This is a genomic window from Verrucomicrobiota bacterium (assembly GCA_016200005.1).
Lineage (GTDB): Bacteria > Verrucomicrobiota > Verrucomicrobiia > Limisphaerales > PALSA-1396 > PALSA-1396.
Genome location: JACQFP010000013.1, coordinates 57672 through 115342, shown reverse-complemented (window position 1 = coordinate 115342; position 57671 = coordinate 57672). Strand labels below are relative to the sequence as shown.

Here is a 57671-nt window from a genome sequence, read left to right as displayed (position 1 = left end):
TCAACAACTCGCGCGATGTCGCCAGCCCGACGCTGTGGCAACGGCTCAATCGTCACGGCAAACGCGTCGGCGTGTTCAATGTGCCGCTCAGTTATCCAGTCTATCCGGTGGACGGCTTTATCACGAGCGACGCGCTCTCGCCGGAAGCCACCGGCCTGTCCACGTATCCGCCCGAACTGGCGGCGGACTTCAAAGATTTCGTCATCGACGTGCTAAACTATCCCGGCGCGTTGCCGGGCACGGCGAATTACGCGAGGGAAATGCTTGCCTTCATTGATGAGAACGAGCGCGTACTGATTCACCATGCCGACGTCGCGTTGCGGCTGATGAAAACACAATCGTGGCAGTTCTTTATGGTCGTCTGGCTCGTGCTCGACCGCTTGCAACATTACTGCTGGAAATTTTCCGACCCCGCGCTCGAAGGCGAATTGAAGACCGAGGAAGAAAAGCAAATCGGCGCGCGAGTGCGATTGCTTTTCCGCCAACTGGACGCGCAGATCGGACGGCTCGTGGAACAGGCAGGTGAGGATTGCGCGCTGGCAATTGTCTCCGATCACGGATTTGGGCCGATGCCCGGCGCATTCTTTCACTCCAATCGCTGGCTCGAACAACAAGGTTACTTGCGATTGCTGCCGGCGTGGCATTGGAAGCGGGTCGTCCACGGCAATTTCCCGCGCGTGTGGAAGCATCGCTTCGGCCTGCCCATCGATTCCAAATTCGGTTTCGTGGACTGGCGAAAAACCAAAGTGTGGGCCGACCCGCTGGAGTCACGCGCAGTTGGCATCCGAATCAACTGCGCTGGTCGTTATCCGGAAGGCATCGTCCCGGAGTCCGAATGGAAATCGCTGCGTGAACGAATTGCGACCGAACTCGCCACGTTGAAATCGCAGGATGGTGGCAAGCAATTTGCCGAAATCCATCTCGGCGAAGATTTGTATCGCGGCGCTCATGCGGATTCCGGCCCGGACCTGGTGGCGATTCTGTCCAAGCCGTTCGATGTGCCACCGAGTTTCCGCCGCGACCTGCGCTCGAGAGAATTGATTTCCTCAAACCACCAGGTCCTCCGCGACGGCGGCCACGAGCCGGAAGGAATCGTTCTGTTGCGAGGCGCGAACGTCAACGCCGGGACCAAACTGTCGCCGCAACCCATCGAGTCCATTGCGGCCACCGTGCTGCAACTCTTCGGCCTGCCGATTGGCGACGACATTGACGCCGAGCCGATCCTCGCGGCGTTGAATGAGGAGTTTCTCCGCGCGTATCCGCCGCGCCGTGAATCGGAGACAGCCCGGCCCGCGTCGCCATCGAGCAGCCAACCGGAGTATTCGGACAAAGATTCCGCGCTGGTTGAGGAACGGCTGCGAAAATTGGGCTATTTGGATTAACTTCGCGCCCCGTGGTAATGCCGGACAAAGGTTGGATCAAATTGTGTGTGGTCGAATGCGCCCGAATTTACGTTTTCTCCAGCACAAAATATTTCTGCGCCACCCAAAACGGACCGGTTGGCACGACTTTGTTGACGCGAAAACCGCAGTCGCTCACCTCCTGACGGAACTGGGCGAGCGTCGGTTGATCCTGATAAGGGGGCTTGCGACCTTTCAAGGTTTTGAGCAATCGTCGCACCGCCCCAAAGGCGTGATAATCAAAAAACGAGACCACAACATAACGCCGTGCGACGCGATGCAACTCACGGAGGAAAATGGCGCGTTGCTGCGCCGACAGAATGTGATGCAACAGCCGGTTGCAAAACACGCAATCCACCGCGCCATTGGCCAGCGGCAAATGCGCCGCGTCAGCCCGCACGAACCGGCTGTTCACGCTCGATTTCTCCGCTCGATTGCGCGAAAAGACGAGAATCTCTTGTGCCACATCACCCTCGATCACCAGCCTGTCCTGTGCTCCCAGCGCTGCGAGGAAACGCCCCGCGCCCGACGGAACATCCAAAACGCTCCGGCACTCAGTCAGTTCGCCGAGAATTTGCCGCACGGCGCGTTGCTCCCGCTGATCGATGCGCTGACGCGGTCCGCGCTCGAAACGCGTGGCATACTTTTCGGCTTTCCTGGCGCTTTGAAGCTTGTCGCGGTACGTCTCGATGCTCATGCGGCCCGCATCGTATGGCACAGTTAGCGACAATACAAAATGGAATTCACGGCTCCCGACCACATAGTGAATGAAAGATGGTGCAGTCAGAACGAAATCGCCGCGCCGGCGGTAATGAACGGACCAATTTCTGCACGGACATGGTTCGGGAGTCTTTGATTGTCGCGATAATCAATCAATTCCCCACCACCACCAATGAACACACTCGGATTGACCCGATGGCGCTTGGGCGCCAGTTTGAAATTAACTGTCGCGGTCAGCGTGGCAATTTGCGGAGTGTTGGAAAGCGGTATCGAAGCGTCGCCGCTGAAGTGAAAGCTGACGATTGGGTTCAAGCAGTAAGCGCTTTCGAGTCCAAATCGGCCGGCGCCCTTTGCATAGCTTCGGCGGGCGGTCTGGGTGGCCGTCGAAAGCTGATAACTGAAATCAAGCACCGCCAGTTGTGTCTTCGGGAATAGTTCCAGCCTGCCATCAAGCAAGTCGAATCTCCATCCGCCGCCGAAGTTAAACCAGTTAAATTGATTTTGCGTTGTGAATTGATCGCCGGCTGCAAACGAAACGCCGTGGCTTATCAACGAACGCGCCAGATTCCCCGATCCATCCAATCCGATGATTTGATAACCGCCGTAGAAATCGAAATGCTGCCATTGTAGATCTAGTCGCATGTCATAGAATCCCACGTCGCGAATGTTGAGGTCTGCAAGAGTTGGCCGCTGGTGAGTCGATGTGCCCGGCCTGCCGCCCGCCGGGGTCTGCAAGAAGCCATCAACCAAGCCAAAGTTAAATGAGCCTCTTGTCGTGATATTCACCGCTTGTTGAGGCTGGTCGGAATCTTCGGCAAGCAGACGAACTACTGCCATGGACGACATAAACGCCATGATTGCAAATGGCTTCACTAATTCCTCTTTCGCTCAGGCGGTTTTGATTTCTGAGTCAAAGCAATCGCCCACGAACTCAACAGTTTCACTTGCTGCTAAACTGATTCTTCCAAGTGGGCAAATCAGTTGACGGAGCCGAGTTTCCCAAAACTTTTGGTCTCGACAAGTTCCAAACCTAACCGCCCACTTAAAGACAATGATAAGGCCCATTGGTGGTGAAAGCAAAGCAAAGAAATTGATTCGCATGGTTTTGAGAATTGCGGTGTCATGGCCGGAGCGGCGGTAAGGCCGTGTTGAAAGGCCGCAGTACATCACTGGAAGAATCATGGGTATGGATTGGCTTGTTGTCGATGCGAGATATAAATCTGCCTTCGAGCGCCTTCGGCTGGATTCGTGTTCCCGCGTCATCGATTTCTTCCGCGGGAAAGGCGATCCGAACCGGCGCGCCCTGGTTCAACAAAAGACGTTTGAACTTGCCGACGGTTCATCACTCCAGGTTTTTTACAAACAATACGAGTTCGCCGGGCCATCGTGGCGATACCTTTGGCGCTCCTCCAAAGCCCGGTGCGAATTCGAAAACTACAAGGCCTTCGAGCAACTCGGCATCCCGTGCGCCGAGCGCATTGCCTGCGGTGAGCAGCGGGATGGGTTGGGCCGGCTTCGACGCGCGTTCATCGTTACTAAAGCGCTTTCCAACTCCGGCAACCTCGTCGAATTCATGCGGAAACATTGCCCCACCCGCACCACGGTCGAATTCAGAAACATTCGGGCGCACCTGCTCACGCAGCTTGCCACGCTGACTCGCCGGATGCACTCGGCCAGATTTTTCCATCATGATCTGGTATGGCGGAATGTGCTCGTCGAATTTGCGCCTCCGAACGGGCCGAAGTTGTGGTTCATTGATTGCCCGCGCGGGCAGTTTGATCGCTGGTCGCCGCTGCGAGGGCGGCGACAGCTCAAGGACCTGGCTTTGCTCGACAAGTCAGCCATGGAATTCTGTACCCTCGGCGAGCGGCTTGAGTTTCTAAAGCTGTATCTTGCCAAAACCAAAGTGGACACCGCCGTGAAGCAATTGGCGCACAAAGTTTTTGCGTATGGGAAACAGCGGTGGCCGAAAGTTCAGAAGCCAATCAACTAATCACGCGCCGCGCGGTACTCGCTTGATTTTCCGCGCCTGGCAATAGGCGCGAAGGAAAAGGACGCGGTCGGTTCGTGCCACGTTGGGATATTTGGCGGCGGCGCGCGCGAGACGATCAAGATCCGCAGCCGCAAGTTGGTCGGGCAACTGTCTGACGTAACTCAGCGCATCAAGATCGAGCAGGAACAACTTGCCGGTGTGGTCGCGGACGATATTGGTTTCTTTCAAATCGCTGTGGGAGAAACCTTCCTCATGCAGTTGAGCGATCAGTTCCGCGGTCTGTTTCACAAGGTCGCGCGGCGGGCGCTGCGCCGGACGCAAAAGAACTCCGAGATCAGTAGCACCGGGAATTTCTGCGCTGACCAGATAACTGCGCGTCAACACCCGCAATACGCGTCGCTCGGCGGCGGCGAGCGGTCGCGGCGTTGGGAAGCCGAGCAATTCCAGGTGATACGCCTTTTGATAGGCGCGAAAGGCGCGCGAAGGACGAAACAAGTCCTTCACATAGTTCAAACGATTCTTGATGTTGAATCGTTTCAAAACCAGTCCGTCGAAGCTGCCAACCGTCGATTGCCGGTTCGGGCCGGACTTGAAAAGCTTGGCGCAGTTCTCCAAGGCGGTATCGGGATTCTCCAGCAGCGCGCGCAATTTATCGTCGAAGAACTCCAGGCGCACCCACCAACGCAATCCGCCAATTGTTTTTGCAGTAAACCGAAGATTGTCTTCCAAACAGCGGCTGGAGCGTCGCATCCACAAACCCCGGCGAATGACCTGGCTGCGTTCTTGAATTCTTGAAATCAACCCGGCATCGGCGCCATAAGTTTCAAAGAATTTTGGTCGCAACAGCACAAAAATATTGAGGTAGGCCAGGTTTTCGATGCGTTGTTCTTCCGTCAACGGCGGCAACAGCTCGCTGCGGTCCACGTCGATGCGGCACAACTCCAGCGGGCAGGCCTTGACCAGAATATTGTGATGCAAGTCGCGTTGCAATACACCCTTGTCGTGCATGGTGCGCAAGAGCCGCGCGAGCGCGGTGTGTAATTCGTCGGTTTCCTGGTGCGGAAATTTGTCCAGCCGCACGCCGTCGAATCCCTGGGTGACGAGGATGCTTTGTTGCAGACCAGTCGCCGTCCATTGTTCGCCCATGGCGAGGTGGGGCACGACGGGGATGCCGAGGGCGGCGACTCGCGCGGCCAGCGCCCACTCGCTTCTGGCCTCGGACGGTTTGAAGTAGAATTTCAGCGGACGCAATCCCTTGGCCGCGTTAAGATATCTTTTAACGAAAACGGTCAGCCCGTTGATTTGATGGACGGTCACCAGTTTGGCGGGAGTTTTTTTGATGACCTGACCTGGGTCGGCAAGCGTTTTTGCGAGTAACGGTTCAAAAGCTGGCGCCACGGTCCATCGGACACCGTCTTTTTCGAGCTGAATCACAGCGCGAGCTTAAAGAGGAGAATACAGGGCTGTCAACCTGACGGCAATGTGCAGTCGTACGATCAAATCGAACGAAACAACCAGATTGCTGTCGGACTAACTAAGGTCGCGGTGGTTCAGGCAGGTACGAAGCGACCGGTAATGCGCACGAAAGTTTATTTCTTCCGTTTCGGCTGCCTGGCGATTGTTACATTGCTCGCGATTACTACGCTTTGTGCCTATAGGAATTCGCGGCTGCGGCAAGCGTCGCGACCGGGCCGGACTTTCAGCCCACCGCCGGGGCTGGAAAAGATCGAGCACTTCGTTTTTATCGTCCAGGAAAACCGGAGTTTTGATCACTATTTTGGCACCTACCCCGGCGCCGACGGTATCCCCAAAGGGGCAAGCGTGCCCGATCCCCAACACGGGCCGCCTTTGCATTCATATCACGACACGAACGAAATCAACCGCGGGGGTCCGCACGACTGGGACAATGCCTGGGCTGATATAAATGGGGGAAAAATGGATGGCTTTTTACAGGAAGCTTACAAAGGAAAAGTCGTCAATACGCATGATCCCAAGCACGATCTTCCGTCCGACCTTGATCCGGCGGTTGGCAATAACCCTCGAGATGTGATGGGTTATCACGATTACCATGAGATTCCGAATTACTGGAACTATGCGCGTCTGTTCGTGCTGCAAGATCACTTCTTCGAATCGGTCGCCTCTTACAGCTTGCCGGCACACCTCTACATACTTGCGGCACAGAGCGGCGGGTTCGTCACCCCGCGGTTTTCTCTGAAGTCAACTTTCTCAGGTCGATTCAGGGGCGGCACACCCAAGGAATTCACTTTTCCTCAAATCACTGAATCTTTGACCAGCGGCAAGATTGATTGGAAATATTACGTGACTTCAGGCAAGCTGCCCGACACCGAGGATGCTCACGTTGTCGGTTCCCAATCGGATCAGGAACAAAGCCCACATCGATTTAGTCATTGGAATCCCCTGCCCCGGTTTCCCAAAGTGATGAAAGACCCGCACCAGCGCAACCGGCTGGTCGATTCCTCGCAATTCTACGTGGACGCCAAAAATGGAAAGCTGCCACAGGTGTGCTGGGTCATTCCCTCAAGCTCCACCAGTGAGCACGCGCCCAACAGCGTGCGCGCCGGCATGGCGTACGTCACGGGCCTGGTGAATGCTGTGATGCAAAGTCCGAACTGGAGCTCAACTGCAATTTTCATCTGTTGGGACGACTGGGGCGGTTTCTATGATCATGTGCCTCCGCCCAAAGTTGACAAGTACGGCCTCGGCATCCGAGTGCCCGGACTGGTGATCAGCCCGTATGCGAAACAAGGCTACATCGATCACACCGTTCACGCCTTTGAATCGTGGCTGCGCCTGGTTGAGGAACGGTTCGGCCTCAAGCCGATGATGGCGCGTGACGAAAATGCCGACGACATGATCGACTGCTTCGACTTCACGCAACAACCGCGTCCGCCGGTTCTCCTTTCGGCCACTCGCCAAGGCTCTTCTTATCCCCAGCCCCTTCAGAAAATTGAACACTGAGGAAATAAATCGCTCTGCTGGCAATTCTGGAACAGCAGCCAATGCGGAGGCGCTGGTTTATTTCTACCTCTTCAATGTCGGGATGCTCATGGTCGTGGGTCACGCCTATCTTTCGAACGTTCCCCAAGGCACATCGTTTCCGGGCTGGCTGGCGACACTGCTCGCGTTCGCGGCCAACTTTGCGATGTTGGCGCTCGTCCCGCTCATTTTATCTCTGCTCGCGTTGGTGGCGCGGCGCGGATGGGTGACCCTGACGGCGGCAGTCGTCTTGTTCGGATTCCTTAACTTCTTCATCTACGCCGATTCGGTCATCTACAGCCTCTGGCGGTTCCATTTCAACGCGGTGGTCTGGAATCTCATCACCACACCCGGATCGGCCGACAACGTGATCGCAGGACGCAGCACTGTGCTCACGACGCTGTTGATTGTGATCCTCATCTTCGCGGCGGAGATCGCGTTTGCGGTGTTCGCCTTGCCGTGGTTGGGAAGGCGGCCGAATGCAGCCGCGTCGCGAAACAAGAAGGCGTCGCTGTGTTGTGGCGCCGTGGTTTTAAGCCTGATCGCCCTTGATAAAGCGGGGTACGCGGTCGGCGACCTGCGCGACAACCAGGAGATCCTCCGGGTAAGGCAACTCCTGCCGTTGTATCAACCGCTGACCATGAGGAAACTTGGCCACCAGCTCTTGGGCATCAAAACTTCCGCCATCGTGGGCCTCAAAATGCACAATGGCGCAGGTTCATTCGATTATCCCAAGGCGCCGCTGCGATTTCGTCCCGACGCTCCGCATCCGAATATTCTCATCATTGCTGTGGAAGGCGGCCGCTTCGACATGTTGACGCCCGATGTGATGCCGTTTCTGTCGCACTGGGGCGCGACGAACCTGGTCTTCAATCAGAACTACAGCGCGGGCAACACCACTCGCTACGGCATCTTTGGATTGATCCACGGCATTTACGGGACGTACTGGCAACGCGCCCTCGCCGAACGCCAAGGCCCGGTGCTCATCAGGTCGCTCAAGCCGCTGGGCTACAACTTCCGCATCCTCTGCGGCACAAGCCTGAACTATCCGGAATTTCGCAGCACGTGTTTCGTGGACGTGCCGGAGGCGATCACTGACAGTTGGAAGGGCGAGCGGGTTGACCGCGACCGGTTGATGACGGATGAGTTGATCCGGTTTGTCGATGAGAACAAAAAACCTTTCTTTGGTTTCATGTTCTATATTGCTTCGCATCAGCCGTATTATTACCCGCCAAACCATGCGGTTTTTGACACCGGCGGCGTGAGCGAGGACTTGAATTACATCAAGCTGGCCCATGCGCCCGCGCAGATGGAGCAAATCAAAAACCGCTACAAGAACAGCCTGCATTACGTGGACGCGGAGATCGAACGCGTGCTCAAGGCGATGGAAGATCGCGGGTTGATGAACAACACGCTGGTGTTTATGCTGGGCGATCACGGCGAGGAGTTCCGCGAGCTGGGACTTTTCGGACATGACAGTTCGTTCGACAAGTATCAGACCAAAACCTTCATGGTCGCGCACATTCCCGGTGAAGCGCCACGCAAGATCGAACGCCTGACCAGTCACATGGACGTGCCTTCGACCATTCTCACCTACATGGGCGTGGAAAACCCGCTCTCCGATTATACGCAAGGCATCCCGCTGCTGTCCGCGGAGCCGCGCCCGTTTGTGTTTATCGCAAGCTGGGACAACGCCGCGATTGAAGACGGAAAAATGACGACGACTTTCGGCACGGAGACCTACAACACGGAAATGACCGTGTTCGACCAGAACTACACTCCACTGCTGAACCAGCGCGAGGCGATCAGCGCGCGTCAGGCGCAACTGCTCGACACGCTCGGCAAGATGAAGCAATTCACAAGGTAGCGGACTGGAGTTTGCTCGTAGGGAGACCGCGTTCTGTCAACCAAGACACTCCTCGCCATGAATCAGTGTCCTGATTTCATTGGCCGGCCGCCGCTTTTCTCAATCGCATCGTCAATCTCTTCTGGGAAGCGAATCGTTTCGTTCAAGGCAACGATAATTTGTTGGAAGTGCTGACAATCGGCGTAAACACATTTTCGTCCTCTGCGAACTTTCAGCCACTTCTCGCAGACCTGATGGCCACGCAAATGAAATTCCCAAACCGCTTTTGAGACGCCGCCGAACAATTGCCACGCGTTGATCCAGACACGCTTGTCGTCGTCCGTGTATTGGACCTTTTCCACGGTGTCATTGCCCTTCAGCGGAAACGTCGTTTTGAAGTTGTCGAACCTGGGTGATTCCATGAGATACAGGGCGACCAGTTCCGCGCCCTCTTTGCGGCGAGCACGACGGAACATTTTCAAATCGCTCGTCAGGGGCAGGCGTGAAAATCAATTTTCAGAAACTCAGCGCAACGCTCTCGATACGTCGGCGAATGAAAACTGCCAAGGCGTAGTGAAAAACATCTTCCGGCTCGTTCTTCTTTTTCAAATCACCGCGACCCACGGGCAGCCACTTCCAGCCGGACCGTTGCAGGAGGTCTTGAACACACTTGGAATTTAAATTCGCGCGGCGCGCTGAACAGCCCGGAGAAGGCTCGACAACGCCATGAGCATCGCGCCACAGTCCTTTGCTTTACACGCCGATGGTGATTTTTGCCACCGGACTCCAATCGCCGTTAGGCTGGCCTTTGTCCCAAAAGCGCATCTGGCGTTTGCGCGTCTCGGCGAAGGATCTGCGCTAACTCAACTCGCCGCCATCATCGTTCGCCGCAACATTTCCAGCGCCTGTTGTGAAGTAACCTGCTTGAAGGTTTCGCGGTCGTAACGGTTGAGCAGCTGTGCGACCGTGGTCGTTCGCGGCGTGGCCAGGGCAATGAACACGGTGCCGACTGGCTTGGCGTCGGTGCCGCCGCCCGGTCCGGCAATGCCGGTGACGGCGATGGCGTAATCGGTTTGATTTCTTTGGCGCGCGCCCTCGGCCATTTCGCGGGCGGTCGCTTCGCTGACGGCGCCATGTTGCGCCAGGGTTTCCGGGCGAACACCGAGCAGACGGATTTTGGCTTCGTTGCTATAGGTGACAAGGCCGGCGAGAAAAGCCTCCGAAGCGCCGGGAACGTTGGTCAGCCGATTCGCGAGGTGACCGCCGGTGCAGGATTCGGCCAGTGACAATGTTTCCTTTTGTTCCGTCAGCCGTTGGATGATCACCTGCTCCAGTTCATCCTCGCCCACGCCAAAAATGTTCCTGCCGATGATTCCGCGAATGATCTGCTCGGCATCGGCGACGGTTTGCGCCGCACGTTGACCATTGGCAACGAGGCGGACATCCACTTCGCCGATCCGCGCGCAGTAACCGATGACCAGCCCGGCGTCCGTCAGCGGCTTCAACGGACCGACGATTTTTTCCTGAACGATGGATTCTCCCAGCCCGGTGGTTTTCAAAGTGCGACAAACAAACGCCCTCTCCAGTGGAAAATATTTTCGGAGCAGCGGAACGACCTGCACGGTAAACATGGGTCGCAATTCGCGCGGCGGTCCGGGCAGCATGATTAGCAAACTCGCCACTCCTCCCATTCGATAAGGATTCGGGTTCACTGCGATCGCCAACCCCGGAGCCGTGCCGTTATGGTTTGGCAACACGATGGCGCCTTCCGGCACGAGCGCCTGGACTCTGGTGCTGCTCGGCATCGGCCGTTTGAGTTTCGCGAAAAGCTCTTCGATCCTTGCCAGAATGCTCGCGTCCTCAATCAGTTTTTTCCCCAGCAACTGCGCAATGAGGTCACGGGTGAGATCGTCGGAGGTCGGGCCGAGGCCGCCGGTCGTGATCACGAGGTCGGCGCGCGTCAACGCTTCCTTCACGGCCTCCAGAATGGGCGGGCTTTCGTCGGCAACGGCGACCTGCCGGTTGACGGTGTAACCGAGGTTGCCGAGTTGGCGACAGAGCCATTGTTGATGGGTGTTGAGCACGAACCCGAGCATCAGCTCGCTGCCGGTGTTGATGATTTCGATGTGCACAGCGACGGGAGTTTCAGGTTGCCGGTTGCACGTTGCAAGTTCTCAGTGGCGTCGTGCGAACTGATTATTCAACGGTTACGGCCGCCGGCGGGGATCGAGTATCATGCACCCTCGGACGACGGTCTGAGGTTGGAGTTCAAGCTTCAGCTTGTGATTTCGCGCCGCCAACCTGACACGCTGAAGCGTGAACTCCAACATCCTCTCTGACCTCCAGGTCAGGCAGCAACGACCAACGCCCGCGTTGACTTGGCCGTTGGTTGACCTATAATTTCGCCATGTCGGTAGCGAGTAAAGAGTCGAGTAAACAGAGATTTCTGCGGTTTCTGGCGAACAAGAACCTGCGCATCACTTCGCAACGACAGGCCATCGTGAACACGGTGTTCGACACGGACGAGCATTTCACCGCCGAGCAGTTGCTGGAATGGTCACGCCGCCTGGACAAGTCGGTTTCGCGGGCCACGGTGTACCGCACCTTGCCTTTGCTGACCGAGAGTGGACTGGTGCGCGAAATGGATTTCGGCAAGGACCACAAGTTTTACGACCCCAACTACGCCGAACATCCGAACCACAACCACCTCATCTGCCAGGACTGCGAGAAAATCGTCGAGTTCGAAAGCGAGAAGATTTCGCGGATTGAAAACGAGATCACACACAAGCTCGGTTTTTCGCTCAAGTCACAGCGTCTGCAAATCACCGGCACGTGCGAGGAGTTGAAGAAGCTCGGTGCCTGCAAGAATAAGTGTTAACGACATTTCTCATTCCCCTACAGCAACCGACATCAAAAGAACCACGGCGACCATGAACCCAACTGGACAAGTTTGTGTTGCAGGTGCAACATAAACTTGTCCAAGCAACTTGGACGGTTCCTGGATGGACTCTGCGCAACTCCGGGTTTCGGAATTGGGGTTTCTGATTTCGGAATTCATTTCACCCAGCCGTGGTAACGGCCCATCCAGTACGGGAGAAGAAAAAACGCGCCGTCATCCTCCCCGCTGCCATTGCCACCGCCGTCGGGATGGTACGGGTTGCCGTTCCACTTGCTGACCGGCCGCTCATCTGGGGCGACGACTTCAGTCAGTTGGGTGCCATTGAATCGGTCCACGTCCGGGCGAATTTTTACATCCAGGCGCTGTGAGTTTTTCACGCCCCACTCGATCAAGTCCATCGGGATCCGATCCAGTGTGCGTTTTGATTCTTCACGGATTTCAGGAGTCATCGGTCCGGCACCACTGGCCACGGAAATGTAATTCCACAGCGGATTCATGTCCGATCGGATTTGGCTCCAGGTAAATCGCAGACTGTCCAGATAGATTTCCCTCAGCTTGGCGTCTTTCTCGTAGCGCAACAGCGGATCATAAGACAGATAGGCAAGTTCATCGTCCGAGAAATTAATTTCGCCACCGCCTTTCCAACGTCGATAGAGGCGCGTGTTCTCCGCGTACCCACGCCGGACGCGATCCTGGTAAGCATCGTCATACTTTTGGTTTCCCGTAATGTGATGCGCCGTTTTCAAAAAGGAGAGCAATTCAATGGAGCGCAATGCCGATTCGTATTGGCCTTCCTCGGTTTTGAAGAAACTCTCCGACCATTCGCCCCAGCGCGTCGGTTTGCCGTCCAGATCCACCAGGTTGTAATCGTGGTCAATCAAGTGATCGGTGAGGCGCGCGACGACTTTTCGAATTTGTTCCTTCTCGGTGTCGTCGGCCACGAGATCGTAATAAATGGCGTAACCGTAGTAATGCCCCACGCTTTCATCGGAGCTGGTGTCGCCTTTCCACAGCCATTTTCCGTCGGGCGTGGGATGCCACTCGCCGCCTTGCGGACGCGGTTCATCCACCGAAACAAAGGAACGCGCATAAAAACCAGGTTTGCCAGTGATCGCTTCCAATCGCATCAACAACCGTACTGAGCGCTGGGCTTTGGCTCGGGCGTCCGCGTCATGCGTTGCCGCATAACGAAACGCCTCCGCGCCCAGATACATCGCCGTCCAGAGTCCGTCGTTGTCATTGTCGTGTTTGACGTTGGTGGACAGGTCACCCGCAACGCGCAATCCGGAATTCGCGACCATGCCGTGCCGCACGTGGCGTTTTTCCACTCGCTCGTCGAATGACTTTGCCTTTTGCTCCAGCGTCATCGGTCGCCATTCGATGAGCGAGACGCCCGTTTTTGTGCGAACCCACACCTTGCACCCCGCGCCGGTTTCCTCCACGTAAATGTTCTTCACCTCGTTGTCCAACAGCCAGCGGCGACCAAAGAAATATTGCCAGCGGTCCCAGCGAAAGCTGCTCTTGGGATCAAACCGCGCGGCGCCTTGATCGCTGCCGAGCCATACCGCGCCGGATTTTTCCCTGGCATAAACTTTCAGCCCCGCGACGGGTCCGCGCTCCTTGCCATCCCACGGTTGGGGTCTGGCTTCCTGCCGGACCGCGGCCGGGATTTCTGGTGCCTGCATCGTAAAATGGCTGGCAAACTTTTGGGTTTCGACGGCGCAAGCCATCAGGCTGGGCAACAGAGCGAGAATCACAACAAATCGTTTCATAATTTGAGTTGGGTTCTTATCCGTCAAATTCGGCGACGGTTCAATCCTTATCGCTGATGAATAGAATCCGGGTATCGACCGACGGAGAAAATGAGGCTCCTGGGTTGGTTAACGCGAAGGGAATTCTTTTTACGTGCGGGTGGCCATCCGTCGCAAGCAATTGAGAATTAACGCTCTCAGGTTCACAATGCGCCAGTCGCATTCCTTGACAAACCACCTGACCAGTCAATTTTCTCCACTCGACCGCCCGATGCCTGTGAATCAAAGCGGGGAAAAGCAGTCGTCGCTTCCCATAGTCATGGTTGCCTCGGGCCGGCGGCATTGTGGGCTGCAAAAAAATTGTGAATTCTCTTTCTTTTTTCCCGGAAACCGTCTATCTAGTCAATTCCCGGTTGGTTTCTACCGTGTTTGATCGTGAAATGAGAATACTTGTACAGAGCAGGGAAACACTGCTGTTTTATAAAGGGATTGGTGAATGGACATCCGACTCCGAAGACGCGTTTGATTTTATCAGTTCGAGCGTGGCTGAGCGAATTTGCAGGGAGCATGGGCTGACCAACGTCCGGATGTTGGTTAGATTCGACCGGCCGGGAGCAAACGATATCTTTTTGAATTTTCTCGCGAAGGATGGCCCGCCTTATGACCAGCGCCGATCATAATTCAATCGACGCGAGCGGGTTTCACGGCTGATCAAACAACGTCGCCCTTATGCAAACAGGTCCATGATCGGTTTGCCCTCGCCGTCCCGCGTCACGTAAAACGGACGCTTCTCGATTTCGTACTTCAGCTTGGGCGAGATTCCCACCGCGCGCAGAATCGAAGCGTGCAGGTCTTCGATCACGACGCGGTCTTTGACAGTCTTGCAGGGACGCTCGTCCGCCGTCAGCCCGTGCAGATGTCCGCGTTTGATGCCGCCGCCAAAGAGCAGCACGCAACCGGCGTCGGTGAAATGCCGGTGCATGCCGTAATGTTTCAGTTCCTGAATCTTGTCCGGGACCTCGACCTGGTTTTTGACTTCCTTGCCTGGCTTGCCTTCCGTCATCAGGTCGCGGCTGAATTCACTCGCCAGCACGATCAACGTGCGGTTCAAGAGGCCGCGCTCTTCCAAGTCGAGCACGAGTTGCGCGATCGGCCCGTCGATCTGCTTCTTCAAGTCCACGAGCCGGGTGTGGCCGTTCTCGTGCGTGTCCCAGTTAACAAACGGAATGTATTCGGTCGTCACCTCGATGAACCGCGCGCCCACCTCGGTGAGACGACGCGCCAGCAGACAGCCCAGACCAAACCGGCCCATCGTTTGTTTTTCATAGGCACCATCACGCGTAAAGGACGCGCCGGATTCGTAAGCGCCGGAAACGTACTTGGCGAGCGATTCCTTGGGTTCGAGCGAAAGGTCAAACGCCTTGGCCGCGGGTGAACTGAGCAGCCGATGCGCATTGTCCAACGAGCGGAGCAGCGATTCCTTTTGGTAGCCGCTGCCGTATTGGCCAATCGGGCTTTTCTCCAACAATCGTTTGTAAAACTTGTTGCGGTCTTCGAAGCGCGCCGGGCTCATACCCGCCGGTGGCCGGACGCTCTCCGCCGCCTGATCTGGATGCGGAATGATGAACGGACCATGTTCACTGCCGAGAAAGCCGGCGGTGTGAAACGCCTTGAGTTCCTCGCCTTCGCCCACGTCGAATCGCTGGCCGATGTCGATGAATGCCGGCACCGCGGGGTTCAACGGGCCGAGCGTGCGGGCGATGATCGAACCGAGGTGCGGCGCCGCGACCGTTTGCGGTGGCGCGTAGCCCGTGTGCCATTGATATTGATGGCGCGAGTGCAAAATAAATCCGAGATCGCCGGCAGTGTAGGAGCGGATCAATGTGCCGCGATCCATGACCTGGGCGATTTTTTCCAGACCTTCAGAGAATTTGATGTGATCGACGGCGGTGGGGATGCTCGGGAACGTGCTCAGCACCTGTTTGGACTCCAACCCCTTCTCGAACGGCGTGTATAGTTTGGGATCGAAGGTTTCCGTGTGGGCCATGCCGCCGGCCATCCACAACACAATCACCGTGTCGGCGGTCGGTTTGATTTTTCCCTCTTTCGCCTCGTCGGCGAGGATGGCGCGCGGATAACCGGCGGCCAATGCCGCGAGTGTTGCCGTGCTCGCAGTCTTCAAAAATTCACGACGGCTCCAAGTGTCATTCGCTTCCATAGTCCATTCCTCAATAAATCAGTTGAAATTCCGGTAACATTGTCAAGGCCCACAGCAAATCCTCCACGCCCGCCGGCTGGACGGGATTGCCGACCAACCCTTGCGCCAGTTCCAGTTCTGGCGCCGTCGGCTTGCGTCCCAACGCTTGCGCGTAAAGTTGTTGAATCAACTCGAGGTCCGAAGACGGATGAGCGGCCATCGACTTCGCCGCGCCGCGTTGAATCAAATCCGCCAGCTCGCGCCCGTTGGTCAGTTCCAATGCCTGCAAGGTGGTGGCGGCGGAAGCGCGAACGGTCATGACTTGTTCACGATTCGGCCGGCCCAGCGCCACCATCAGCGAATCGGCGTTGACCAGGGCCGCGCGAACTTTGCCGGATGGTGGCGGAGTCGCCATCGCCGTGGTGAACTGAGGTTCCAATTCCCAGGGAGCGGTGTTGATGCCGCCCAGTTCCGCAGCCGGTTTCCAATCCTGCGCTACAAAGCCGGTTTTCTGCCAGCCATCGACTTCCTGCGCCGACCACGTCCAGGAACTGTCGCTGGCAAAATCCATGACGGTCGCGGGCCGGTCATCGTGATCTTGCCGCACGCTGGCGAAGAAGAAAAAGCCGGCGGGATTCGGCTGATCGCCTTCGTTGACGGCTTTGACTGCGATCACGTTCTCGCCTTTGACAAGGTGCGGACGGATGTCCACCACCCCCGGCTGTCCCCAAGTATCGCCGGACATCACTTTTTTCCCGTTGATGAAAAGGGTGTAAACGTTGTCGCAGGTGGCGAGGGCGCGGGCTTCGGTTGGCAATTCGGGAAACGTGATTGTTTTCCTCAAATAAATGGTTTCGGGGGCGGCAGACTGGGCGGCGCCGGCTTCCTTCCAAATCCAGTTTCCCTTGGCCGATGAAGAAAAGGATTTGATGGCGGTTTCGTCCACGTAATTTATTTTGACCGCGGGCTGGCTGTACCAGATGCCGGTCAACGCACCAAGAGCGTCGCGGAATTGTTCGGCGGACATGCGGCGCACCAGCGGCCCGCGAAACACGTAGTCCTGACGATCGCCTTCATTTGCGCTGACCGCAGGCAACTGGTAGGCGCGCGACGTGAGAATCCGCTCGATGGTTTTCTTGAGGCCGTAGCCGTTCGCCGCCAAATCCTCCCCCAGCCAGTCCAACAAATCCTGGTTCCACGCCGGCGTCTCCATGTCATCCACCGGCTCGACAAGTCCACGCCCCATGAATTTCTGCCAGAGCCGATTGACGATTGTCCGTGTCAGTCGCCCATCTTGTTTTTGGGTGACCAGTTCGGCCAGTTGCTTGAGGCGCGCCGGTTTGTCCGCTTGGGGATCGATATTGCCCAGCTCAGGGTAAATGAATCTCAAATCAGCTTTCTTGCCGGTGGGCTTGTCGCAATGGACCATTTCCAGCGGCCCGTCAGAATAAATTCCCGCCAGTCCATAAGCGTCGGCGAGCGTCCAGTCGTTGATCAAACTGTCGTGACACGAAGCGCACTTGAGGTTCACGCCCATGAATACCTGCGAGATGCTTTGCGCCGCCTGCATCTGCGGCGTTTGCGAAGCGTTGACCACACCGCGCCAGACAATGCCTTTGGTGAAACCTTCGGATGCGGGCGTGGGATTGATCAACTGCGCGACGAATTGGTCGTAAGGCAGGTTTTTCGCGAGCGCGGCATAAAGCCAGTCGGTGATCTGCTTGCGACCGCCGTCGATGTAACCGGTGCCGCGATAATCATTTCGCAACAGGTCGTTCCAGAACGTCAGCCAGTGCTCGGCGTAATTGCGGTTGTCCGCCAACAGACGCTGGACGAGGCGCTGGCGTTTGTCCGCGCGCTGGTCGGTAATGAATTTCTCCAACTCCTCCGGCGTCGGCAGCAGACCGATCACATCCAGATAAACCCGCCGCGCGAACACATGATCATCGACCGGTTTGGGCGGTTTGATTTTGTGCGCGGCAAAGTAGGGATTAAGGAAGCGGTCAATTGGATTTTCGCTCTTGTTACCGGCCGGCATTGCCGGACGTTTCGGTTTCAGATTGATCGGTTCGAGTTTTCCGAAAGAGACGCCCGAATCCCATGTCAAACCTTGATCGATCCAGGCGCGCAACACACCGATTTGTTCCGGTTTCAGTTTCGAACCCTTTTTGGGCATGATGCTGTCGGGATCGAGTCCAGCCACCAGCTCGATGAGATGACTCTCCGCGCTCTTGCCGACAACAACTGTCGGCCCGGAATCGCCGCCCTTCAAAAAAGTTTCGCGCGTGTCCATCAGCAAGCCGCCTTTGTCCCGACCGCGCCCGTGACATTTGATGCAACTGGCTTCGATGATCGGCTTGATCTCCTCCGTGAAATTGATCTGGTGCGCAGCCGGCGGCGGCAGAGTCTTGGCCTGTTCTGGGGTAATCTTGGCCAGCGCGCAACTGCCACCCAGCAGCAAACAAATCAGTTTGGAGAGACGGTGTTTCATCGAGCTTGGAATATAATGAGCCGCGCCGAAAAATGACAGAGAAAAAATAGGTCGTTTGCTGGCCGCAAACGACGCGCTGGCTCGCAACTGTTTCTTCGACTTTGGTCTTTGACTTCGGCCTTGCGTCTTTAGAGTTGGCCCGAATGGAAACGGTGCCGATGACAAAATCGCGCGCGTGGATTCGATTGGGTTGCATCGCGGTGTCCGCCGTTGCTTTGTTCGTTGTATTTCGTGGCGTTGACGTTGGCGCCTTGGCGGCGACCTTCCGCAACCTGCATATCGGCTGGTTCGTCGCCGCGATCGTTCTGTATGGATTGATTTTTTTACCGGGCGCCTGGCGATGGCACCTGATGTTGCGGTTGACTGGCAGCACAGTTCACCTGGCGGCCACGGCGCGGGTGGCGCTGATTGGGCATTTTTTTTACACCCTCTTGTTCGGCGCGGTGGGTGGTGACGTGGCCAAGTCGGCTCTCTACGCGCGCTGGTATCGGTTGCCGGCGGCTGTTGTTTTTGGGGCGGCGCCGCTGGATCGATTGCTCGGATTTTGCGGGTTGGTTGTGTTTGCCGCACTGGCGTTTACTTTAGCGACCGTTAACGGCGCGTTCGTGAATGGAGAAACGATTGCCTGGCGTTGGCCCGTGAGTTGGGCATGGGCCATTTTGGGTTTGGCCGCGGTTTGCCTCGGATTGCTGTTGCGCGGCAGAGACGAACCGGCTTGGACTCGATGGGCGCGCGTATTGGTGGAGGGAGGACAGCGTTTGATTGCTTCTCCGCGGATCGCGACACAAGGTTTGCTTTGCGGCTTCCTTGTGCAAGCAGCGTTAAGCGGTGTGCTTGCCCTAAACTTGGAAGCGGTTGCCAGATCACCCTTGCCGTGGGGCAAATTGATTTGGACGTTGCCAGCGATTTCCGCGGTGAGCGCACTACCGATGACGGTGTCGGGTCTGGGGGTGCGCGAAGGTGCTTCGCTTGCTTTGCTGGGGCTGTACGGGATTTCGCCTGCGGATGCGGTGGCGGCATCGCTGCTGACTTTTTTGGTGAGCTTGTTTTGGGCGTCGATGGGAGCTGTTTTATTCTGGCGTGGAGATGACAGACAGGCGCAGCCACGCTCGCTCCCCGAAACAATCTCCGTCGTCATCCCGGCGCTCAACGAAGCTGAGTCGCTTGGCGAAACGGTACGTCGCGCCAAGCAGATACCCGAAGTCTGTGAAATCATCGTCGTCGATGGTGGCAGCCGCGATCAGACACGGGAAGTGGCCATCAATATGGGCTGTCATGTGCTCACGAGCGCGCCGGGACGCGGCGGGCAAATGCGGCTGGGTGCGGCGCAGGCAAAGGGCGATGTGATCCTCATGTTACACGCGGATACGTGGTTGCCGCCGAACGCCGGACAGGCGGCGATTAATTCCTTCCGCGACGCGCGTGTGGTGGGCGGCGGCTACTGGAAAATGTTTCGTGACGGAAGTCCGCTTTTGTGGGGTTCGCGTTTCAAATGCGCAGTGCGGCTTTACCTTGGGCAACGCGTCGCGGGCGATCAGGCGTTGTTTGTTCGGCGCGAGGATTTGGAAGCGGTTGGCGGTGTTCCGGACTTGCCACTGATGGAAGAGTTCGAACTGTGTCGCCGCTTGCGCCAGCGAGGTCGTCTCGCGCTGGCGGACGCCACCCTCGTCACCTCGGCGCGGCGGTTTGCGAAGCTGGGGGTCCTGCGGACTTACTTGCGGATGTGGCGAGTGACGACGCAATATCGTCTGGGAACTTCACCACAGGAACTACGAAGAATTTACGAGCGGGAGTGACGACGTGAAGCAGATGGCCTTGGATTGCAGTTCCCGCCGGGGTGGTTAAGAATGGCTCAACAACAAAGCTACTGCTTGGCTGAACTCTTGCCAGCCAGTGCGGCAAGAATTTCCCGGATTCCCGTCAAAAGTTCTTCCATGTCGAGCGGTTTTTGGTAGAAGGAAGTGGCCCCGGCAGCAATGGCGCGTTCCCGGTTCTTTATCGAGTCCTCGCCGGTGATGATAACGACGGGGATTAGTCGCCCGCCCGTTGCCCGCCCCTGAAACCACTCCATGATCTTAAACCCATCCCAACTCATGCCGACCTCTGGCGGGAAATTGACATCCAAAATGACAATGTCCGGATTTTCCTGTCGAACCAAAGTCACCGCAGTCGAGCCATCGTGTGCGCTTAACACTCGGTAGCCGTTGGCTTCCAGTTTAAGTGTCAGCGTCTTGACGATCACCAGGTCGTCATCCACCACCAGGATTTTTTTCGGCGGGGAGGAACCCTCCACCGGTGCTGCCGGCGACGATGATTGCGCTGACTTCGCCGGCTTCTTGGTTTCCGATTTCCCGAATAGTTTCATTTTCGGCAATAGTGGTTTGAAATACGATTTGCCAGCGCATTCTGTCTAAATCCGCCAGCCACCTGGCTGGACTTATAGGTGAAGTCCGGACGTTGAGCAACATTTTTCATGCTCTGATTAGCTTTTTGATTGTCTCGTTTTTTGCCAGGCCGTGTCTTTTCTTTAACCCCCATTTAGCGGCACCCAAAACCCATGGTTATCGTCGTTTCGTTTCCGGCACTGTGCTAATCTTCCGGGCAGATGACCAACAAGTTTTACGAGCCGGGAATGCAGCGCGCCGCACGGGTGAAGGAACTTTTCACCACGATTGCGCCCCGTTACAACCTCATCAATGACCTGCAAAGCGGCGGCCTGCATCGCTGGTGGAAAAAGCGACTCATTCAGCGTGCCAACCCGCAGCCTGCCGAGCGCGCCCTCGACCTGTGTTGCGGCACAGGCGATGTTGCATTGGCTCTCGCCCGGCGCGGTGCCGCAGTCGTGGGACTCGATTTTAGCGCCGCGATGCTGGAGGTCGCCGTAAAGCTTGGCCGGGAATTGGCACTTGGTCCGGCGGTGAATCAAACAAACGGCCTTGAACCTCTTCGATTCATTCAGGCCGATGCGGAGCACATCCCCTTTCCCGACGCAAGCTTCGATATTGTCACCATCGGTTATGGCCTGCGCAATCTCGCGAGTTGGGAAACGGGTCTGCGCGAGATGTGCCGCGTGGCCAAACCCGGCGGGCGCGTGCTGGTGCTGGATTTTGGCAAGCCGGACAACGCCTGCTGGCGCGGGCTGTATTTCGCTTATTTGAAAATGTTCGTGCCTCTATTTGGCCGGGTTTTTTTCGGCGATGCGCAAACCTACGCTTACATCTTGGAATCGTTGAAACGTTTTCCCGCCCAACAGGGCGTGGCCGCCAGGATGCGCCGGATGCCGTTCAAGGAGGTGCGCATCATCAATCTGCTGGGCGGCATCATGAGCATCAATTACGCGGTGAAGACCGGTTAGCCTCCCGCTAACTCGATTCCGGTTTTTCCGCTTGCGCGACGCATGGCGGGTCGTCTAAATGGCCGCGATTCCTGACCCATGAAAAATAATCGTTCACTCATCAAACTCCTGGAGGCCGTCATCGTCGCTTCCATCGCGCTCAGCAGTTGGATCAGCGCAGTTGCCGCCGACCGCAACCGACTGGCGCCTGGCGTGCGCGGCCTGGCGACGCGCGCACCCGCCAACATGAAGATCGACGGCGATCTCACCGAATTCAAAGGCGCGTTCTGCACGCCGGTCGAATATTTCAACGCGGATTTGAAAAACCGCGCCGCGCAGTTCTTTTACATGTGGGACGACGAGGCTTTTTACGCCGGCCTCCGCACGCTGGACACCAAACCATTCAGCAGCGCCGACGACAATCATCTCTGGGAAGGCGACGCGGTGGAATGGTATTTCGACACGCGGCAAAACGCCGACTTTCGCAGCCAGGCGTGGCCCACGAATGCAAATCCCGGCGCGGTGCATTGCTACTGGAGCGGTTTGAAAATGGCGGAAGTGCAACCGCGCTTCTGTCTGCGGCCTGGTTTTCTCCAAGCCATTCCCAAAACCGGAGTCCAGGTCGGCGCGCGCCGCACCAAGGTGGGGATGGATGTGGAGTTCAAATTGCCGTGGGCGAATTTTCCGAACTTCAAACCAAAGCTGAATGAAATCATCGCGCTCGACGCCGAGCTTTGTTACAGCGACGGCGGTCCGCGCATTTTTCGTTCCTTCGTCTATGGCAGCCCATTGTCCGTCCAGCAACCCGCCAGTCTGGGCAAGATCCAGCTCGTGGACAAACTCCAACCCGCCGACTGGAAAGCGTGCGGCCCGGTAATGCTGCCGATGCGTTGCGACACCGCTTGGGGACAGAACACGAAACCACAAGTCACCGGTTACCTGGCGCTGCCGCCGGACCAATCCGACCAGATCGGCAAGGTGATCTTCCGGATCATCGGCCTGAATGGTTCAACCCTCGGAGAGTATCCAGGAAAACTGGAGACGTTTGAACCTGAAGGCAATTTCCGGCGCATGACGGCGCAATGGCCGGGCGATCTGGCCACGCCCGGCGCGCATCAATTGCTCGGCATTGTGTACGACAAGAATGGAAAAGAACTCGCCCGCATCGCGCCCCGCATGGTCAGCGTAAACATGGTGTCAGGGTACTAACGCGCTGCGGCCCCTGGCTTATCCTGTGTTGCAAAATTCCTTTGCCAGGACGCGCCGAATCATTAGCATCCCAATTCCCGCGGCAAATTTATCCATGAAAAATTTCAAAATCGCAGCGTTGGCCGGCGACGGCATCGGCCCGGAAGTCATGCGCGAAGCCATCAGGGTTCTCCATTGTGCAGAAAACAAATTTGGATTCAAACTCGATATCACCGAAGCGCCCGTTGGGTGGGCGGGAATTGACGCCGCCGGCAAGGCCCTGCCAGACGCCACGCTCACGCTGTGCAAGAACTCCGCTGCGATTTTGTTCGGCTCAGTCGGTTTGCCCGACCGCGACTCGACGGTTCCGAAGGAGGAACGTCCCGAACGCGCCGCGTTGCTCCGCATTCGCAAGGAGTTCGGCCTGTTCGCCAATCTGCGTCCGGTGAAACTTCCCAAAGCCCTCGCCCACGCCTGTCCGCTTGCCAAGGAACGCCAGGGCAACGGTATTGACATCCTCGTCGTGCGCGAGTTGACGGGGGGCCTGTATTTCGGCCAGCCGAAAAGGACGGAGGCAATTCCCGGTGGTCACCGAGCGATTGACACCATGGTTTACACCACGCCGGAAATTGAGCGCATCGCGCACGTCGCATTCCAAGCCGCGCAGTCGCGCCGCAAAAAGGTCACCAGCATTGACAAGGCGAACGTGCTGGAGAACGGCGTGCTGTGGCGCGAGGTCGTCACGCGCGTCGGCGGGCAATATCCCGACGTGGCGCTGGAACACATGTTCGTGGACAACGGCGCGATGCAACTCATGCTCCGCCCGGCGCAGTTCGATGTGATGCTTTGCGAGAATATGTTCGGTGACATTTTGAGTGACGAAGCGGCGGCGCTGGCCGGTTCGCTCGGTATGTTGCCCAGTGCCAGTCTCGGCGCGACGAGCGGCGGAAACACTTTTGGTTTCTACGAACCCGCCGGCGGCACCGCGCCGGATATCGCCGGCAAAAACCTGGCGAACCCGATTGCGCAAATCCTGTCGTCCGCGCTCATGCTTCGCCACACCTTTGGCTTGAGCGACGCGGCGGCGGCGATTGAAGCCGCCGTGACCAAAGTCATCAACGCGGGCAACCGCACCGGCGACATTTTCAGCGCGAGCGAGGAAAACACCCGCAAAATCGGCACGCGCGAGATGGGCGACGCCATCGCCGCTGCGATTTGAATTGTAGCGGCGGTCGCCGACCACCGCTGAAAGATTACTTGTGGACGCATTTCTCCAAGCCGCGATTGAGGAAGCGAGGAGAGGTTTGGCCGAAGGCGGCATTCCCATTGGCTCGGTACTGGTGTGCGACGGGAACATCATCGGGCGTGGACACAATCAGCGTGTGCAGCGCGGCAGCAGCATCCATCACGCAGAGATGAATTGTCTGGAGAACGCGGGCCGGCTCAAGGCGTCGGTCTATGAACGCTGCACGCTTTACTCGACACTATCACCCTGCCCGATGTGCAGCGGCGCGGCGTTGCTCTACAAGATTCCCCGCATCGTCGTTGGCGAAAACGTGACGTTCAAAGGGCCGGAAGATTATTTGCGCTCGCAGGGCGTGGTCGTGGAGGTGTTACAAGACGCGGCGTGCATCCAACTCATGCGCGATTTCATCGCAGCTCGTCCTGAACTTTGGAATGAAGATATCGGGGAATGAAACGTGATGCGTGAAACGGGGCTTCACCGCTCAAGTCGTTCTCACGCTTCACGTTTCACGTTTCACGTTTCACGCTTCACGTTTCACGCTTCACGTTTCACGTTTCACGCCGCCGCCTTGTCCTGCTTGCGACGAACCAGTGGCTTTGCCTCGCCCAACACGGCGGCGCGCGTGATGTTGACGGTGAGAACGTCACCGCTGTTGGGCACGTCGTACATCACGTCGAGCATCAGCTTCTCCAGCAAACCGCGCAGGGCGCGCGCTCCCGTTCCTTTCTTCATGGCTTGAACGGCCAATTCCCGCAGGGCGTCGGTTGAAAACTCCAATTCCACGCCTTCCATCGCCATCAGCTTGGCGAATTGTTTGGTGAGCGCGTTCTTGGTGTCGGTCAGGATGGCGACCAACTGGTCCTCGGTCAGCTCCGCCAGCACCGTCACCATCGGCAATCGGCCGATGAACTCCGGAATAAAACCGAAACCGAGCAAATCTTCCGGCTCGACCCACTCAAGGATTTCCCGGCGTTCTACTGCCTCCGTCTCGCGCGTTCGCTCCACTGCACTGAAACCCATGACGCGATGGCCAAGCCGCCGGTGAATTATTTTCTCGAGACCGACGAATGCGCCGCCGCAAATGAACAAAATGTCGCGCGTATCGACGCGGATGTATTCTTGTTGCGGATGTTTGCGGCCGCCCTGGGGCGGAACGTTACAGACCGTTCCCTCCAAGATCTTCAGCAATGCCTGTTGCACGCCTTCGCCGGAAACGTCGCGGGTGATGGAAACGTTTTCGGTCTTGCGCGCGATCTTGTCGATCTCGTCGATATAAACAATCCCGCGTTGGGCGCGCTTCACGTCGTAGTCCGCGTTCTGCAGCAAACGGAGAATGATGTTCTCCACGTCTTCACCCACGTAACCGGCTTCGGTGAGCGTGGTCGCGTCGGCGATGGCAAACGGCACATCGAGAATCTGGGCGAGCGTGCGGGCCAGCAACGTTTTGCCGGAGCCGGTCGAGCCGATCATCAGGATGTTGCTCTTTTCGATTTCGACCTCGGCATGGCGATTCGCCGACAACTCGTCGTTCTCCCCTTTGCCGGCGCGGACGGGGGGCTCCTGGAGAATACGCTTGAAGTGATTATGCACGGCCACCGCCAGAGTCTTCTTGGCGTGATCCTGGCCAATGCAGTGAAGGTCGAGCAGGTGTTTGATGGCGGACGGCTTCGGAATGTTGATTCGCGGCATCTGTTTGCGCGTGTCCGCCGCCAGTTCCTTGTCGAGTACGCCTTTGCAAAAAATGACGCAACTGTCGCAGATGTAAACGCCCGGCCCGGCAATCAGCTTTCTAACTTCGGCATGCGATTTCCCACAGAAGCTGCAGAGTGTGATGTTGGTCGGGCGCGCCACGGAGGGTTGGTCAGTTGATGGGTGAAGGCTGAGCGTGCATCAGGCAACCACCGATGTTTTATCCGGCAACCCAGGGACTTGCTTTCGCGAAACGACGACCTCGTCCACCAACCCAAATTCCTTCGCTTCGTCAGGCGTCATGAAATTGTCGCGGTCACACGCTTTTTCCACCGCTTCCTCCGTTTGACCCGTGTGTTTGGCGAGGATGGAGTTGAGCCGCTGCTTGAGCTTGAGCATATATTTGACGCGGATTTCGACATCGCTCGCCGCGCCTTCCGCACCGCCCAACAGTTGGTGAATCATGATGTTCGAGTTCGGCAGCGCGTAGCGTTTGCCTTTCGTGCCGCCGCAGAGCAGGACCGCCCCCATGCTCGCCGCCTGGCCGATGCAGTATGTATTCACGTCGCACGTAAGAAACTGCATCGTGTCGTAAACCGCCAACCCCGCGGAAACGCTGCCTCCCGGGGAATTGATGTAAAGGTGAATGTCCTTTTTCGGATCGCTCATTTGCAGAAATAGCAACTGGGCGATGATGATATTGGAAACCATGTCGTCAATCGGCGTGCCGAGAAAAATGATGCGGTCCACGAGCAGGCGCGAGTAAATGTCCCAACTGCGCTCACCGCGTCCTGTCTGCTCAACCACGATCGGAACAAGAAAATTTTGCATAAATTTTTAACTGGCAGCGCAACCTAACGAACGAATGCGGAGGCGTCAAGTGCGGGAACAGTCTTCGATTTCGAAGACTTATCGAACCCGGTTTTATCCTCGTTCATCCGTGGTCAGCCTTTTCCAAATCAGCAACAGCGCGCCGGCGAAATCGTCCGGACGTTCCAACATCCATTGCTTGACGGCCGCCGGCGTGAACCAGTCCCCACGCTCAATTTCCTCCGGGTGCAAAGTGAACGGGCCTTCTGCCTCGCAACGATAAATCCAGACGAATTCCTGACCGGTGTCAGCACACGCGTCGATCTTGAAGAGTCGCTTCAGTGGCGTTTGGATTTCAAGGCCGATCTCCTCACGGAGTTCGCGGACTGCGCAGGCGTCGTAAGTTTCGCCGCAGTCCAGATGGCCGGAAGCCGACGAATCCCATTTGCCTGGAAAGCAATCTTTCTTCAGCGACCGCTTTTGCAAGAAGACCTCGCCGCGCGCATTGAAGACCAGCACGTGAACAGCGCGATGTTTCAAACCGAGCCCATGCACCTCGCGGCGCGTTTGCCGGCCGATGATTTCGTCCCGGTCGTTGACGACGTCAAAGATTTCTTCTGTCATAATCAACTGTCCAAGTAACTTATCGGACAACACAAGAATAAAGAAGTTCGCAAAAAATTGTATGCGAGCTTCAACGCTGGTGGTAAAGAGATTGTTCTTGGCCTTAGTTTTGTGGAGGCGTAGAAGTCTTTTCATGCCTGATGATCCGCCAGTCACGCAGTCGAAAGCTGAGAAGCTGGCCAAAGACGCCTTGATGCTTGGAGTCGCGAGTATCATTTGCGGTATCACATCCTTGCCGGCGATAATTTATTCCATCAGGGCTTTGATTCGAATTAGAAATGACGGCGCCAGCAAGACAGCTTTTCGCAAAGCGATCTTCAGTCTGATTTTTTCCTCCTGCGTTTTTGGGTTTTGTGTTTTCACGATAATTTCAGCGTTTCGTGCGGCGCAAGCCATGGCCGATGACATGAGTTGCATGAACAACATGAAAGAGCTCGCCTTGGAACTTAGAATCTACACAGGCGATCACGACGACCTGTTTCCTCCTGCGAGCCGATGGTGCGATGCCATCCAGTCCACGAACAAAGCCAGCTTTCATTGTCGTGCTGCTCCCAAGAAACAAACTTGCAGTTATGCGATGAATCGCAATCTTGACGGGCTAAAAGACTGCGCCGAAATCGAGCCGGAAACCGTTCTGTTATTTGAGAGTGACGCAGGATGGAATGCCGCAGGTGGACCAGAAATGGCTGCGACACGCCGCCATTATCAAATGCACGTCGCCTTTGTAAACGGCCACGTGGAATCTTTCAATTACGAGGATTTTAGAAAATTGCATTGGAGTCCCTATACTAATTCATCTGCGGTGAAGACGAAGTGATCGTAATTATTTCAACTGACGAATGCTCGTTCGGTCTGCTTGAGATAACACAGCTCGAAAAACTTGAGATGTGCCCGCAAACCTTAATCAAGTTTTTCCGCCAGCGCGACGAATTCTTCCAAGCACAATTCTTCGGCACGTTCCCCGGTCGAAATTTGCTGTGCGGTGAATGCGGCCGTTAGTCTTTCCTCGGGCCAGTCCTGCTTCAGCAGTTTGAACATCATCTTGCGACGCTGCGAAAACGCGCGTTTGACAATTTTTGTAAATGTTTCGCTTTGCTCGCTTGTCAGGAGTGGCCGGGATCGCCGAATCAAAGTGACGCAGGCTGAATCAACATCAGGTTGCGGAAAAAAACAACTCGCTGGAATCTTGAAATGGTCCTTCGGGTCGTATCGCAATTGAATCAGCAATGCGAGCACTCCGTAAGCGTGGCTGCCCGCCTGCGCCACGAGTCGTTGCGCCACTTCAAGCTGCAATGTTACGACCATCCGCTGTGGGCCACGTTCACATTGCGCCAGTTCCACGAGAATTGCCGTAGCGACGGAATAGGGCAGGTTGGCAACGAGTTTCCAGTCGCTCCAATCACGCGGTTCCCGTTGCAAATAGTCCAAGGCATCGTCGCGCAATAAGCTCAGGTTCTTCGCGCTAGAAAAGTGCTCTTGTAGAAACTCGAACAGCCGCCGGTCTTTTTCAATCGCCAGGACCTCGCCGGTCTGCGCTAACAACAACTCCGTCAACGGCCCCAGTCCCGGCCCGATTTCCAAGACTTTGTCAGACTTGGTCAATTCGGCGGCGGCGACAATGCGGCGAAGTTGATTGCCGTCGTGCAGAAAATTCTGGCCGAGGGATTTCGTCAGCCGGATTCCCCGCGTGCTCAGCAGTTCGCGCATTTCGCTGAGTTTCATCGGATTGGAATTGAAACCGCAGATGAACGCAGCGCGGCCGAGCCGCAACAAAACCTTCTCCCTCTCCTCCATCGGATGGAGGAGAGGGCCGGGGAGAGGAGGGGCGTTTGTTTTTGGATTGCCCCTCTCCTCGGTCCTCTCCCCACTCCTGCGTCGTGGAGAGAGGAAGAAGTGCCGCTCACAAAAACTTTGTCACGCCAACAATACTTTCCAGTATAGCAGTGCAGATTGACGCAGATGGGCCGAAGCCAGGCTCCTGAATGAAGGGTTCTATCTGCGTTCATTTGAGTCAATCTGCGGTTAAACATTTTCCCAATTCCTTCACCGTCGCGGACAACTGCGTCTCTGTAATCGTCAGTGGCGGCGTGAAGCTGATCACGTTGCCATGCTCGCCCTCCGGCAACAGAATGAAACCGCGATGCAGCATCGCTTTGATGACGCGCGAAACCTCGGTTGTCGCCGGCGAGCCATCAGCGCGGCCGAGTTCCAAACCTGCCATCAGGCCGAGGCCGCGGGCGCGAGCCGTGAAACGTGAACCGTGAATGGAGTTGAGACGCGCCAGCAGAGCCTTCCCCAGTTGGGCGCTGCGCTCGACGAGTTTCAACCGTTTGATCTCGGCGATTTGCGCCAGCGCCATTGCGCAGCCGACGGGATGGCCGAGAAACGTGCTCGTGTGAATTGCTTCGCCTGTGGACACCGGCCACGCCGCATCCATGATCTTTGTGCGCCCAACGCACGCTGACAACGGGAATCCGCCGGTCAACGCTTTGCCAAGGCAAATCAAATCGGGAATAGTCTGCGTGTGTTCGCACGCGAACCATTTTCCCGTGCGCCCAAACCCAGTGTAAATCTCATCGAGGATCAAAAGGGCGCGGTGCTCGTCGCAAAGCTGGCGCAATAACGGCAGGAATTCCGGCGGCGGAATGTTGATACCACCGCGCCCTTGAATCGGTTCGACGAGAATTGCACCGATTTTCTCGCGGTGTAACAAGCGGCGGATTATCCTTTCAATTTCGTGGCAGCCGACGTCAGGAGGCTCTGAAAATTTCGGATTTCGGATTTCAGATTTCGGATTTTCGGAAGTGAGCCTCACGTCGGCGGCTACGGGGAACGGAACGAAATGTCCGAACTTTCCGAGTTGCGAGCGGAACGGCGCGCGGAAATGGTCGCGATGCGTGGCGTTGAGCGCGCCGTAGCCGAGTCCGTGATACGCGCCCTCGAATGCAAGGATGCCGCGTTTGCTCGTGGCGAGCAGCGCAGTTTTAAGCGCGGCCTCGACCGCTTCAAAACCGGAGTTGCAGAAAATGCTTTTGCCTGATTTCGGATTTCGGATTTCGGATTTCGGGTTTATCCTCCCCCAACGCTCGAACGTAATCCGGCTCAATTCGCGCGCCAGTTCCGCTTTCAACGCGTGAGGATGAACGTCGCCCATCGTGTGCAACAGTCTCGCCATTTGACGTTGACCGGCTTTGACCACGCGCGGGTTGGCGTGTCCCGCCGCGGCAACTCCAAACGCGGCCGTGAGGTCGAGATGCTTTTTCCCTTCGGTATCCCAAACGTGAACTCCATCGGCACGCTCCCAGACAATCGGCCACGAGCCGTCCGGTTCGATGAACGTGACGTTGCGCGATTCGTAAGCGCGGAGTTGGGCGAGAACTTGGTTTGTAGTCATGTGGTATTCCGCCTCCTCAAGCCGGCGGCTACACTCCTCGTTTGTCGGGCGGCCAGATGACTTTGTGCAGTTGCGCCTGAAACCGCACCGGCAGCGCGTCGGCGATGATTTTCTCCGCCAGTTCGCGGCGCGAGATCGGCGTCTGGCCGGCGGGAACTGCCTTCAACGAGTTGTCCTGTTGCGCTCGTGTCAGCGGCTCCACCCACGAGAATAAGATGGGACAAACGGAATCGAGTTTGTGCTCCACGATTTTTTGTTTCGCCCAGCCGTAATCTTCCAGCGTTCCCATGACGAACTTGATTTCATCAGTGTTCTTGAGGTGCGGCAGATTCGCCCAGCGATTGCGCTCGACCTCGCCGCTGCTGGGGCATTTCAAATCCATGATCCGCCGGACGCGCGGGTCGATCTTCGAAATGTCATGCGCGCCGCTGGTCTCGATCAACACGGTAAAGCCATCGTCACACAGCGCTTTCATCAGCGGAAGAACCTCTGGCTGCAAGAGCGGTTCGCCGCCGGTAAGTTCGACGAGGGGGAGGCGTGATGCGTGACTCGTAACGCGTGATGCCCGGTCTGCGAACGGTTTCGCCAGCCGCTGAATCGCGCAGCGCACTTCCTCCAGCGTCATCTTCGTCCCCTTCTTGAACGCGTAGGCGGAATCGCAATAGGAACAACGCAAGTCGCAAGCGGTGAGTCGGACGAACACGCACGGCAGCCCGGCGAATGTGCTTTCGCCTTGCAAGCTCAGGTAGATTTCGTTGATGACCAGCGTGTCGGACATCGCCCGGCCAGTTTAGCTTGGAACCGGCGAGCGTTGAAGCGTTAATGTTTTGAAGCGTTCAAGCCGCGTGTTCAAGGCAAGCGCCGCCAACAGGAATGTTTCCAACCACGGATTGACCCTCAAGGAATGGACTTCGGCCTTGGCCGCCGGGGACAGCACAAGCTGTTGAGTGCAGATGATGATTTGGCAACCGGATGGATTCTTAAGCCAGGGTTTCCATGCTTTGCAAGCCAGCGAGACCCCGATACGGTCATTGGCAATCATGAATAAAGCGTTTGTGTTTCGGAAAAGCTGGAGAAACTGGCTGGCCCTCCTATCAGCGTGCATCGGCTGTGGGCTGTGGCTGATCCCGGGTCGGCTCCACGGTGCCGCTCCGAAACCACTCAACATTCTGTTCATCCTCGCCGACGACCTGGGCTGGTCGGACGTCGGTTGTTACGGCGGCGACCTGCACGAAACACCCAACATTGACCGGCTGGCGCGCCAGGGCGTCAGGTTTACCGACGCCTATGCCGCCGCACCCGTCTGTTCACCCACCCGCGCCAGTTTGATGACTGGCAAACACCCCGCGCGATTACATCTCACGACGTGGTACGAAGCCGCAGCGAATCCACCGCGCAACCGCAAGCTCATTCCGCCCGTGACCGTGGCGAATCTGCCGCACACGGAAACGACCGTGGCCAAGACGCTCCAGTCCGCCGGGTATCTTACGGCGCTGGTCGGCAAATGGCATCTGGGCGAGGCGGCGTTTTATCCGGAGACACACGGCTTCGATATCAACATCGGCGGCACCCACTGGGGCGCGCCGCAAACTTACTTTTATCCGTATCGCGGCAGCCAGCATTTTGGCGGCGAGTTTCGTTATGTACCGCATTTGGAGTTTGGTCGGTCCGGCGAATACCTGACGGACCGGCTGACCGATGAGGCGTTGAAGATCATCGACAGCGCGCAGGGACGGCCCTTCTTTCTTTATCTGGCCCATCATGCGCCGCACGCGCCGATTGAGGCCAAGTCCGACCTGGTGGCGCACTTCGCCAAGAAGATTTCGCCGCAGATGCATCATGAGAACGCCAGTTACGCCGCGATGATTCAAAGCCTGGACGAGAGCGTCGGTCGTCTCCTCGCGCGGCTGGCAAGCCGCAATCTGGCCGACCGCACTGTCGTCATCTTCACCTCCGACAATGGCGGTTACCTCAAGGATTCGAGCGGCAGGTTTGTTACGGACAATTATCCGTTGCGGTCGGGCAAAGGGGCGCTTTACGAAGGCGGCCTCCGCGTGCCGCTGATCATTCGCTGGCCGGGTGTGACGCTGGCGGACGCAATTTGTCACGAGCCGGTTGTCAGCACCGATCTATTCAAAACCCTGCTCGAAATAACCGGAATGAAAACTACGGATGCGCCAGACGACGGCGTCAGTCTCATGCCGTTGCTCAGGTCACCGGCTGCACATTCTTCGCGCGCCGCGCTTTACTTTCACTATCCGCACTATTATCCGACCACGACACCCGTCAGCGCCGTCCGGGCGGGCGAATTTAAACTCCTGGAGTTCCTCGAGGACAATCATGTGGAGCTTTACAACCTCAAGACTGATCTGAGTGAACAGAACAATCTGGCGGCCTCGTTGCCAGCCCAAGCGGAGGAGCTGCGTCAGCAACTCCATGCCTGGCGCAAACAAGTCGCGGCGCAGATGCCGCAGCCCAATCCCAACTTTGACGCGTCCAAATTGGATTCAAAGTAGGCGGGCCGATAAGAGGCGCTATCGGAATTTCAGCGCCGTGGGCTGATGTTGCCGATGAGCGCGGACCCGTTACAATCCTGCTGCGCGCAAGAACCAGCTAGTGAGCCTGCAACCGGTAGAACCGAATCAAAAAGTTGGAAGCATTCGCATCTTCAATGTCAAAGATCCGGTTGGTGAGTGGGACTAAATCCGTCAACTGCACCCAACTCGCCAGGTTCGTTGAGGCGTGAATGAAGTAGCTTGGGCCGATGACTCCAGAACATTGCAAACGCAGGTGACCATTCGGAAGATAGACGGATGAAAGAATTGTGGGCGGCGTCATTTCGAAAGCGCCAATGTCGCACGCGCCAAATCGCGGAGAGCCGCGCTGATCAGTCGGCAGAGCGACGGCGCTGTTACCGGCATCAATGGCCGGGCTGTTTTGCAGCAATGCCTTGGTGAGCGTAGGGCCGCCATTATCGGCCAACGGGCCCAAGCGAGGATCCGTATTATTCAAACTGCCGACATTGGTAAGATTGCAACTCAGGTCTGAACTGATGTTGTTTCCGCCGTCAGTGATCGCGCCGGAAGCGTTGGTGCCGGCGGAACTTCCAGCCACGATGGTGTTCTTCAACGTCATCAAACTGGCGGCGCCGTTCCGAAGATTTCCTCCCAAACGATTTCCATTGGTATTGCCGGTTCCACCAGTGCATCCGTTGCCGAAGAAAGTCGCATTGATCAAATTTGCTGAAATCCCGCTGTGGTCGATGGCGCCTCCGCTGGCATCGCCGCCGTTGCCGCGGACGCCACCGCCACCGTTGCCGTTGGTGCCTCCGTTGCCACCCGCGCAACTATTGCTGACAAAGGTGCTGTTAACGACAGTCAACACTCCACCCCCAATCGAAATCGCACCGCCAGCGGCCGCGCCTCCGGCCCCGCCGTTGCCTGCCGGCAGGATCAAAAAAGCGTCGCCGCCATTACCGCCGCGGCCTCCGGTCGAGGTGTTGCCTGCGAAAGTGCAATTGGTCACACTGATGTTTCCGGCGTCATTGTAAATGCCGCCACCCGCACCGACCTGGCCGGGGAAACCGGTGCCGTTGACCGCCGTGTTGTTCGCCCCGTCGCCTCCCCGGCAACCATTATTGAAGAAGCTGGAGTTCACTGCGATGAGAGTGGCGAGATTATTATTGTAAATGGCGCCTCCTAATCCGCTAGCCGAGTTGCTGACCGAATTTCCGGAGAGCGCGCTGTTGGATACAACCAACGTGCCACTGTTGTAGATGGCGCCGCCATTGGTGCTCCGACCGTTGACCAGCGTCAGGTTATAAACGGAGAGGTTGACCGCCGGGTTGACGGTGAAAAGGCGGACGGAGTTGTTCCCGCTGATCGCGACCGTGTGGCCGGTGGCGTCCAAGACGGTGTCCAAAGAAATTACTTTTGTAGAGGTGATGGTGATCGTGCCGTCGCAAGCAAATGCCACCGTTCCGCCATTGGTCAATGCCGCGTCCAAGCTCGCTTCGTTACAGACGGTGACGGTGCCAGCCGCAGGAGCGTTCAACGCCATCAGAAGGCCCAATCCAGCCAAGGCGAAGGGTCGGAATGGTCGCCTTATGATTTGCAGGTTTCTCATGCCAGCTTCAGTCAAAACTTATCAACCACGCGTCACGGCTCGCGCCAAGGTCGCATATCTGCATTGCTTCAAACCTGAGCTACTCTCAGGCCAATCAAGCACATTAACACGAACTATGGATCACTCTTACCATGGAAGGGTGACAAAAGCGCTTAAAAAAACGAAGCCACGGATAAGCACCCGGCTTCACATCATCAAGCAATCGACCCTGCCTAAGAACCGCGCGCAGATTTTTGAAAATCCAGCTTGTAAAATGGCGACATCCGGTTCAAACTTTATCCAGCAAGGGCGATTGGGATATTGAACTAGAGAATCCGCTCCCACCGCCGCGTTCTTTGGAAATGACTTTGGATTTACCCTGCCATGTTCGTGATCAGCAACAAAGTCCTTGAACCGTAGTTAAAAAAACACGGAGCCTCTATTTCGGTTATGGCCGACAGGCCTTCACTGGAAGTCGAAAACAATCGATCGGGTTCCACCTGTTCCCTAGTAGTTCAAAGGAACTGTTACACACGGCATTACGGTGGGGTATTTTTTTGTTGCCCAAGGTAGAATCAAGTTGAAGCTCGACCATCAAAGTCGGGCTTTTTTGTTTTTGGTAAACCCGCACACAACTGGTAAATGATATGCATGTCACGGGATGATTTGTTTGCGCCCCCGCCCGAAACGACTGGCGCTCCGACCGCCGGAGAAACGAAGCCATTTTCTGCCACGCCGCTGGCAGCCCGGATGCGTCCGCGCAATCTCGCGGAAATCGTCGGGCAAACGCACGTGCTCGGCCCCGGACAGTTGTTACGACGCGCAATCGAATCCGACCGCATCCAGTCCCTGATCTTTTACGGCCCGCCCGGCACCGGCAAAACATCACTCGCCCAAATCATCGCCCGCCAGACCAGGAACAAGTTTGAGCGATTGAGCGGGGTGGAATCCAACGTGGCCGACATGCGGCGGGTTCTCTCGGCGGCAGCCAATCGCCTGGCCAACACCGGCCAGGCTACAATTTTGTTCATCGACGAAATCCACCGTTTCAACAAGGCGCAACAGGATGTCCTCCTGCCCGACGTGGAGAACGGCAATGTCCGCCTCATTGGAGCGACAACCCACAATCCTTTCTTCTTCGTCAACTCGCCGCTGGTATCGCGCTCTCAGATCTTTGAGCTGCGACCGTTGACGGAAAAGGAGATTTGTGAACTGATTAAGCGGGCGCTCGTCGATTCCGAGCGCGGTCTGGGCCATCTGAAAATTCACGCGGACGAAAATGCCTTGCGACACCTGGCCACAATTTCCGACGGCGATGCGCGGAAGGCATTGAACGCGTTGGAAATTGCCGCCCTCACCACCGAACCGGACCGGGACGGTGTGATTCACATCAATCTGGCCGTTGCCGAACAAAGCATCCAGCGCAAGGCCATTGTCTATGATGGCGATGGCGACGCGCATTACGACACCATCTCGGCGTTCATCAAATCGATGCGTGGCAGCGACCCTGACGCGACACTGTATTGGCTGGCCAAAATGATTCATGCCGGTGAAGACCCGCGCTTCATCACACGGCGCATCGTCATTTGCGCCGCCGAAGACGTGGGTTTGGCCGACCCGATGGCGCTCATCCTGGCGAATGCAGCCCATCAAGCGGCAGAGTTCATCGGCTGGCCCGAAGCGCGGATTCCGATTGCCGAGGCCGCCATCTACATCGCCACCGCGAACAAGAGCAACACGAGCATCACCTCCATTGACGCGGCGCTGGAAGATGTCCGAGCTGGGCGCACGCTGGCCGTCCCGGAACACTTGCGCGACGCACATTATGCGGGCGCGAAAAAATTGGGACATGGCGAGGGTTATCAATACGCGCACACTTTCCCCGGTCATTTCGTACCCCAGGATTACTTGGGCGCCGTCAAACGTTATTACGAACCGACGGATCAAGGCGCAGAAAAGAAAATCAAGGAGCGGGTGGAGAAGTGGCGCGCGTTGATTGCCGAAGCCAAGTTGAGCGGGCAAGCGCACAAGCAATGAGCGCCCCGATTCAGGAATTGAAAACGGCGCTCCGAGCCGAAGTTCGCTCGAAGCTACGGCAACTGTCACCCGATGAAAGAACAGTCGCTTCCGCACGGATTTGTGCGCGATTGGAACAGCAGGAAGTTTGGCAGCAGGCGAGAGCCATTCTGTTTTACGCGCCGCTGCCGGATGAGCCGGATGTCTGGCCGCTGGTTGCGGACGGCTTGTCCGCCGGCAAGACGATCGCCCTGCCTCGTTTTGTCCCCGATCAGAATCGTTTTGTCGCGCGCGTGATTCGGGAACCGGCCAAAGAGGTTCAACCCGGACAGTTTGGCGTGCGCGAGCCTGCTGACCCGTGTCCCGAAATACCATTAAACCGGCTGGACTTGATTCTGGTTCCGGGTGTAGGATTCGACCTGAATGGACGCCGGTTGGGCCGGGGAAAAGGATTTTATGACCGGTGGCTGGCGAATCATCACGGAACGACGTGCGGAGTGGCTTTCGATCAACAGATCATTGGCACAATCCCAGTCGAGCCGCATGACATACGTTTAAGTTGCATCTTGACCCCGACGCGTTGGCAGAAGGTCGGCAGCCGGCGCGCGGTTTTGGAATGATTTTGGTGGCCAATATCTGGGCGGAAGGTGTCGCCTTTTTCGCAGGCGGCGCCGGGTTGTGTTATCTCCTGCTGTGGTGGAAACATCACAGTTGGGAGGCGTCGCGATCCCTTCAAGCGCAGACCGGCATCGAAGCTGCGCGCCGCGAGGCCGAAGCCCTCTTGCGCGAAGCCCGTCTGAGCGCCAACGAAGAAGCGCTCAAACTCCGCGAACAGACCGAACACTCCTTCATCACTCGACGGCAGGAACTGAACGAACTCGAGCACCGCCTCAATGAGCGCGATGCCCTGATCAATCGCCAACTGGAAGGCGTGGTGGCGGCGGAGAAAACGTTGCGCGAACAAATGGCGGCTCTTGAAATAAAGGCGCAAGCGCTGGAAACCCGACAACAAGAGCTGAACGAACTGACGCGCTTACGGCGCGAACAATTACAGGCCCTCTCACGCATGAGTGAAGCCGAGGCGCGCGCGTGGGTCATGAAGGAAGCGGAGCAGGCGGCATTGCGCGAGGCAAGCAACCTGAGCCATCATATTCTTGAGGAAGCCCAGACCCGCGCGGAAGAAAAGGCGCGGCGCATCATCAGCCTGGCCATTCAGCGTTACGCGGGCGAACACTCCTTTGAAATCAGCACCGCGACCGTGGCGTTGTCCGGCGATGAAATCAAAGGGCGGATCATCGGGCGGGAAGGCCGCAACATCCGCGCCTTTGAAGCCGCCACCGGCGTCACTGTGCTGATTGATGACACCCCCAACGCGGTGGTGCTTTCCGGTTTTGATCCGGTGCGGCGCGAAATCGCCCGCGGCGCGATGGAGCGCTTGATTCTCGACGGACGCATCCACCCGACCCGCATCGAAGAAATCGTCGCCAAAGTCACCCAGGAAATGGATGAAACCATCATCCGCGCCGGTGAAGAGGCCGTGCTCAGGGCCGGCCTGCCGCCGATGCATCAGGAGATTGTCAAACTGCTGGGCCGATTGCGCTTTCGACACAGTTACTCTCAAAACGTCCTCGACCACTCCGTGGAAGTCGCGCACCTGATGGGATTGATGGCGGCGGAGTTGGGCCTCGACATCGCCCAGGCGAAGCGGGCCGGGCTGCTGCACGACATCGGCAAGGCAGTCAGTCATGAAGTGGAAGGCGCGCACGCCATCGTCGGCGCGGAATTGATCAAGCGCTACGGGGAGTGCGACGCGGTGGTCAATGGCGTGGCGTCCCACCATAACGAAGTCCCGCCAATCGGTCCGTTGGGAACATTGGTCAGCGCGGCGGATGCCATCAGCGCGTCGCGACCGGGAGCGCGCTCCGAGACGATGACCACTTACCTGAAGCGCGTGGGCGACCTGGAAAACATCGGCCGGTCGTTTGCGGGCGTGGAAAAATGCTTCGCCATTCAGGCGGGCCGTGAATTGCGCGTGTTCGTCGAACCGGACCGGGCTGACGATGACGAAGCTTTCGCGCTGGCGCGAAACATTGCCCGGAGAATCGAGGAGAAATTGCAGTACCCGGGCCAAATCCGGATTGTGGTGATTCGTGAAACCCGCTGTGTGGAATTTGCCAAGTAACGAAACGCCCGACCGCTTCCGCTTAACGTCCTTCGTTCACGAATCCGGGAAAGCCATTCTCCCAGCCTTTCGGCGAGTTCCATGGTCTGGCAGAGAGGTTTTCCGGCTCTGTGCTGGCGCATCCACTGCCCCCGAGCGCCACCCATGCGAGCAACAAAACCAGACCAGCCCAACGCAGACTGATGGGAACGGGGCGCTTCATAATCCGGGAAAAACCTGATCGCCTTCCATCACGTCGCCCAGCTTCCAACCGGGCAGAACGTTGGCGATGGAGCGATCCGTTTGAACGTTCTTGATCCGCACTTTAGCGACCAGCCGGCCGGCGCGATTCACCAACAGTTCACCATCCTCCTTCGCGCCTTGTTTTTCACCGACATCCAGAACGATGAATTCCCACTTCGGATCGACCACCAAGACTTTGCCTTTCAGTCCTTCCGGCAAGCGCGGCGGCTCCCAACCCGGTAAATATCTGGCCAGTTCACTTTTCGTTCTGGCGAGTTCACGCTCAATGATTTTCTTCTCCGCCGTCAAGGCTTCCAGTTTCTCCTGTGTTTCCTTGAGGTTGGCGATCAAGACCTTGATCTGATTGACGGGTATTCCCAACGCCTTCCACGCAGCCAGATCGGCCTGGGCGTCGTCCCGCTCCGTTTTGGTTTTGGCCAATTCCTCCGCCAGCCCGTTGGCCCGTTTTTCCTGAGTGGTGGCTTTGGCAGTTTCCTTCTCCAGGCTGTCCTTGGTAGTGGTCAACTCCTCTTTGGTCTTGGCCAGGTCCTTGGTCGTGGTGTCCAATTTCGTTTTGGTTTCGGCCAGCTCCTTTTGGGCGGCCTCCTTCTGCGTGCGCTCACTGTCGCGCTCGGCCATGATGGTCGTAATCTTTTCCTTTACCTTCACGAAACTGAGGCCGGCAGCGAAAAGGCCGGCGGCAATGGCGATCGCTAAACAAATCTTAATCAACATGGCTCGTGTTAAAACGGGTTAAAATACCGAGGCAGACTAGACCTTGTCCGTCGGTGTGTCAACGACACTTTAGAGAATTTCACCGGGCGAGTTTTTACCTGCTGGGCGACGGTTCTCCAGCGTTGCGAACGTGACCCGCCTGACCTATTTTCGCCCGATGCAATACCGACGTTTCGGGCGCACGGAACTGGCGATGCCCGTCTTTTCCTGCGGCGGCATGCGCTACCAGTTCAAATGGCAGGATGTCGAGCCCCGCGAAATTCCGCGCGCGAATCAGGAAAATCTGGAGGCCACCATCCGACGCGCCGTGGAATTAGGGATCAATCACATCGAAACAGCGCGCGGTTACGGCACGTCCGAGATGCAGCTTGGGAATGTCCTGCCCACGTTGCCGCGCGACAAAATCATCGTGCAGACCAAAGTACCCCCCATGGAACGCGCCGAGGATTTCCTGAAGACCTTTGACCAATCGATGAAATATCTCCGGCTCGATTACGTCGATTTGCTGGCTTTGCACGGCGTCAACAATCGTCAATTTCTGAACCACGCACTCAAGCAGAATGGCTGTGTGGCTGCCGCCCGCAAATTGCAAAAGGAAGGGCGCATCCGTTTCCTCGGCTTTTCCACCCACGCCACCACGGACATCATCCTGGATGCGGTGAACAGCGACGAGTTCGACTATCTCAATGTGCATTGGTATTTCGTCAACGATCTGAACTGGCCGGCGATCGAGGCGGCGCACGCCCGCGACATGGGCGTGTTCATCATCAGCCCGAACGACAAAGGCGGGAAATTATATGAGCCGCCAAAAAAACTGGTTGAACTGTGCGCCCCATTAACGCCGATGCAGTTCAACGACCTTTACTGTCTCGCGCGGCCACAAGTCCACACCCTGAGCTGCGGGGCTTCCAGGCCAGGCGACTTCGATGAACACATCCGGGCGCTCGACTATTACGACCGGATCGTGGAAACGATTGCACCAATAGAAAAACGTTTGCGGGCGGAAATGCATCGTGCGCTGGGTGCCGACTGGTGCCGGCGATGGTTCGAGGGGTTGCCGCAATATGTGGAGGTGCCGGGCGAGATCAATTTGCTCGAAATCCTGCGGTTGTGGACTTATGCGAAGTCGCTCGACCTGGTGGCGTGGGGCCGGATGCGCTACAATCTGCTTGGCCAGGGCGATCACTGGTTTCCCGGTGAAAACGCGGCGAAGGTGGCGGAGTTGAATCTCGGGCGGAGTCTGAGCCGCAGCCCGTTCGCGCAGCAGATTCCGGCGCTTCTCATGGAAGCCCACGAGCTGTTGTTCGACGCGCCGAAGAAGCGGTTGAGCCAGAGTTGAGTAAACGGACGCCGCCTGTCACCCGCCCGGGCGCGTGACTGACGTTATTTTTTCTTTTCGTCCGGTTTCTTCTCGTCTTTTTTCTCGGCGGGTTTGGGAAGCTCGACGGGAGCCGTGGCGTTCAATTGGGAGAGGATGACGTCGGTGATGTCGTTTTCGCCATTGGAAAACATCACGATGGGAGTGTTGTTGAAACTTTCCGACGCCGTATCAATTACCAGTGAATAACCGGCGGATTTGGCCTTGCCGTTGATGGCTTCGCGAATTTCCTTCAGGACGTCCTCGCGCATCCGCCGTCTCTGGTCATCCAGAGTGGTGCGCGCCTGAGTTCGGAACGTGGTGATCTCCTGCTCCTTTTCCTTGATTTCCAGCAATTTTGTCTCCGCCGATTTTTTGCGTTTTTCTTTTTCCTCGGTCGCAATTGCCGAGTCGTTGGCGGACGTGAGGGTCTTTTGGTAATCCTCCTTCGCCTTGGTGTATTCCTCCATCAATTTCTTGTGTTCCTTATCCATGTCCGCTGCCCGGTCTTTGAGCGCGGCATCGGCCTGTTTGGTTTTCCAGTAGCCATCAAACGTCTTCCGCAGATCGATGGTGGCGATTTTGATTTGAGCGGACGCCGAGCCGGCCAGCAGCACGGTGAGCGCGAAGGCCGGGAGGATGGTTTTCAAAAATGTTTTCATGCGGGAATTAAATCAGAAGGGGCGCGTATAACCAACACTGAATTGGAAGCGGCCGGTGCCGCTGTTGAACTGGTCATGGGTGATCGGGATGCCGTAGTCCAGGCGCAGCGGCCCGATGGGCAGGTTGAGACGAAGCCCCAATCCCCAGTTGTCACTATAGTTGCTGAATTGGAAATCATAAGAGTCCGCGGTCACAGCGCCGATGTCATAGAACAGGGCGAAGCGCAAACGTTCAATAATCGGCACGCTGTATTCCGCCGAACCGAGCCAGTAGGTGTTGCCGCCGATGGGTTCCTTGAACCCGGGATCACGCGGCGAGATGCTCCGATATCTGAAACCGCGCAAGGAATCAATGCCGCCCAGATACCAGCGCTCGTAAAAGGGCACTGGGTCGCCCTGCAGACCGCCGGCGACGCCTGTCCGTCCCGACAATTCCAAAACATGCCCTTCAAAGAAACCTTTGAAGTACCAGGTGGACTTGAGTTCCAATTTGTAAAAATCCTTTTCGCCGCCAAACGGGCCGCCGGCCACTTCACCCAGCAGTTCCGTGCGTCCGCCTTTGTTGGGCAGCAGATTGCTGTTGCGGGTGTCATACGCCACCGAGGCGCCGATCTTGGAGACCAGGGCGTTGCCTTCCTCGGCCCGGATGCTCGGCGGAATCCGATCTTGAAGCGTTACCACACCGTTGGTGTCGGTGGAGCGGTTCGGCCGGGCCAGATTGACGATGCCGACGTTTTCAATGGTATAACTGATGCCGCCGATGAGGAAATCACTCCACAGCGCGCGGGTCAAGCCGAGGCGCATCCCCGTGCGGGTTTCGTCATACAAATTCTCCAGACTCTGAAAACTCAGTTCGCGATGGTACAAATCGACGCTCAACGCCAGTTTCCGATTCAGAAACCACGGTTCGACAAACGACAAGACGTAGTCCTGCCGTTGCGCACCGTACTGAACCCGCAACCGGAACTTCTGTCCGCCACCCGTGAACACCGGCGGACGGAACAAATCGAAATTGCCTTGTGTGACCTCCACAAAACCGACGATGTTGTCCACGGAACTGAAGCCCGCGCCGAAGGTGACATTACCGGTGCTTTTTTCCTCGACGCCGACCGTTAGATTCTTGCGCGTGGGGCCCGCGTCGCTCGGTTCGTCACGCGTGTCCACCTTTTCGAAGAATTGCAGGTTCTCCAACCGCTGCTTGCTCAACTTGACGCGCACAGTGTTGAACACCTCTCCCGGTGAGACGGCCAGCTCGCGACGGATGACCTTGTCCTTGGTCTTGGTGTTGCCCTTGATTTCAATTTTTTCAATGTAGGATTTCTGTCCCTCCTCAATCTGAAACTCCAGGTCCATGGTGCCGGTCTCGGTATTCGGAATCTTGGTGACCTTCAGATTGCCAGTGGATTGCTTGACGTCGATGTAGCCTTGGGCGCCGTAATAATCTTCAATCGCCTCAATGTCTTTGGTGAGTCCGTCGGGAGTAAATATATCGCCGACGTCCATTTCCAGTCCATGCGCTCCGGCCTTGCCTTTACGGCGGTTGAAAAAATGCAGTTGCCGGAGGCCATTGGTCAGCGCGCTCGTGTTAAAAACCGTGTTGCCCTTGAAGGCCACCGCGCCGACGTTGTAACGCTTGCCTTCGTAAATCACGAAATGAATTTCCATGGTGCGTTCACTCGGCGTGATTAATTTGACCTCCTTGATTTCAAAATCAATGTAGCCCTCTTTGCGGTAAAACTCCGCCAGCTTTTCCTTGTCATCTTCAAACTGCTCATCCTTGAAGACGCCGCTGCCGGTGATCCAGGAGAACATCCAGTGCTTGCGGGTCTTGATCTGCTTGCGCAGTTTTTTTTGGGTGAAGGCTTGTGCCCCCTCGAACGCCACCGCTTTGATTTTCACTTTACGGCTCTCCTTGATCTGAAACGTGGCGGTGCCCCGGCCCGTGGCCTCGTCAATGCTCGGCACCGCCTTGACCTCCGTGCGCGGGTAGCCGGCCTTTTGATACATCTTCTGAATCTCCTGGCTGTCCACGAACAATTTTCGTTCGTCCAGCGGTTCACCTTCCTTGGACGTGAGTTTCTTCTTCAGTTTCTCATTGCTGTACTTCTTGTTCCCCTCAAATTTTATCGCCGTCAGGCGCGGCTTGCCTTGCAGGATGTAGGTCAGTACGACACCGTCGGACTCGATCTTGTCCGCCACCCGGATGTTGTAGAAATAGCCGGTGGTGTAGAGATTCCGGACGTCATCATCCACGCTGGTGCGGAGATAGGGATCGCCCTCTTTGACGCGGATGTTGGACTTGATCAGTTGTTCACTGACGGCCGGCGGGCCGATGTGCTTGATCTCAATCTTTTTGATGCGGAGGCCGGGGGCAGTTTGCGCCGAGCCGAGCGGCAACCAAACGAAGAGCAGCACCCAAATGGGCGCCCCGTAGCGAAGCAACAATTTCATCGTCTAATTGGCCATCGGCACATCGTCGTCACTCACTTTGGCGGCGCTTTCAAATCGCGTAAAGGATTTAAGAAACGTTAAATTCACATCGCCGGTCGGACCGTTGCGTTGCTTGGCAATCAACAGGTTTAACGGTACGGCATCCTGCTCATCACTGGTGCTCGCATCGTCGTCATCCCCGCCACTGGGTTTGTAGAGCAAACCTACCAGGTCTGCATCCTGTTCAATCGCGCCGGACTCGCGCAAATCCGACAACCTCGGTTTGCGGTTCTTGTCCCGCTCCATCTCGCGATTCAACTGGCTCAGAACAATGATTGGAACTTTCAGTTCCTTGGCCAGCGCCTTGATGCCGTTGGAAATGTCCGCAATTTCCTGCTGCCGGTTTTCTGCCCGGCGCGCAGTAGAATGGAGCAGTTGCAAGTAGTCAACCACAAAGAGCTTCACGCCGTACTGCTGGTGCATCCGCCGCGCCTTGGCCCGCAATTGCAAAATCGACAGCGCGGAAGTGTCGTCGATGAACAGCGGCGCGCTGGACAACTTTCCGGCCGTGCCCGTGAGTTTGGGGAAATCTCTTTCAGCCAAAAATCCTTCGCGAATGTTTCGCAAATTGACCCGCGAACGCGAACACAACAGTCGCAGGACCAAGGCATCCGCCGTCATTTCCAGGCTGAACACGCCCACCGGCAATTTCAGATCGATGGCCACATGCTCCGCGATGTTCATGGCCAGCGACGTCTTGCCCATGCTCGGCCGCGCCGCGATGACAATCATTTCACCCGGATGCAAACCGTTGGTCAGCTTGTCGAGGTCCACAAAGCCCGTGCCCACGCCCGTAAGCTTCCCCTGCCGCTGATGAAAATCCTCAATCGTCGTGATGGCGCGGTTGACCAGTTCCTTGATGGTATTCTCGCTAGCTTCCACCCGCGCTTCGCTGATGTGCAAAATGTCCCGCTCCACCTCATCCAGCAGTTCATCCACGTCGCCCTCGTGATCATAAACCCGGCCGACCACGTCCGTGCAGGTCTGGATCATTTTCCGCAAAATGAATTTCTCCCACACGATGTCCAGGTAGTAACTCAGGTTGGCGGCCGACGGCACGGCGTCGGGCAGCGATGACAGATACGCCAGGCCGCCGACCTGCTCCAATTGCTGTTTGTCCTTGAGCCGTTGTTGCAACGTGATCAGATCCACCGCTTCCTTCTGATCGTACATTTCCACCAGCACCTGGTAAACCGACTGATGACGCAGGTCGTAAAACTCCTCTCCGCCCTTCTTGAATTTCCCGATGCACTCGCCCAGGCATTCGTTGGGCGACAACAGGACGCAACCCAACACACCCTGCTCCGCTTCGACCGAGTGCGGCGGCAGGCGATCCACTTTGGTGACATCAACGGACATGGCTTTTCTCCGGCGGGTTCGCTTCAAATCAACTGGCGCACCGGCGCCTTCAGAAATTGAATCAATCATGCGGGAAAGCAGAACGGAAATTAGAAAACGGCGCAACGTGGAATTACTACCACCTGTTCACACGTTGATAACAATGCGCCCCCCTCACTTGACTCGCGCACTTTCGTCACTACACTTTGCGCATGTTTTTGACACACCATCGTCGTTCTCGCGCGCTAATCGGCGTCTGACCTCTCCGCATGAAAAGAAAAACCTCGCTGACGATTATTTTTCTCTCGGTGTTCATCGACTTGATCGGTTTTGGCATTGTTCTGCCCCTGCTGCCCGGCTACACGGAGGATTTCGGTGCGAAAGGCTTTTTGATCGGTGTCATCATTGCTTCATTTTCTGCGATGCAGTTTCTCTTTGCACCGGTGTGGGGACGGCTGTCCGACCGCATTGGCCGTCGCCCGGTGATGCTCATCAGCAACGCCGGTGCCGCCGGTTCTTACGCTTTATTTGCCATCGCGTCCGGGATGACCGGTTCGACGGCGCTGTGGGGGATCGTGGCCTCGCGGGTATTTGCGGGAATCTGCGGGGCGAATCTTTCCGTCGCTTCGGCCTACATCGCTGACATTTCGCCGCCGGACAAACGTTCGGCGGGCATGGGCCTCATCGGCATGGCCTTCGGTCTCGGTTTTATTTTCGGCCCGGCGCTCGGCGCCTTCAGCGCGGACGCTTTCGGACGACAAGGCCCCGGCTGGGTCGCCGCCTCCTTTTGCGCCGCGAATTTTATCCTGGGTTGGTTCATTCTCGGAGAAAGCAAGAATCCTCAGTCCCAACCGGCAACCGCCCGGCCGAAATTCGCCCAATGGACGCACACGCTCAGTCAACCCAAACTCGGCCTGCTCATCGGCATCTTCTTTCTCGCGACGTTTTGCTTCACCTGTTTTGAATCGACTTTCCCTTTGCTGGTGAAACATGGCTTCCACTTTCAAGAGAAGGATCACCGCGTCGGCTATTTGTTCACTTATGCCGGAGTCATTGCCGCTGTCATTCAGGGTGGATTGATCGGGCGATTGGTGAAACGGTTTGGTGAACAACGCCTCATCTTCGTCAGCCTCCTGATTGTGGCGGTGAGCCTCGCCTTGTTGCCGTTTCAGATGCACATGGCCGGACTGCTCCTCAGTCTCGGTCTGTTTGCCGCCGGCTCCGGCATCAACCGCCCGCCCGTCTTCGGTTTGATCTCGCTCAACTCGCCGGCCAATGAACAGGGCGCCAACCTGGGCGTCGCCCAAAGCATCGGCAGCCTGGCGCGCATCATCGGGCCGATCTTTGCCACCAGCACGTTTGCCATAATGCCGACTCTGCCTTATCTGATTTGCGGTGGTGTTGCGCTCCTCGCAGCGGTTCTGGCGTGGCAGTTTCTTTGCAAAACCAGTCAGCCAGTCGTCACCGGCAAGCCGCAAAGTGCCGGGTGAACCGCCAGACGCTGGCGCGATTGCCTGTCGCCCTCGTGCTTCGCGAAGCGTTTGGAGTGCGCGCGTGTTCACCGTCGCTGTTCCCGACGAGTTGCAGCCCGGTCATGATGAGCGCGGTTGCCAAAATAAATTTCCGAATGGAACCACACAGACTCCTCACCCGGTCTTCGACCACCCTCCCCATGAACCCTGTAGCGCACTCCGTCCCGGCTGCGAGTTGCGGCAGCGTCCCGCTGCCAGCGCGAACGCCCGGCGGGACGCCTGGCCAACTCGCAGGCGAAGACACCCGCGCTACGTCGTCGCGCGTCTGGTTCAGGGGTTTGATGCGCGAACTTTCCTTTCGGGGAATTCTCCCCCCCCATCAGTTGGGGAGAAGGAAGCGATGAGGGGCAATTCGGAAACTAATTCTGGCAGACAGTATAGCGCGCACGCAACTTCACCCTGCTATTCCGATCAGCAACTTCCAAGTTTTTGTGTCGCGATGATCGGATGACTGAAGCGGTTGAATCGTGCAAATTGCGGGAGTGAAGCGTGCGTTTTGCGATGCGACGAGCGCCGTCAGAATTTGGTGGCCATAGCAAAAAAAGCGGGGACCACAACCCAGATGTGGTCCCCGCAGTGGAATGCGTGCTGTACACCTCCACCCCCAGTCGCGCGGCTCTACCCAACCGCGCAACGCCGGAACGGAACGTCAGTTATTGATATTTCAGCACAACATTGCCGCCCGACAAAGTAACGTTTGTAATGTTTAGCGCCGAACCCGCGCTCAACTTGTAAAAGCGTGTGTTCCCTGATTTCGGCACCGTCACCGTCTTCGTCCCGGTGTCAATCACGCCGGTCAAATCATTGGTGTAGCTCCCGTTTACGGTCGTGGAGGAATACAACAACACGGACGGAGCCGGTGTTGGCGTGACCAAGGTTTTGACGCCATTGGTACGGTTGACCCAGTACCACTCGACATTGCCCCCGCCATCGTCTGCCTGGTGCACCAAACGAAACTTGTAAACACCGCTCGTCTGCACGACGAACTCGAACTCACTGTCCGGGGAACTCCTGGCCCCAGGGATGGGATTATCCCAGTAGCCTAAAAACTGATTAGTGCCACCAGGACCACCCGCGGAAATACTCCAGCCGTCATCATTGTTGACCCCCATTCGATAGACCCCAGCCGCCAGTTGCAGTTTGATCGTCGCTGCCATCGCAAAGTTGTCCGGGCTTGCGGTCCCTCCGCTTCCATTGCAGTAAACCGCGGGATCCATCCCTGGATAAGGCACATCTCCTCCAAACAATCCGACTTGCGGGTCGGTCTGGCCACATTGGTCATAATTGATGGCGTTGGTCTCGGTGTAGAGACCGATATTGTTCGGCTGGTTGGCCGCTTCATTTTCATACGGGGCCTGGGTATCAGGATTGATCATGCCATTGCTCAACTGGTGCTCGGCCCGAGGCATGGTATTGTCAAACGCACCGACCAGCGAACAACCCGAGGCATCGGTATTGTTTGCCTTGTGCATTTGGACACTGAAGAAAGCGTCCGGGAGTCCACCCACGGCGTCGCTTGGGGAGAGCAGCGGCACCTCGGGGTTGACAGTGAACGACCAATTGTTGGTTTGCGTTGTCGGGCCGTCGCCAAAAACCATGTTGAGCGTGTGGACGCTGTTCGGCAAAAGGAGGCTTGGAGGACGATAAGTAACGGTCGCACCTGGTCCTTCACTGGTGGTGTTGGTGACGGTGACCGATCCGGTCACGTTTACCCCGTCGAGGCGCAGTTGAATTCCGACAGGAACGACCGCCGTGTCCCGATTCAGAATAACGATCTGGATGGTCCCATCCGGATTGAAACTCTCGGAGTTCTGCGACGGCAACGCGGAGGCGATGTACGGCCCTTGAAGGCCGGGAGCCACCGGTACGAAGAGCAACCAGTTGAGTTGCAAATCACCCAGATCAATACCGACGGTATTGCCGTGCCGGACCTGATTCGCTGTCAAACGCAGTGTGTTGGTTCCGCTCAAAGCCAACTTCTGGAGATTCCCGGCGGCGTCGGTCAAAGGCACATAACGAAACCGTGTCCAACTCGCCGTGTTGGGCACGAGAAACTGTCCTTTCAGAGCTGTCGTTTGATTAGGTTGGGTTCGGTCGCCGGTGACCTGATCGAGACGCACGTCCTGCCGACCCTGGCTCGAGGCGCGCAAATAGACGTTATATGTGTTGCTCGGAAAAACACGCGTGTAATTCAGCCAATCTCCAACACGCATATCCGTGACCATGTAATCCGGCACATATGATACGCCGGCGTTGTTGTTCGGCAGGCCTTTACGATAGGAGCGCGGAGTGTCGAATCCGCCGCCCTTGGTACCTTGTTGTGTGCGAACTGCGTCTGCTGAGCGGTACTGTTGTTGTTCGATTGGGTTGAAGCCCGTGTTGCTGGCATGGAAGTCAACCTCTGGCGTTCCCACGATGTCGCTCGCCCCATCCGGATTATAGTAACCGAGTCCGCCACCCTTGACCTGCGGTCCGAGAACTTCAGAGGCCGGTGGATTTGCATATGACCAATTAGCAGGATCAGGATCGGAATTATCAATACTCAGAACTCCGTCCTCCGAAGTCGTCGTATCGTCCGTTCCGGAAACCGGCGGATAATCCTGAAACTGACCAGCGTTGTAATTATAGTCTTCGGCTTCGATGAGCAGGAAGCCAGAAGGGTTATTTGTGTCGGTGGGGTCGAAGAACTTGTAGGTGTCAAAGTACCAGTTGTTCGTGGTGCCCTTGCCATTGGTGTCCAGCAGCGTGATCTGACCATGATAAACCGTATTGCTGCTGAGGGTGCCGTTCCAACGCACCGTAAAGTTGGTGTTGGGAGAGCCGACCAGCGGCGTCCTTACTTCCGTGAAACTCAAACCGCTGGAAACATCCACGTTATTGAGCAACAGCTTCATCGTGCTGGTGTTGATCTGATTCGTGGTAAAAGTGGTGGCCGTAAAGGCAATCTGGTTGGTGGTCGGGATGGAATAAAAGAGAGTTTGTGCCGCCGGCACCAAACTGCGGACTTGCGGCGTTCCCGGAAAACCCACCGGCGTGTTCCGGCTTGCTGTCGCGTGATAGTTGTCCCAAGTGAAATCGCAACGCTCGTGGTAGTCCAGATTCAGCCAAGCGAGAAGATTTTCACCACTAGTATGGGCCGACCCCGTTTGCGCATCGTCGAAATTGACTCTGACCAGCGGTTCCAATAGATCGGTCGGATCGTAGATCTCCCCCGTCAGGAGATTGTTCATGTTACCCGGGCCATTGGTGCCGAAAAACGCGATGCGCAGATGTTGCGATGGTCGCAACGCAGTCATCGTGGCCGCGCCACCCCGCCACGCGTCCACGATTCTGGAATTAAGTTCGATTGTGAATCCGAGGTTGGAAACGAATTGCTGCCGCGTCCGAGGCCCGCCCGCATCCAAGCCGAAGAAGTAACCACTGGTCGATAAATAACCGGGCGATCCAATCCTTGCTCCCAATAAAGCGAGGGACTGATAGGGCCTTGGGTCAAAATTAATCAAATCCGCGGATTGAAAAAACTCCGCGTACTGCTCCGCACGGTAGGCACCACCCCGGTTCAATAAAGTGGAACACTGGGGACCGGGCGGCCCGAACAAACGATAAGCAAAACCGTTCGCACCGTCCGGAACGAATGTCCGACTATTGACTTGGCCTCCCCCCGTGCCGGGATCGTAAGCAGTCCAACCCAAGGCCGCAGTATTTGTGTTGTTAAAGTCGGACGTCACGTCGAGTTGGCCTTGGACGCGGCCTGCCAAGAACAGAAACGTCCATAAGGCAGCGACTTGAAGAAAATCAAGGGCAGGAGAGGATGAGAACGAGCAGCGAGTTTCCGACGTCGGTTTGCGTGTGGCTGATTTCATAATAACAAAATGTGTCACCACCGTGTATGTGGTCAGTTTGAACTTAGCTGCTATCGTGCCATGGGAACTCAACCTCACCTTACTGTCTGCAAATCAACAGCTTCATTTTTTAACCGCCTGAATGTCATGCGACGAATGACCGCCAAACCGTGCAAAATGCATGGCTTGGGTTTGCATTTTGCAAGACGCGTGAAGCCGATGACCACCGAAGAGGAAATTTCAGGTGATACAATCCTCCACCAGGCCTGGGCAAAATACGGTGCGCCCGGAGGTCGAATACTCCGCCGTGTGGAGCGAAGCCGTTCGCGTCTGCAAAATATCCGGGCCCTACCCGATCATCCAATGGCTAAAGAAAGCGGGAGACCACAACCCAGATGTGATCTCCCGCAGTGGAATGCGTGCTGTACACCTCCACCCCCAGTCGCGCGGCTCTACCCAACCGCGCAACGCCGGAACGGAACGCCAGTTATTGATATTTCAGCACAACGTTGCCGCCCGACAAAGTAACGTTTGTAATGTTTAGCGCCGAACCCGCGCTCAACTTGTAAAAGCGTGTGTTCCCTGATTTCAGCACCGTCACCGTCTTCGTCCCGGTGTCAATCACCCCGGTCAAATCGTTCGTGTAGCTCCCGTTGACCGTCGTGCAGGAAAACAATGACACGGATGGGACAGGCGTGGGTGTGATCAAAGTCCGCACACCGGTGGTACGATCCACCCAATACCACTCGCAATCCGCGTCGCCATCACCTTCCTCCTGGAAGAGACGGAACTTGTAAACCCCGGTGTTCTGGATCACGAACTCAAATTGCCCATCGCCGCGGGTACCCGGGTAACTTTGCGAGCTGGCGATATAGACGTTTGTACCATTGGCTCCGCCCGCCTTCACGGCAAATTGATCATCACTGTTAACTCCCATTCGGTAGATGCCCGCAGGCAGATAAAGTTTGATGGAAGCCGAAATGGCAAAGTGGTCGGGCTGAGGCACAGCATAATCGCCATTGCACCAAAGGCTCGGGTACAAACCCGGATAATTGGTGTCTGGGAAGCCATTGGAATCTTGAAAGAAGCCGCGGTCGGTAGCAGCACCTCCGCCGACGCCGCCGCATTGGTCAAAGTTGATGACCGGCGCTGTGAAGGTGAGCGCGGCAGTACCACCGTTGGTATCTGCCTCATTCACAAACGGTGACTGAGTATCCGAGTTGATCATCAGACCCGCCAACTGGCGTTCCGCCCGCGCAATATTGTTTCCAAAAGTGTTTAGCGTCACATTATTTTGTGAACCATCCGGCCCTACGAGTGTAACCGAACACGTTGCGGGATCGCCATTGGTGGCTTTGTGTAAATCGACGGTGAAATTCGTATCGGGGCTGCCGGCAAGCCCGTCGGCCGGGGTCAACAGCGCGACATTATCCACCTTGAAGGTCCAGTAGTTCGATTGCGTCGTCGAGCCGTCGCCGTACACCACACTCAGGTTATGGGTTGATTTCGGCAACAACAACCCCGGAACGTAACTCACTGTCGCCCCCGCTCCCTCGGTGGTCGTATTCGTGATGGTGGACGATCCCGTCACATTCACGCCGTCGAAGCGCAATTGGATGCTCCCCGGTACCACCGCCGTCCCCCGATCCAAGATCACGATCTTCACGGTGCCCGCCGGATGAAAATTCTCCGATTTTGCTGCGGGTTGGGCCGAAGCGATCCAAGGGCCAGATGAAGGTGCTCCGTTCGTGGGCACAAACAGCATCCAGTTCAGTTGCAAGTCGCCTGTATCAGTGACGCCTGTTTCAGACACCCTCACCTCGTTGGCCGTCAACCGCAGCGTGTTGGTGCCATTCAAGGCCAGGGTCTGGAGGTTGCCGGCTGCATCCGTCAGCGGCACGTAGCGCCAGCGCGTCCAGCTCTCAGTGTTGGGAACCAGGAACTGTCCCTTCAACGCCGTCGGCTGGTTGGATTGCGTAATATCCCCGGTGACTTGGTCAAACCTGACAGCCTGTGCTCCCTCGCTGGAAACGCGCAGATAAACGTTCCACCCGCTGTTGGGAAAGTTGCGCGTGTAATTCATCCAATCGCCCGGTTGTATATCAGCGACAATATAGTCCGGCACATAAGATGTGCCACCGTTGGCGTTTGTCAGCCCCATGCGATATGGCCGTGGTGTATCGTAGCCGCCTCCTTTCGTGCCCTGAACTGTCCCCACCACGTCGGAGCTGCGATATTGGTGTCTCGATAGAATGTCTTGCGGTCTAGTGCGGGCATCTCCGCTGTCGTGGTAGTCAATGTCAGGCGATCCCACGATGTCAGAATGAGGCGTAACAGTAGTGCCAGGAGGAGGCGTGTAATCGTATCCATTATAATAACCCAGTCCACCGCCCTTAACTTGAGGTCCGATTGTTTCCTGAGGATTACCATCACACAGCGACAACACTGGATCCTCCGAAAGGGTGGTGTCGTCGGTTCCCGATACGGGTGGATAGTCTTGATGCATCCCACCGCCGTAGTTGTAGTCTTCGGCTTCGACCAGTAGGAAGCCAGAAGGGTTATTGGTATCGGTAGGATTAAAGTAAGTGAAGGTATCAAAATACCAGTTGTTCGTGGTGCCCTTGCCACCTGTATCCAGGACGATGATTTGCCCGTGGTAAATGGTGTTGCTGGTGAGCGGACCATTATAACGAACGCTGAAGTCGGTGGGGTCCGTGGGCAGCGGGTGCGCTAACTCAGTGATCACCAACTGGGAGACTAATACGTTAGTCCCATTAAGAGATAATTTCAGCGAGTTGGTGTTGATTTGATTAGCGGCAGTAAGAGTCGTCACTTTGAAGGTGATGTTGCTTCCGATGCCAGGTGGTTGATAGAACAAAGCTTGCGCGGCCGGTTTAAGATCCACCACTTGGGCCACGCCGGGAAAGCCTTTCGGAGCGTTGAACGTAGAACTCGCCGAGTAGTTGTCGAAGGTTATATCGACCGTATGGTGCAAACCCAAATCGCCATCGTCTAGGTTAAGTCCACCCAGAATATTTTCCCCTGTCGCTTGTGGGGTTGAACTCTGATCAGTAGCAATACAATGGACGAAGTCCTGAAAACTGATGCGCACGAGCGGCTCCAAAAGGTCCGAGCGATCATAGATCTCCGACTTGAATACCTCATTGGTTCCGGAACACACTATGCGAAGTGGTCTGGAGGGAGGAAAGACCGAACATAGAACTCCGCCCCCTCGGTATGCATCCACAACGGTGGATAAGATTTCGGAGGAGAATGCGACGAGGTTGAGAAACACCGCCTGCCTTTGGGGAGGAGCGGCAAGCGTAAGCGCTGTAAGACAACCTTGGGCCGAGAGTGGGGCGAGCGTCCCCGGTGGCCCAACCCTGAAACCAAACAAAGCGGTGGACGCGAAATCGTCCTTCCAATTTACCATGTCCACAGAGTAAGAGAAGGTGCCATATTGCTCCGAACGGTAGGCATAACCCCTCTGTAAAAGGCCCTGGCAGGTCAGCGGCGGGTAAATGTGGCGATAACCTAGCCCCCCAGAACTCGACGGTGGAAAAGTGTAGGTCGGAACCGCACCGCCAGCAGTCGTTGGCGTGTAATGCTGCCAACCCACATCAGTGCCCGTATCAAAGTTATCATTGATCGCTTGTCCCAAGACAAGGCTGGTCGAGAAAAGCGATGCGAGCAACGCAACGGCCAAGATTCTGAGGGCATGACTGATTTGGGTTGAGCCGAACGGCTCCGAGGTTAATTTGAGAGTCAATAATTTCATGTTGGCAATACGAGTTTCTATCGCTTTACAGGTTTTGGCACTGGTTTGGCAAAAAAGGAGCGGATGGCGTGCCGCACGAAGTTTAATTTTTCTTACTGCCTCTAAATCAACAAATTATTTTTTTTGAAGCTTGATTGGTCGAGGTCTAACACCGTAAGAATCGTGCAAAATGCATTGTCTGGGTTTGCATTTTGCAAGATTCGATTGGTCGATGAAGATGGATCACCGAGATGCACCTAGCCCCGTTCCACAACAACCATCGCCGATTACGACGGGATCGGAGGTCGCGGCCAATCGGTCGTTAAAGGCGGGGCGGTGCGCTCTGAGCGTGCCGAAAACATCAGGTGTCACAGCATCTCATTCGAGGTTGAGGAACGTTTGCAATTTGCCATTTATATTCCGCGCCTGAAAAAAAGCGGGAGACCACAACCCAGATGTGGTCTCCCGCAGTGGAATGTGTGCTGCACAGTTCCACCCCCAGTCGCGCGGCTCTACCCAACCGCGCAACGCCGGACGGACGCCTATTGATATTTCAGCACGACGTTGCCGCCCGACAAAGTGATGTTCGTGATGTTCAACGACGAACCGGCGCTCAACTTATAGAAGCGCGTACTGCCGGACTTGGCTACCGTAGCGGTCTTCGCTCCTGTGTCGATGACGGCTGACGGGTCAACCGTGTAAGTTCCATTGACGGCCGCCGACGAGAACAGTTGGACTGTCACGGGCAATGTCGGTGTGACCAATGTCCGCAAGGTGTAGTTGGTTCGATTGACCCAGAACCAATCAGCCGCGGCGCCGCCGCCACCTTCTTCTTGCACCATTCGAAACTTGTAAACCCCGTTGGTTTGCACACAGAACTCAAACTGGGCGCGACCGAAGTCGTCATCTGTTCGGTTGCCCAGTATTTGCGAATGGCCCAGCTCCACATTGTCGGGGCTGGCAACGGTTTGATTCGTGCCTCGCGGACCAGCCATCACCGCGACCTGGTCATCGCAGTCGAAGCCCATTCGATAAATGCCCGCTGCCAGTTGCAGTTTGATCGTGGCTCCAATGGCAAAGTGATCAGGACTGCTCCCAGCGCTGCAGTCATAGGTCCCGTTGTTTGTATCGGTAACAGGAATCCCCGGATAAGGCTTCGCTTGTCCGAAGTAACGAGTGCCGCCGCCACATTGTTCGTAATGGATGGCGGTCGGTTCGCTGAAATCAACGGCGTTAAAGCCACCATTGGTATCCGCTTCATTCACAAAGGAGGGCTCCAGTGTGTCGGGGTTGCCAAGGGTTCCGGCCAATTGTCGCTCGGCCCGCGAGATGGAATTGCCAAAAGTGTCAACGATGTCATTGGCGGGGTTGGCATTTTGGGCCTTGTGCACTCGCACAGTGAAGTTAGTGTCTGGCCCGGTCGATTCGCGATGGCTGGGCAGTAACTGCGGCATGTGGAGTACTGCGAAACTCCATTGATTGGTTTGCGGCGTGCCGTCACTGAAGACCACATTGATCGTATGCACCGAATCCGGCAGCAAAAAGCCTGGCGGTTTGTAACTGATGGTTGCTCCTGTAGCGACCGGCGTAATCACAGCACTTCCGGTCACGTTAACACCGTCAAACTTCAATTGAATGCTCCCCGTGGTCACCGACGTGTCGCGGTTGCTAATGGAAATCTGGGCGGTGCCCTCGGGATCGAAGACGACTGTGCCGCCCGCCGGACTCGCATAAGCGATGAACGGCCGTTGCGTGCCTGGCGCCGGGGCGGGCACAAAGAGGAGATAGTTAAGCTGCAAATCGCCAACATCAATCGCGTTTTTCTGGCTCGATTCCAGATCGGTCAACCGCAGAGTTCTTACGCCCGCCAGGTTCAACGACTGGATGTTGCCGGCGGCATCGGTCAGGGGCACATAACGAAAGCGAGATGAACCTCCCGTGTTGGGCACGAGGAATTCCCCCCGAACAGCTGTGGTTTGATTGGAGAGAGTGCGATCACTGGTCACTTCGTCGAAGCGCACCGCCTGAGCCTTCTGGCTGGACGCGCGCAGATAGACGTAATAGTTGTTGCTCGGGAATGTGCGGGTGTAGTTCATCCATTCGCTGGCGTTCAAACCAAGGACGATGTATTCGCCAACATCTGCGTCGCGATACTTTTGCCGCACGTCATAGGTTCTATTCATCCGCCCTTGGGCAGTATCGGTGAAGTCGGCGGCGCGATACTGGTGTCTGGCTGCGATGTCTTGTGCCCTTTGGCGCCTGTCCGGAGTGTTGAATTCGTGGTAGTCAACGTCCTCCTGTCCGACAATGTCAGTCAAAGGAACGCCGCCGACGCTATCGAACCCATCGTAATAACCATTCGGTGGGCCACCGCCGGCGACCTGTGTCGCGTCGGGCTGCAAACCGGACACGGGGGGGTAGTCTTGAAATTGCCCAGCGCCATAGTTATAGTCTTCCGCTTCGATGGTCAGCGTGCCATTGGTTCTAAACGTGTCAAACACCCAGTTGTTGGTCGTGCCCTTGCCGGCGGGATTCACGACAATGATTTTCCCGTTGTAAATGGTGTTGCTGGAAAGACTGCCGTTCCAACGAACGGTGAAGTTCGTTCTCGGCGAGCCGACCAACGGCGTGATCACTTCCGTGAACGACAACCCCGCGGTCACATCCAGCCCGTTGAGAAGGAGTTTCAGCGAGTTGGTGGCGACTTGATTGGTGCCAAAGGTGGTCGCCGTAAAGGTGATCTGGTCGGACGCCGGAATGGTGTAAAAGAGTGTCTGCGGCGCCGGCACCAGGTTCACCACCTGCGGTGTGCCGGGAAAGCCGATGAAATTGTTGATGTTGGGACTGGCATAAAA

41 protein-coding genes and 1 other RNA gene (2 of these 42 cut by a window edge) are annotated in these 57671 nt (G+C 56.6%); 19 read left to right on the top strand and 23 right to left on the bottom strand.

Annotation, left to right across the window (positions count from 1 at the left end; translation table 11 throughout):
- Positions 1-1382, top strand: the 3' portion of a protein-coding gene (locus HY298_04345) for an alkaline phosphatase family protein (protein ID MBI3849509.1). The gene continues 277 nt to the left of window position 1, outside the view; 1382 of the gene's 1659 nt are visible here — the last part of the coding sequence; its start codon lies off the left edge, out of view; it ends in the stop codon at positions 1380-1382.
- Between the two features lie 67 nt (positions 1383-1449).
- Here the strand turns inward: HY298_04345 and HY298_04340 are convergent, their stop codons facing one another.
- On the bottom strand, positions 1450-2097 hold the full coding sequence (locus tag HY298_04340; GenBank protein ID MBI3849508.1) for a class I SAM-dependent methyltransferase: 648 nt from the start codon (positions 2095-2097) through the stop codon (positions 1450-1452).
- Positions 2098-2183: 86 nt separating this feature from the next.
- Entirely contained in the window at positions 2184-2993 is an 810-nt protein-coding gene (locus tag HY298_04335; protein ID MBI3849507.1) for a hypothetical protein, read from the bottom strand.
- Between the two features lie 313 nt (positions 2994-3306).
- On the opposite strand from HY298_04335, the gene HY298_04330 reads away from it, so the two are divergent.
- Positions 3307-4113, top strand: a complete 807-nt coding sequence (locus HY298_04330; protein MBI3849506.1) for a hypothetical protein — start codon at positions 3307-3309, stop codon at positions 4111-4113.
- Here HY298_04330 and HY298_04325 read toward each other — a convergent pair whose 3' ends face one another.
- On the bottom strand, positions 4114-5547 hold the full coding sequence (locus HY298_04325) for a hypothetical protein (GenBank protein ID MBI3849505.1): 1434 nt from the start codon (positions 5545-5547) through the stop codon (positions 4114-4116).
- 141 nt (positions 5548-5688) lie between these two features.
- On the opposite strand from HY298_04325, the gene HY298_04320 reads away from it, so the two are divergent.
- On the top strand, positions 5689-7092 hold the full coding sequence (locus HY298_04320) for an alkaline phosphatase family protein (GenBank protein MBI3849504.1): 1404 nt from the start codon (positions 5689-5691) through the stop codon (positions 7090-7092).
- The gene (locus HY298_04315) at positions 7082-8977 is read left to right on the top strand and encodes a sulfatase-like hydrolase/transferase (protein MBI3849503.1); all 1896 of its coding nucleotides are present in this window, start codon (positions 7082-7084) and stop codon (positions 8975-8977) included. The genes HY298_04320 and HY298_04315 overlap by 11 nt, the downstream gene beginning before the upstream one ends.
- A gap of 62 nt (positions 8978-9039) precedes the next feature.
- Here HY298_04315 and HY298_04310 read toward each other — a convergent pair whose 3' ends face one another.
- Both HY298_04310 and HY298_04305 read right to left on the bottom strand, forming a co-directional pair.
- On the bottom strand, positions 9040-9432 hold the full coding sequence (locus tag HY298_04310; GenBank protein ID MBI3849502.1) for a hypothetical protein: 393 nt from the start codon (positions 9430-9432) through the stop codon (positions 9040-9042).
- Between the two features lie 387 nt (positions 9433-9819).
- Positions 9820-11088: a competence/damage-inducible protein A gene (locus tag HY298_04305; GenBank protein MBI3849501.1), complete on the bottom strand. Its 1269-nt coding sequence runs from the start codon at positions 11086-11088 to the stop codon at positions 9820-9822.
- Positions 11089-11363: 275 nt separating this feature from the next.
- On the opposite strand from HY298_04305, the gene HY298_04300 reads away from it, so the two are divergent.
- Positions 11364-11834 carry a transcriptional repressor gene (locus HY298_04300; GenBank protein ID MBI3849500.1) on the top strand — a complete coding sequence of 157 codons (471 nt, stop codon included), beginning with the start codon at positions 11364-11366 and terminating at the stop codon, positions 11832-11834.
- 176 nt (positions 11835-12010) lie between these two features.
- Here the strand turns inward: HY298_04300 and HY298_04295 are convergent, their stop codons facing one another.
- Positions 12011-13627 (bottom strand): hypothetical protein, encoded by a 1617-nt coding sequence (locus tag HY298_04295; GenBank protein ID MBI3849499.1) that lies wholly within the window; start codon positions 13625-13627, stop codon positions 12011-12013.
- Positions 13628-13968: 341 nt separating this feature from the next.
- On the opposite strand from HY298_04295, the gene HY298_04290 reads away from it, so the two are divergent.
- Positions 13969-14286, top strand: a complete 318-nt coding sequence (locus HY298_04290; protein ID MBI3849498.1) for a hypothetical protein — start codon at positions 13969-13971, stop codon at positions 14284-14286.
- A gap of 47 nt (positions 14287-14333) precedes the next feature.
- Here HY298_04290 and HY298_04285 read toward each other — a convergent pair whose 3' ends face one another.
- Both HY298_04285 and HY298_04280 read right to left on the bottom strand, forming a co-directional pair.
- Positions 14334-15824, bottom strand: a complete 1491-nt coding sequence (locus tag HY298_04285; GenBank protein ID MBI3849497.1) for a DUF1501 domain-containing protein — start codon at positions 15822-15824, stop codon at positions 14334-14336.
- Between the two features lie 10 nt (positions 15825-15834).
- Complete coding sequence (locus HY298_04280) at positions 15835-18294, bottom strand: DUF1549 domain-containing protein (protein ID MBI3849496.1); 2460 nt, start codon at positions 18292-18294, stop codon at positions 15835-15837.
- Between the two features lie 158 nt (positions 18295-18452).
- On the opposite strand from HY298_04280, the gene HY298_04275 reads away from it, so the two are divergent.
- Positions 18453-20090 carry a TIGR04283 family arsenosugar biosynthesis glycosyltransferase gene (locus HY298_04275; protein MBI3849495.1) on the top strand — a complete coding sequence of 546 codons (1638 nt, stop codon included), beginning with the start codon at positions 18453-18455 and terminating at the stop codon, positions 20088-20090.
- Between the two features lie 68 nt (positions 20091-20158).
- Here HY298_04275 and HY298_04270 read toward each other — a convergent pair whose 3' ends face one another.
- Complete coding sequence (locus tag HY298_04270; protein ID MBI3849494.1) at positions 20159-20659, bottom strand: response regulator; 501 nt, start codon at positions 20657-20659, stop codon at positions 20159-20161.
- 240 nt (positions 20660-20899) lie between these two features.
- On the opposite strand from HY298_04270, the gene HY298_04265 reads away from it, so the two are divergent.
- The 4 genes from HY298_04265 (at position 20900) to HY298_04250 (ending at position 24513) form a co-directional block, all read left to right on the top strand.
- Complete coding sequence (locus HY298_04265) at positions 20900-21649, top strand: ubiquinone/menaquinone biosynthesis methyltransferase (protein MBI3849493.1); 750 nt, start codon at positions 20900-20902, stop codon at positions 21647-21649.
- Between the two features lie 78 nt (positions 21650-21727).
- Entirely contained in the window at positions 21728-22837 is a 1110-nt protein-coding gene (locus HY298_04260) for a hypothetical protein (GenBank protein MBI3849492.1), read from the top strand.
- 94 nt (positions 22838-22931) lie between these two features.
- On the top strand, positions 22932-24035 hold the full coding sequence (gene leuB, locus HY298_04255) for a 3-isopropylmalate dehydrogenase (GenBank protein MBI3849491.1): 1104 nt from the start codon (positions 22932-22934) through the stop codon (positions 24033-24035).
- 40 nt (positions 24036-24075) lie between these two features.
- The gene (locus HY298_04250; protein MBI3849490.1) at positions 24076-24513 is read left to right on the top strand and encodes a nucleoside deaminase; all 438 of its coding nucleotides are present in this window, start codon (positions 24076-24078) and stop codon (positions 24511-24513) included.
- Between the two features lie 104 nt (positions 24514-24617).
- Here HY298_04250 and clpX read toward each other — a convergent pair whose 3' ends face one another.
- From clpX to HY298_04235, 3 genes are all read right to left on the bottom strand, one after another.
- A complete protein-coding gene (clpX, locus tag HY298_04245; protein MBI3849489.1) occupies positions 24618-25913 on the bottom strand; it encodes an ATP-dependent Clp protease ATP-binding subunit ClpX in 1296 nt (431 codons plus the stop codon).
- Positions 25914-25952: 39 nt separating this feature from the next.
- Complete coding sequence (locus HY298_04240; protein MBI3849488.1) at positions 25953-26582, bottom strand: ATP-dependent Clp protease proteolytic subunit; 630 nt, start codon at positions 26580-26582, stop codon at positions 25953-25955.
- Between the two features lie 93 nt (positions 26583-26675).
- Positions 26676-27185: an NUDIX domain-containing protein gene (locus tag HY298_04235; GenBank protein ID MBI3849487.1), complete on the bottom strand. Its 510-nt coding sequence runs from the start codon at positions 27183-27185 to the stop codon at positions 26676-26678.
- 424 nt (positions 27186-27609) lie between these two features.
- Here HY298_04235 and HY298_04230 point away from each other — a divergent pair, with 424 nt between their 5' ends.
- Positions 27610-28002, top strand: a complete 393-nt coding sequence (locus tag HY298_04230) for a hypothetical protein (protein MBI3849486.1) — start codon at positions 27610-27612, stop codon at positions 28000-28002.
- Between the two features lie 83 nt (positions 28003-28085).
- Here the strand turns inward: HY298_04230 and rsmA are convergent, their stop codons facing one another.
- The 3 genes from rsmA to HY298_04215 all read right to left on the bottom strand — a co-directional run bounded on the left by rsmA (position 28086) and on the right by HY298_04215 (position 31357).
- Positions 28086-28907, bottom strand: a complete 822-nt coding sequence (gene rsmA, locus HY298_04225) for a ribosomal RNA small subunit methyltransferase A (protein MBI3849485.1) — start codon at positions 28905-28907, stop codon at positions 28086-28088.
- A gap of 289 nt (positions 28908-29196) precedes the next feature.
- Positions 29197-30579, bottom strand: coding sequence for an aspartate aminotransferase family protein (locus HY298_04220; GenBank protein MBI3849484.1), 1383 nt, complete (start codon positions 30577-30579; stop codon positions 29197-29199).
- Positions 30580-30607: 28 nt separating this feature from the next.
- Positions 30608-31357: a radical SAM protein gene (locus tag HY298_04215; protein MBI3849483.1), complete on the bottom strand. Its 750-nt coding sequence runs from the start codon at positions 31355-31357 to the stop codon at positions 30608-30610.
- 262 nt (positions 31358-31619) lie between these two features.
- Between HY298_04215 and HY298_04210 the strand changes: the two genes are divergently transcribed.
- On the top strand, positions 31620-33095 hold the full coding sequence (locus tag HY298_04210) for a sulfatase (GenBank protein MBI3849482.1): 1476 nt from the start codon (positions 31620-31622) through the stop codon (positions 33093-33095).
- Between the two features lie 97 nt (positions 33096-33192).
- On the opposite strand, the gene HY298_04205 is transcribed toward HY298_04210, so the two are convergent.
- On the bottom strand, positions 33193-34704 hold the full coding sequence (locus HY298_04205) for a hypothetical protein (GenBank protein ID MBI3849481.1): 1512 nt from the start codon (positions 34702-34704) through the stop codon (positions 33193-33195).
- Between the two features lie 352 nt (positions 34705-35056).
- Here HY298_04205 and ssrS point away from each other — a divergent pair.
- From ssrS to rny, 4 genes are all read left to right on the top strand, one after another.
- Positions 35057-35238: non-coding RNA, 6S RNA (gene ssrS, locus HY298_04200), on the top strand.
- Positions 35239-35334: 96 nt separating this feature from the next.
- A complete protein-coding gene (locus HY298_04195; GenBank protein MBI3849480.1) occupies positions 35335-36720 on the top strand; it encodes a replication-associated recombination protein A in 1386 nt (461 codons plus the stop codon).
- Positions 36717-37319 (top strand): 5-formyltetrahydrofolate cyclo-ligase, encoded by a 603-nt coding sequence (locus HY298_04190; GenBank protein MBI3849479.1) that lies wholly within the window; start codon positions 36717-36719, stop codon positions 37317-37319. Before HY298_04195 ends, HY298_04190 begins: the two co-directional genes overlap by 4 nt.
- Positions 37316-38881, top strand: coding sequence for a ribonuclease Y (rny, locus tag HY298_04185; GenBank protein ID MBI3849478.1), 1566 nt, complete (start codon positions 37316-37318; stop codon positions 38879-38881). Before HY298_04190 ends, rny begins: the two co-directional genes overlap by 4 nt.
- A gap of 198 nt (positions 38882-39079) precedes the next feature.
- On the opposite strand, the gene HY298_04180 is transcribed toward rny, so the two are convergent.
- Entirely contained in the window at positions 39080-39838 is a 759-nt protein-coding gene (locus HY298_04180; protein MBI3849477.1) for a hypothetical protein, read from the bottom strand.
- A gap of 157 nt (positions 39839-39995) precedes the next feature.
- On the opposite strand from HY298_04180, the gene HY298_04175 reads away from it, so the two are divergent.
- Positions 39996-41177: an aldo/keto reductase gene (locus HY298_04175; protein MBI3849476.1), complete on the top strand. Its 1182-nt coding sequence runs from the start codon at positions 39996-39998 to the stop codon at positions 41175-41177.
- A 44-nt stretch (positions 41178-41221) separates the two neighbouring features.
- Here the strand turns inward: HY298_04175 and HY298_04170 are convergent, their stop codons facing one another.
- Genes HY298_04170 through dnaB form a run of 3 tightly spaced genes read right to left on the bottom strand, consistent with a single transcriptional unit; the run spans position 41222 to position 45775 of the window.
- A complete protein-coding gene (locus HY298_04170) occupies positions 41222-41857 on the bottom strand; it encodes an OmpH family outer membrane protein (protein ID MBI3849475.1) in 636 nt (211 codons plus the stop codon).
- A 12-nt stretch (positions 41858-41869) separates the two neighbouring features.
- A complete protein-coding gene (bamA, locus tag HY298_04165; GenBank protein ID MBI3849474.1) occupies positions 41870-44308 on the bottom strand; it encodes an outer membrane protein assembly factor BamA in 2439 nt (812 codons plus the stop codon).
- A gap of 3 nt (positions 44309-44311) precedes the next feature.
- A complete protein-coding gene (gene dnaB / locus HY298_04160) occupies positions 44312-45775 on the bottom strand; it encodes a replicative DNA helicase (protein MBI3849473.1) in 1464 nt (487 codons plus the stop codon).
- 179 nt (positions 45776-45954) lie between these two features.
- Here dnaB and HY298_04155 point away from each other — a divergent pair, with 179 nt between their 5' ends.
- Complete coding sequence (locus HY298_04155) at positions 45955-47175, top strand: MFS transporter (GenBank protein ID MBI3849472.1); 1221 nt, start codon at positions 45955-45957, stop codon at positions 47173-47175.
- A 695-nt stretch (positions 47176-47870) separates the two neighbouring features.
- Here HY298_04155 and HY298_04150 read toward each other — a convergent pair.
- From HY298_04150 to HY298_04140, 3 genes are all read right to left on the bottom strand, one after another.
- The gene (locus tag HY298_04150) at positions 47871-51080 is read right to left on the bottom strand and encodes a hypothetical protein (protein MBI3849471.1); all 3210 of its coding nucleotides are present in this window, start codon (positions 51078-51080) and stop codon (positions 47871-47873) included.
- 466 nt (positions 51081-51546) lie between these two features.
- Positions 51547-54837 (bottom strand): carbohydrate-binding protein, encoded by a 3291-nt coding sequence (locus HY298_04145; protein MBI3849470.1) that lies wholly within the window; start codon positions 54835-54837, stop codon positions 51547-51549.
- Positions 54838-55358: 521 nt separating this feature from the next.
- Positions 55359-57671, bottom strand: the 3' portion of a protein-coding gene (locus HY298_04140; protein ID MBI3849469.1) for a hypothetical protein. It continues 792 nt past the right edge of the window; only the last 2313 of its 3105 coding nucleotides appear in the window; the start codon falls outside the window, past its right edge; its stop codon occupies positions 55359-55361.

What these genes read in the sequence shown, in the direction of transcription:
- HY298_04270 (MBI3849494.1), bottom strand. Translation starts at nt 20,659, where the DNA reads ATGAAACTATTCGGGAAATCGGAAACCAAGAAGCCGGCGAAGTCAGCG.
- HY298_04280 (MBI3849496.1), bottom strand. Translation starts at nt 18,294, where the DNA reads ATGAAACACCGTCTCTCCAAACTGATTTGTTTGCTGCTGGGTGGCAGT.
- HY298_04300 (MBI3849500.1), top strand. Translation starts at nt 11,364, where the DNA reads ATGTCGGTAGCGAGTAAAGAGTCGAGTAAACAGAGATTTCTGCGGTTT.
- HY298_04175 (MBI3849476.1), top strand. Translation starts at nt 39,996, where the DNA reads ATGCAATACCGACGTTTCGGGCGCACGGAACTGGCGATGCCCGTCTTT.
- HY298_04260 (MBI3849492.1), top strand. Translation starts at nt 21,728, where the DNA reads ATGAAAAATAATCGTTCACTCATCAAACTCCTGGAGGCCGTCATCGTC.
- HY298_04310 (MBI3849502.1), bottom strand. Translation starts at nt 9,432, where the DNA reads ATGTTCCGTCGTGCTCGCCGCAAAGAGGGCGCGGAACTGGTCGCCCTG.
- HY298_04205 (MBI3849481.1), bottom strand. Translation starts at nt 34,704, where the DNA reads ATGAGAAACCTGCAAATCATAAGGCGACCATTCCGACCCTTCGCCTTG.
- leuB (MBI3849491.1), top strand. Translation starts at nt 22,932, where the DNA reads ATGAAAAATTTCAAAATCGCAGCGTTGGCCGGCGACGGCATCGGCCCG.
- HY298_04330 (MBI3849506.1), top strand. Translation starts at nt 3,307, where the DNA reads ATGGATTGGCTTGTTGTCGATGCGAGATATAAATCTGCCTTCGAGCGC.
- HY298_04285 (MBI3849497.1), bottom strand. Translation starts at nt 15,824, where the DNA reads ATGGAAGCGAATGACACTTGGAGCCGTCGTGAATTTTTGAAGACTGCG.
- HY298_04190 (MBI3849479.1), top strand. Translation starts at nt 36,717, where the DNA reads ATGAGCGCCCCGATTCAGGAATTGAAAACGGCGCTCCGAGCCGAAGTT.
- HY298_04340 (MBI3849508.1), bottom strand. Translation starts at nt 2,097, where the DNA reads ATGAGCATCGAGACGTACCGCGACAAGCTTCAAAGCGCCAGGAAAGCC.
- rny (MBI3849478.1), top strand. Translation starts at nt 37,316, where the DNA reads ATGATTTTGGTGGCCAATATCTGGGCGGAAGGTGTCGCCTTTTTCGCA.
- HY298_04210 (MBI3849482.1), top strand. Translation starts at nt 31,620, where the DNA reads ATGAATAAAGCGTTTGTGTTTCGGAAAAGCTGGAGAAACTGGCTGGCC.
- HY298_04265 (MBI3849493.1), top strand. Translation starts at nt 20,900, where the DNA reads ATGACCAACAAGTTTTACGAGCCGGGAATGCAGCGCGCCGCACGGGTG.
- HY298_04155 (MBI3849472.1), top strand. Translation starts at nt 45,955, where the DNA reads ATGAAAAGAAAAACCTCGCTGACGATTATTTTTCTCTCGGTGTTCATC.
- HY298_04275 (MBI3849495.1), top strand. Translation starts at nt 18,453, where the DNA reads ATGACAAAATCGCGCGCGTGGATTCGATTGGGTTGCATCGCGGTGTCC.
- rsmA (MBI3849485.1), bottom strand. Translation starts at nt 28,907, where the DNA reads ATGAAACTCAGCGAAATGCGCGAACTGCTGAGCACGCGGGGAATCCGG.
- HY298_04215 (MBI3849483.1), bottom strand. Translation starts at nt 31,357, where the DNA reads ATGTCCGACACGCTGGTCATCAACGAAATCTACCTGAGCTTGCAAGGC.
- HY298_04230 (MBI3849486.1), top strand. Translation starts at nt 27,610, where the DNA reads ATGAAAGAGCTCGCCTTGGAACTTAGAATCTACACAGGCGATCACGAC.
- HY298_04195 (MBI3849480.1), top strand. Translation starts at nt 35,335, where the DNA reads ATGTCACGGGATGATTTGTTTGCGCCCCCGCCCGAAACGACTGGCGCT.
- HY298_04170 (MBI3849475.1), bottom strand. Translation starts at nt 41,857, where the DNA reads ATGAAAACATTTTTGAAAACCATCCTCCCGGCCTTCGCGCTCACCGTG.
- HY298_04295 (MBI3849499.1), bottom strand. Translation starts at nt 13,627, where the DNA reads ATGAAACGATTTGTTGTGATTCTCGCTCTGTTGCCCAGCCTGATGGCT.
- HY298_04235 (MBI3849487.1), bottom strand. Translation starts at nt 27,185, where the DNA reads ATGACAGAAGAAATCTTTGACGTCGTCAACGACCGGGACGAAATCATC.
- HY298_04220 (MBI3849484.1), bottom strand. Translation starts at nt 30,579, where the DNA reads ATGACTACAAACCAAGTTCTCGCCCAACTCCGCGCTTACGAATCGCGC.
- HY298_04320 (MBI3849504.1), top strand. Translation starts at nt 5,689, where the DNA reads ATGCGCACGAAAGTTTATTTCTTCCGTTTCGGCTGCCTGGCGATTGTT.
- HY298_04180 (MBI3849477.1), bottom strand. Translation starts at nt 39,838, where the DNA reads ATGTTGATTAAGATTTGTTTAGCGATCGCCATTGCCGCCGGCCTTTTC.
- HY298_04150 (MBI3849471.1), bottom strand. Translation starts at nt 51,080, where the DNA reads ATGAAATCAGCCACACGCAAACCGACGTCGGAAACTCGCTGCTCGTTC.
- HY298_04240 (MBI3849488.1), bottom strand. Translation starts at nt 26,582, where the DNA reads ATGCAAAATTTTCTTGTTCCGATCGTGGTTGAGCAGACAGGACGCGGT.
- HY298_04145 (MBI3849470.1), bottom strand. Translation starts at nt 54,837, where the DNA reads ATGAAATTATTGACTCTCAAATTAACCTCGGAGCCGTTCGGCTCAACC.
- bamA (MBI3849474.1), bottom strand. Translation starts at nt 44,308, where the DNA reads ATGAAATTGTTGCTTCGCTACGGGGCGCCCATTTGGGTGCTGCTCTTC.
- dnaB (MBI3849473.1), bottom strand. Translation starts at nt 45,775, where the DNA reads ATGATTGATTCAATTTCTGAAGGCGCCGGTGCGCCAGTTGATTTGAAG.